This window comes from Roseovarius sp. TE539 (genome assembly GCF_003298505.1).
Taxonomy (GTDB): Bacteria; Pseudomonadota; Alphaproteobacteria; order Rhodobacterales; family Rhodobacteraceae; genus Roseovarius.
The window spans coordinates 114,013-171,075 of sequence record NZ_QNGB01000003.1 but is presented as its reverse complement, the minus strand read 5'-3'; the positions used below and the strand labels follow the sequence as shown (position 1 = coordinate 171,075).

Sequence of the window (57,063 nt, the reverse complement as noted above, 5' to 3'; positions counted from 1 at the left end):
ACCTGGGTTCCGGTCGAAGGTGGCACTTACGAAATCCGCGACCGCAAGTCGGACAAGGCGAAATGGACAGCTACGCGGGTCGATCTGGTCTTCGGGTCGAATTCGGTGCTGCGCGCCTATTCGGAACTCTACGCGCAGGATGACAGCCGCGAGAAGTTCGTGCGTGATTTCGTTTCTGCCTGGACCAAGGTCATGGAGGCCGACCGCTTCGATCTAGCCTGAACGCGCGGAAATTTCCTGCGGGCGCCCCCAGAGGGCGCCCGTTTTCCGTCAATGCCCCGGATATCAGGGCACATGATCAGGCACGACGACCCCCGCGCGCCGGCTTGTTTCGCCTTTCATCTAGAGTGCGTGGCGCCGGAGGAGTGACCCGCCCGGCGCACCTGCGACGGGCACGCGCCTGCTCGCCCCAAGGCAGGTGCGTTCCGCACCCACCCCAATGGACGCGTGCCCGTCTCCGGCCCGTTTCCGATTGAATGCAACACCCTACAAGCAAATACCCCGCTGATACGGCATTTCCGTTCACAAACCCGCGTCAAGACCCCGGGGATGACCGGAACAGGACCATGGTGCTCAGCCCCGCAGAACCCGCGCCAGTGCCGCGTCCAGCGGGCCGGGATCGTCGATTTCCAGCCGGACCGGCAGCGTCAGAACCTTGCGCCGGAATTCGGCCGGCAAGCGCACCGCGTCCTTCTCCGTGGTCACCATCTGCGCCCCGGCCGCCTGCGCCTCATGCTCAAGCCGGCGCATCAACGCAGGGGTCAGCGCCTGGTGATCATCCAGGGCCTCTGCGCGCAACAGATCTGCCCCGAGTGATTGCAGCGTCCGGAAAAACTTTTCCGGATGGCCGATTCCGGCAAATGCCAGAAGCGGCGCACCGGTCCAGTCCATACCGGTTCGAAGCGGGCGCAGCTCACCCCGAATGCGTGGTACGGTCACCCGGCTTGCCCATCTCGCATCGAAGCTGTCCTGCGCGGCCTTGCCGCCCACGGACAGAACCAGATCGGCCCGTGCCAGGCCGGCCTCCACAGGTTCCCGCAACGGTCCCGCAGGTAGGCACAGCCCATTGCCGAACCCCACTGAGGCGTCCACGACAACTATTGATATATCCCTTGAAATCAGAGGGTTTTGAAACCCGTCATCGAGAATGATCACGTCCGCGCCCGCCGCTCGAGCCGCCCGTGCCCCCGCCGCCCGCTCCCGCGACACATGCACCGGCGCGAAAGCCGAAAGCAACAGCGGTTCATCGCCGACGTCCTCGGCCGTGTGGGTTTTCGGATCGACCAGAACAGGCCCGCGCAGCCTGCCGCCATACCCGCGCGAAACCACGCCGGGCTTGACGCCCTGCCCCGCCAACCGGTGTGTCAATGCAATGACGGCAGGCGTCTTTCCTGTTCCACCGGCGTTCAAGTTTCCCACACAAATGACAGGAATTCCGGGATGACAGGGCATTCCACGGGCCAGGCGACGTGCCGTGATCCACGCATGCAGGCGCCCCAGCGGTGACAATACCCGCGCCGCCGGCGAAAGCCGGTCCGGAGGGTCATTCCAGAACTTCGGCGGTCGCATCACCGCGCTGCCAGCACATCGAGGGTGTCCTGCACCAGGTCCATGATCCGGTCCGTCACCTCTGCCCCCTGCGATGCCAAATCCCATGCGGCATGCGCCATCGCCGCGGATCGGTCCGGCGCGATCAGGTCCTCGACGGCCGAGGCAAGCGTTTCGGATTCATGCACCCTCCGCGCAGCCCCTGCCTGGGCGAAACGATCGTATATTTCAAGGTACCGGCCGCTGTTCGGGCCATACAGTATTGCCGATCCGTGGGCCGCCGGTTCATTCGGGTCGCGCCCGCCATGCCCGGGCACCAGCGAACTGGCCATCAACGTGACCGAAGCCAGCCTGTACCAGAGGCCCATCTCCTCGGGCGTGTCAGCCAGGACTATCTGCGTTGTCTCGGCGGGCATCTGACCTTCGGACCACACCGTGGGCCGCCAGCCCTCGGCAGCAATCCTTTCCCGAAAGGCCCCGACATCCCCTGACCGAGCGGGTGCTATGACCAAAAGCAGCCGGTGCGCGAAGCGCGTGACCCTTCTATGCGCGCCCAGAACGATCTCCAGTTCGTCGGGCTGCACGGCTGCCGCCATCCATATCGGCCGCCCGCGCATCGACGCGGATACCGCCGCACGGTCCTCTTCGTTGCAGGGCAGCGAAACCGAGCCGGCCTGGAAAAGCCCACCAAGGGCGATATCCGCCTCTTTCACACCGATCCGGCGCAATTGGCGCTCGGCCTCCTCGGATCGCGCCATGATACCGGAGAAATGCCGGATCAGGGATCTGTTCGGATCGCAGAGACGATGCCAACGCTGGCCTGACAAAAGCGTTACATCGGCATCGATCAGGTGAAGCGGCACCCGATGGCGGCGGGCGCATGTCAGCAGGGTCGGCCTGAAGTCCCCGCCGGTCCAAAGACAGATATCCGGGGCCCAATGCGACAGGAACGCTTCGCACGGGCCGAACCTGTCCTCCGGCAACGGTTGCAAGATGACCGGTCCCCGTGAGAACGCAAGCCGCGTCACGTCTTCGGTGGCCGTCAGCAAGAGATGAATGCCGGGGCGATGCACCCTCAACCGTTCTGCCAACTGGCAAAGGGCATCGGCACGCGCCGTGCTCGTGGCGTGGCCCCATACAAGCTCTCCTTGCGGGCGCTCGCTTTCGATCTTGTAGTCGCTCTGCGAGCCACGCCGCGCCCAAGCCAGGTATGCGGCCAGACTCGGCGAAAATCCCATCGCGCCGCTCAGCCGAGTTCTTCGGTGGGCGAGACCGCCGATTCTTCATCACGCAGCTTGTGGAGATGGGCGATGAAATACCGCATATGGGCATTGTCCACGGTGCGCTGCGCCTCGGCCTTCCAGGCGTTGTAGGCACTGTCGTAATCCGGGAAGATACCGACGATATGCAGGTCATCGACATCCTTGAAGACATTGCGCGTGGGATCGCTCAGCTCACCACCGAAGACAAGATGGAGGCGTTGGGCCATTGGAAAATCCTTGAAAGGTTTGACGTCGGCCGCAGCGTATTCTTTTGCAGGACGGCGTCAAGCCGTGCCGCCGGCGCTTGACCCGACGGCCAGGACGGGGCAACCAGAAAGGCGGTTCGTGGGGGAAATCCGATGAAAAAACCGTTTCTCGTCCTGCAGCTTCGACCCGAAGACGAGGCTGCCGACAACGAGTTTGACGCAATTTTGCGCAAGGGCGGCCTCGAAGCCGCGCGCGTTCGGCGCATTCGTCTGGATCAGGCACCCTTGCCCGCGGACCTGTGCCTTGATGATCTGGCCGGCGTGATCGTCGGCGGTGGACCGGGCTGCGTCAGCGACGCCCCGCACGACAAGAGCGAAACCGAGGCCCGGATCGAGGCCGCGGTCCTGTCACTGATGCCCGCGATAACCGGCCGGGATTTTCCGTTCCTGGGATGCTGCTACGGGATCGGCATTCTCGGCAAGCATCTTGGTGCCGATGTCGGCAAGGGCATCTATTCCGAACCTGTCGGCACATCCGCCTGCGAATTGACACCGTCCGGCCGGGATGACCCGCTGCTTGACGGGGTGCCGGCCAGGTTCGATGCGTTTGTCGGCCACAAGGAGGCGCTGCAAAACCTGCCCGACACATGCGCGCATCTCGTCGCGTCTCCCGCCTGCCCGTTTCAGATGGTTCGGCACGGACAGCACGTCTATGCGACGCAGTTCCACCCCGAGGCCGATGCCGCAGGCTTCGAAACCCGCATCAGGATTTACCGGCACCGTGGCTATTTCCCGCCCGAGACGGCCGACGACCTGATCGAGATGTGCCGTGCGGCGGATGTATGCGCGCCCGAAAGGATACTGCGCAATTTCGTGGCACGCTACGGTTGACCCGTTCAGAGCATGTGACCCGATTTTGCAGCCTTGGTGGACAGATAACCGCGATTATGTGCGTTTTCGCCAACCTTCAATGGCACTCTTTCCGCCACTTCGATACCCTGCTGGCGCATGATGTCGATCTTGCCGGGATTGTTGGTCAGGAGCCGCACGACAGAGAAACCGAGCGCCCCGAGGATCTGGGCGCCGATGCGAAAATCGCGCTCGTCGTCCTCGAACCCCAGCCGGTGATTGGCCTCTACCGTGTCAAAGCCCTCGTCCTGCAGGGAGTAGGCGCGCATCTTGTTGGCCAGCCCGATGCCCCGGCCCTCCTGGTTGAGATAGAGCAGAATACCCGCACCCTCGGCGCCCATTTGCGCAAGCGCCGCGCGCAGCTGCGGGCCGCAATCGCATTTGAGACTGCCCATCAGGTCGCCGGTGAAACAGGCCGAATGCAGCCGCGACAGGACCGGCGCGTCACGTGGTGGCTTGCCGATCTCGATTGCGTAATGTTCCTCACCACCATCCTCGGGGCGAAAGACATGCAACCGTCCCGCATCCGACACTTCCAGCGGCAGCCGGGCGCTCACCACCTCGTGCAGGGGGCTGACCTGCTTCAGGGACGACGCCGCCACCTCGGCGTCCAAGGTCGTCAGGCCCGGTTCCGCAACCGATGCCACATCGGCCCCGAGTTCCAGCACAAGCGCCGCGGGCAACAGCCGCGCCGACTTGACCAGCGTCAGCGCCAGCCTGTGCATCCGCGCCGGTCCCTCGCGCAGCGTCCTGAGCGGCCCCTTCATCGGTTTGCGCAGATCATCCGCGGGATCGGCCACGGAACGTACCCAGCCCGGCGTGGCGTCCTCGGGCAACACGACCCGGGCCAGATCGCCGTCATAGGCCCTCGCCTTCAGTGTTTCGGCCCGGCGGGCGCTGATCGCGAGCACCGGCGTGCCGCCGAGGTTCGACAGGGCCGTCAGGCGTGCCGGCTCAAGGGTTTCCGCCGCAAGCACGAGCGCCGCGCCGTCCTCGCCCTCAAGAAGAACCGGCACACCCATGCGCAAATCCGCCCTGGCGCGGGCGATCAACTCGTTGATGTCGGGGGCAAGGCTCATGTCGTCGCCATCCTGAGAGTACATTCATTTTCATGTAGAGGCTTTTGCCGTTGAATGAAATAATCGCTCGCAGGCCAACACGTCGGCGTGATTGTCATGTTGCAGACCTTGCCGTGGCGATCTCGCTGTCTCATGTCTGGTAAAACAGCACAAGGAAGCCATCCATGGGACAGCTAAAGAAAATACTGCTGGTCGATGATGACGAGGACCTGCGCGAGGCGCTCAGCGAACAGCTGGTGATGACCGAGGATTTCGATGTCTTCGAGGCCGCCAACGGCGCCGACGCGATGAGCAAGGCCAAGGATGCGATCTATGATCTGGTCATTCTCGATGTGGGTCTTCCGGATACCGATGGGCGAGAGCTGTGCCGGCTCATGCGCAAGCAGGGCGTGAAGGCGCCGATCATGATGCTCACAGGTCATGACGGCGACGCCGACACGATCCTGGGGCTGGATGCGGGCGCCAACGACTACGTCACAAAGCCGTTCAAGTTCCCGGTCCTGCTGGCCCGTATCCGCGCGCAACTTCGCCAGCACGAACAGTCCGAGGATGCGGTTTTCCAGCTCGGGCCCTATACGTTCCGTCCCGCGATGAAGGTGCTGGTGGGCGAGGATGAGCGCAAGGTGCGGCTCACCGAGAAGGAAACCAACATCCTAAAGTTCCTCTATCGGTCCACCGATGGCGTGGTACCGCGTGACGTGCTGCTGCACGAGGTCTGGGGCTACAATGCCGGCGTCACGACCCACACGCTTGAAACCCATATCTACCGCCTGCGCCAAAAGATCGAGCCTGATCCCGCCAATGCCCGCCTTCTGGTGACCGAGGCCGGGGGGTACAGGTTACTGGCATAGACAGTCCGTGTTGTTCCAGATCAAGGCTGTCGCAGCCTGAGCAGCATAAGAATTCGAGGATCCCGTTGCATGTGCGGGACCCATCACATGCACCTCCCTGTTGGACTGGCCCCGGCCGCGTGCCGGGGCCTTTTTTTGGGTGCGTGCGCCCGTACGCGCTGCTGGTCACTGGTCCGCAGCCCGTGCATCTGCTAGCCAATGCGGGTCGAGATCAACCGGAGCGCCCATGCCCTTCACCATAGCCACCTGGAACATCAACTCGGTCCGCCTCCGCGAGGGCCTTGTCGCACGCCTTCTGGAAGAGGAAGGCCCCGACCTTCTGTGCCTCCAGGAGTGCAAGAGCCCGGTCGAGAAGATCCCCACGGCGCGCTTTGCCGAACTGGGATATGGTCACATGGTGGCTCGCGGCCAGAAAGGCTACAATGGCGTGGCAATCCTTTCAAAACGACCCATCGAGGATGCGGGTGACCTTGATTTCGCCACGCTCGGGCATGCGCGGCATGTCGCGGCACGGCTGGAGGACGGCACTCTGATCCACAATTTCTACGTTCCGGCGGGCGGCGACGTTCCCGACCGGGAGGCGAACGAGAAATTCGGACAGAAGCTCGATTACCTGACCGAGATGCGGGACTGGTTTCATCGCGACCGGCCTGAAAGGGCGATCCTCGTTGGGGACCTCAACATCGCCCCGCGCGAAGATGATGTCTGGAGTCACAAGCAGCTTCTCAAGGTGGTCAGCCACACCCCGGTGGAGGTCGAGCACCTGGGCGCGGCGCAGGAGGCCGGCGGCTGGTCCGATGTGACCCGAGCCGACATCCCCGAGGGGCAGCTTTACAGTTGGTGGAGCTACCGCGCGCGGGACTGGGACGCCGCGGACAAGGGCCGGCGGCTGGATCATGTCTGGGCCTCCGGCGACATTCGCAACGCGGCACATTCGAGCCGTATCCTGCGCCATGCGCGGGGATGGGAGAAACCATCGGACCACGCACCGGTGTTCGCGACCTTCGACCTCTGAGTGCGAACCTTTCAAGAGCCGTGAAGGCCACGCACACGCGCCATCCGAAACCCCGGAACCCGACGTAAGACCGCGATGAGGTCAACCGTGCGCCGCTTCTGCCCTTGCAACACGGGTTTCGCTACGCCATGTAAAACCGGAACGGCGAAATCAAGCGATCTGGAGTGCACGACATGCTGGAACTCGGTGGTCAGACCCCGCCCGCAACCGACCTTGTAAAGGACGTCTCGGAAGCCAATTTCATGGCCGATGTGATCGAGGCTTCCAATACCGTGCCGGTCATCGTTGATTTCTGGGCGCCGTGGTGCGGGCCCTGCAAGACCCTCGGGCCAGCCCTCGAATCAGCGGTCAAGAAAGCCAACGGTTCGGTGAAGATGGCCAAGGTCAACGTGGATGAGAACCAGCGGATCGCGGCACAGTTGCAGATCCAGTCACTTCCCACAGTCTACGCCTTCTGGAAGGGCCAGCCCGTCGACGGCTTCCAGGGTGCCATCGCCGGGTCCGAGATCGACGCCTTCGTGCAACGCGTCATCGCCGCCGCCGGGGGGGGGGCGGACGCCGAAGGTGGCGGACTTGACGACGCGGTGACAGCCGCTGAAGAGATGCTTGACCAGGGCGCGGCCACGGACGCGGTTCAGACATTTGCCGCGATTCTGCAGGAAGATCCAAAGAACGCTAAAGCTTATGCCGGGATGGTCCGGGCGCATATCGCTCTGGAGGATCTGGATCAGGCCGAGGCAATACTCAACGGTGCCCCCGCTGAAATCAGCAAGGCACCGGAACTGGAGGCCGCGCATGCGGCCCTGGAACTGGCACGGCAGGCGGCCGATGCCGGCCCGGTGAGCGACCTGCGCGCCGCTGTGGAAGCCGATCCCGAAAATCATCAGGCCCGGTTCGACCTGGCACAGGCACTCTATGCGTCGGGACAGACGGAGGAGGCCGTGGAGGTGCTTCTGGATCTGTTCCGCCGTGCACCGGACTGGAATGACGAGGCCGCCAAGCAACAGCTTTTCACGATTTTCGAGGCGCTCAAGCCGAATGATCCCATCGTCCTCAACGGGCGCCGCAGGCTGAGTTCGATGATATTTGCCTGAACGGTCGTGCGGGCTAGGTCAGGGGCATGTTCAATAAAGCCGATCTGCCTGAGATCATTCCGGTTTTTCCACTGCCCGGGGCGCTTCTGCTGCCCCGGTCGCGGTTGCCGTTGCACCTGTTCGAGCCGCGCTACCTGGCGATGCTGGAGGATGCGCTCAAGACGCGCGAGCGGTTGATCGGGATGATCCAACCCAACGAGGTGCCCGGGCGGGCGGGCAATGGCCTCCACTCGATCGGATGCGCGGGACGGGTGACGCAATTCTCGGAGACCGAGGACGGGCGGTACATGATCACGCTTACCGGAATTTCAAGATTCCGGGTCTGCGAGGAAACCGAAGGGTTTACGCCATACCGGAGGGTCCACGCATCGTGGTCGGGCTTTGAGCGGGATCTTGGCCCGACCGATACGGATCCCGGGTTCGACCGAGAAAGCTTCCTGAACCTGCTGTCCAGATACTTCTCGGCGCGCGAACTGCAGAGCGACTGGGAAACCCTGGAGCAGGCCGATGACGAACTGCTGATCAATTCACTGTCCATGCTGCTTGGGTTCGAGCCCGAGGACAAGCAGGCCCTCCTGGAGGCCCCGTCCTTGACAACACGGCGTGAAACTCTTGTAACCCTGATAGAATATGCCCTCCGCGGCGGGGATGACGAGGAGATCATGCAATGAGTGAACAGCCTTGCGACACCCCGTTCGACCGCCGCATGCTGGAGGCTCTTGTATGTCCGCAGACACAGTCCGTGCTGCGGTACGACGCGCAGGCGCAGGAACTCATCAGCGAGGCTGCGGGCCTGGCCTTCCCGATCCGCAACGGCATTCCGGTGATGCTGCTGGACGAGGCCCGGCGCCTGGACTGAAATCTGAACAGTCCGAAGAACTTGAACCTGGGTTTTCAAGGGGATTCCGGGCACGGCCGGAAACTCTTCGGCCATCGCCCGCATGACCGCGAATGGCGGGTATGCTCGTCGCCCGTGTCCGGGCGTCTCGCGGGCCTAGCGGGAACGGGTATCGCGGCTTTGGTCGCGACGGAAAACCGTGTAGGCTGTTGCTGTGCGAAGGGGGAGCCGAGATGACGATTGCCTATCACGAAGACGATGACACCCGGGTCGCAGAAATCCGTGTCGGCGGGAAGATCACCACCGAGGAATACGATCGCGCGGTGATGCCGCTTCAGGAGTTCATTGACCGGCACGGCACCGTGAAATTGCTTGAGATCGTGGACAGTTTCGGCGGGTATGATCCGTCGCTGATCTGGGAAGGGCTGAAATTCGATTTCCGCAATGTGCGGCATATCAGCCACGTGGCGGTGGTATCGGATATCGGCTGGATCGGACCGGTCTCGAAAGCAGCAGGCGCACTGCTTCCGACAAGGCTGCGGACGTTCGGCATGGACGAACTTGGCACGGCGCGGGACTGGATCACGCAGGCCTGAGGACAATGCTTTCGAACCGGTCGGCGGCGATCAGCCGATCAGCCGCTTGATCGCGGTGGCGTGTTCGGGTGGTGCGGCGACCGTGTCAGCGGTAAGCGACACCGCCACCTCAAGAACATCGCCGTCGTCATCGGGCACGATCCGATCGAAGAGACCCCAGGAAAGCGCGGTTTCGGCATCGATCTTCTGTCCCGCCATCAGGATCATCCTCGCCCGGGCAGGCCCCACGAGCGCGACAAGCCGCGACGGATCAGAGGGTTGCGGCAGAAATCCAAGCTTCATCACCGGATAGAATGCCTTTGCACCGGGCGCCGCCACCCGCAGATCACATGCCAGCGCCATTCCCATCGCCCCTCCGGCAACCGTGCCGTTCAGGGCCGCGACAGTCAGTCCGGGGTGCCTTGCGATCGCCCCCGACAGACGCTCCCAGTCCGGGCTGGTAGCAAGGCCGGCACGGGCCGCGTCCAGATCGGCGCCGGCAGAAAAGACCTTTCCTGCGCCGGTGAGGACCAATGCCCGCGACTCATGGGCGGCTTCGGCGATGTCGGCCAGTTCTGCAAGCATCGCGGCGGTCAGCGAATTGGCCTTGTCGGGACGGTCTATGGTTACCGTCCAGAGTCCGCCCTCACGGTCGAGCCGGATCATTCGAGCCCTGCCCCGGCGCGGATTTCAGGATCGCGCAGCGACAATTCCTCGCCCAGATGGGCATCAGCCCCGGGCCCGCACATCCACAGGAGCGCCCTTGCCGGCCATTCGGGCGGGATATGTTCGGACCAGTCCAGTTCACTGACCGGATTGACCCCGCTTTTCCGGATCGTCCGCTGCATGTCGGTGGCCACGGTACCCGGCGACAGGCCCATCACCCTCAGACCGTGCGCCTGCCCTTCCAGGTGGGCACTCCGGGTCAGCATCGCGGCCCCGGCCTTGGAGCCGCAATAGGCACTCCAGCCTTCGAGCGGGTGATGCGCGGCCCCTGAGCTGACGGTGATGATGGTACCGCCTCCGGCCTCCTGCATCACCGGCATCGCGGCGCGCATTCCGTGAAAGACGCCCTTTAGATTCACGTCGATGAGTTGCCCCCACGACCCGGGGTCGGCCGCGGACAAGGGCGCGATCGGTTCGATCACACCGGCATTGCCGATCAGCGCGTCCAGCCGGCCGAAGGCTTTCAGGCAGGCGGCCACGGCGCCCTCCACTTCCCAGTAGCGGGACACGTCACAGGGGATGGCAATGGCCTGCTCGCCGATTTCCCCGGCAAGCGCGGCCACGGCCTCGCCATTGCGGGCAGCAAGGGCGACTTGGGCTCCGGCCGCGGCGAATTCGCGGGCGGCGGCAGCGCCGATGCCGCGGCTCGCGCCGGTGATCAAGACGGTCTTGTCCTGCATGCTCATGACGGGTCTCCCGGTTTCCTGTTGCCCTTGGTAGCGCCGGTGGCGGAGCGGGTCCACCCACAAGGCCACTTGACCGCAAACTCTCATGGGATGAAGCTGCGTCCGAGAATTTACCTGGAAAGGGGATTGCCATGAAATATTTCCGCAACACCGTTGCCGCGGGCACGCTGATCGCCATTTCGGCGACGGCGCAGCCGGCCCTCGCCGATGTCACCGCCGAGGAAGTCTGGGCCAACTGGACATCCTATCTGACCAGCTTTGGCTACGGCCTGGAAACCAGCCGCGAGATGGTCGATGGCGTCCTGACGATCTCGGATATCTCGATGCGCATGGACGTGCCCGAGGACCAATCCACTGTCACCGTCTCTCTGGGGGACATTACCCTGACAGAGAGGGGCGACGGAACGGTTGCCGTGGATCTTCCCTCCGAGATGCCGATCGTCATCAACGTGGCCGGCCCGGACGTGGAAGAGGCCGATATCACACTGGAGCAGAGGACCACCGGATTTTCCATGGTGGTATCCGGCGCCCCCGGTGACATGACCTACACCTACAGCGCCGCCGGCCTGTCGCTGGCCCTGGTCGACCTGGTGGTCGAGGACGAACCCTTGGATATCGGCCGGGCCGGGATTGACGTGACCAACCTGAGCGGTCTGACGCAGGTTCGCGGCGATACCGTGCGGGAACTTGCGCAGAAGGTATCCACCGGGCAGATCACATATATGCTGGACATCAACGACCCCGAAGGCGGCGACGGACGCCTTATCTTCGAAGGCGGCATGGAAAGCCTGCAGGCCAAGGCCGAGGCGGCCGTGCCGATGGATGTCGATCTTGAGGACATGGCGGCGGCGACCCGCGCGGGATTTGCCGTGAAAGCCGGTTACGAGACCGGACCGGGGCAGATGAACTTCAGCTTCCAGGAAGATGACGAGACCATGCAGGGCGCCACCACCAGCGACGGCGGCACCCTCGAGATGGCAATCAGCGAAAGTGAACTCTTCTACGGAGCCGGCATCGCCAATCTGACACTCCAGCTTGCGGGGAGCGAGGTTCCGATTCCGCTGGAGGCGGCGGCCGAGTCCTTTGGCTACGAGCTTCTGATGCCGGTGTCGAAATCCGACGAACCGCAGGAATTCGGGATCACGGCGCTTCTGGACGGGTTCACCATGTCCGAAATGATCTGGGGCATCTTCGACCCGGACGAGGAGCTGCCGCGCGATCCGGCGACCGTTGAAATCGAGATGTCGGGTGAGGCCCGCCTGACCAGCGATCTTCTGGATACCGCACAGATGGAGGCGCTGGACGAAGGCGACGCCCCCGGCGAACTTCACTCATTGAACCTGGAGTCGCTGGTCTTGAGGGCCGTGGGGGCCGAATTGACCGGAGAGGGCGCCTTCACTTTCGACAATACCGATCTGGAAAGCTACGACGGTGTCCCGGCCCCGATCGGAGAGGTGAATCTCAGCCTGACAGGCGGCAACACCCTGCTGGACACATTGGTGGGCATGGGACTGATGCCGGAGGAACAGGCCAACGGGATGCGCATGATGATGGGCCTTTTCGCGGTACCTGGAGACGCACCCGACACGCTGACGTCGAAAATCGAGTTTACAGAGGACAAGCAGGTGCTCGCCAATGGACAGCGTCTGAAGTGATGCCACGAGGGTGACAAGACCGCCGCCGCGATTTCTTGGGGCGGCGGTCCCGGAACCCGTCTTTCGCGCACACGACTGTCTGCTTGCGCACCGCGTGGCGGCGGCGCGGGCTTGCACGGCGGGAGCGTGCGGTCTACCTGAAGCGGGCAACAGTGAAAGGCCCGCGCGCATGACCGACACTCTCGAAGACCTGACCGGCGCACTTCTGTCCGAGGCCCGAATGGCCGGGGCCGAAGCCGCCGACGCGATCGCCGTCTCCGGTCGCTCGGTAAGCGTGGGGGTGCGCGCCGGGACACTGGAAGAAGCCGAGCGCGCCGAAGCCACCGATCTTGGCCTGCGGGTGCTGATCGGCGGGAGGCAGGCCTGCGTTTCGGCATCGGACACGCGGCGGGAAACCCTGGCGGCGCTGGCCGAGCGTGCCGTGACCATGGCGCGTGAAGCTCCCGAGGATCCTCATGCGGGGCTGGCCGACGCTTCGGAGCTCTGCGCGGACCGCGATCCCGGCCCTCTGGAAATGTCCGAGGATACGCCCGAGCCCGCGCCTGAGGCGCTGGAACGCGACGCCCTGGAAGCCGAGGCCGCGGCGCTTGCGGTGCCGGGCGTCACCCAGGTGCAGCAGGCCGGTGCCGGTCACGGGCGCCGCCAGATCCACATGGCGGCCACCAACGGGTTTTCCGGCGGCTTTGCGCGCAGCGAGAATTCGCTGCATTGCGTGGCCATCGCCGGGGAGGGCACCGGGATGGAGCGCGATCATGACGGGGACGCCCGCGTATTCCGCACCGACATGCGCGGCGCCACCGAAATAGGCGTTCTTGCCGGGCAGCGGGCGGCCGAGCGGATTTCGCCACGGCGTCCGCCCACCGGGGCTTGGCCCGTTCTTTACGACGAACGCGTCTCGGCCTCCCTGATCGGGCATCTGCTGGTGGCGGCGAATGGCTCGTCGGTGGCGCGCGGGGCCTCATGGCTTATCGGCCGCATGGACACGCCGGTGCTGAGTGACGGTCTGTCCCTGATCGAGGATCCACGCCGCAAACGCGCCTTCGGATCGCGGCCCTTCGACGCCGAAGGATTGCAAGCGCGGCGCCGCGAGATCGTGAGCGACGGCATCCTGAAGGGCTGGGTGCTCGACCTGGCCACGGCGCGCAAGCTGGGCCTTGCCTCGACCGGGAACGCGCAACGCGGCACATCTGCCCCGCCCTCGCCGGCAAGCTGGAACGTGGCGCTGACACAGGGCACGCACAGCCGGGACGACCTGATCGCGGAAATGGGCACCGGATTTCTGGTCACCTCGTTGATCGGCAGCACCATAAACCCGAATACAGGCGATTATTCCCGCGGAGCGGCCGGGTTCTGGGTGGAAAACGGCGAAATCGCCTTTCCGGTCAATGAATGCACCATCGCCGGCAGCCTGCCCGCAATGCTGCGCCGGATGACTGCTGCCAATGACGCGCGCCCGCACCTGACGCGGGTCGTGCCCTCGCTTCTGGTTGAGGGGATGACGCTTGCAGGTGGATGACGATCTGGACCTGCTGACCGGGGCGGCGCGGGCGGCGGGAGAAATCGGGTTGCGCTTTGCCGAAAACGGCGCGCAAAGCTGGGACAAGCCCGGCGGTGCCGGCCCTGTGACCGAGGCCGACCTGGCGGTCGATATGCTTCTGGCCGAACGTCTGCGCACCGCAAGACCCGGCTATGGCTGGCTGTCGGAAGAGAGCACCGACGGACCGGCGCGGCTGGCCTCCGACAGGGTGTTCATCGTCGATCCGATCGACGGCACGCGCGAGTTCATCGGTGGCGGACGTGCATGGGCACACGCGCTTGCGGTGGTCGAACACGGGCGGGTGATCGCGGCGGCAATCCATCTTCCAAGGCTCGACAAGCTTTATGCCGCCGCGGCGGGCCGGGGGGCCACCCTCAACGGCCGGCCCATCCGGGTGACGGCCCGGACCGAGTTGACCGGCGCGCATGTTCTGGCGGCGAAACCCAGTTACGACGCGCATAACTGGCGCGGGGCGGTGCCCGAGCTGAGCCGCGCCTACCGGCCGTCGCTGGCCTACCGGCTGAGCCTCGTGGCAGAGGGGCGTTACGACGCGATGATGACGCTGCGTGACAGCTGGGAATGGGACGTGGCGGCGGGGGAGCTTATCCTGCGGGAGGCGGGCGCACAGGTATCGGACCGCCGGGCGGGACCGCTCAGGTTCAACAACCCGGTGCCCAAGGTGAACGGTGTGGTGGCCGCGGGGCCGGTCCTGCACGCCGCGCTCACCGGGGCACTGGCGGAGTGACCGGCGGGGCGTATCTCAGCCGTCCTCGCCCAGTTTCGGGGACGGGCGCTCAAGCGCGAGATCGGCATCGGAAAAACGGAATGGCGCCCGCACCCCGGGCACGCCCCCCGGCGATACTTTCAGGCCGCGTGCCTTGACCTGCGGATCGTCGAACACCTCGGCCATGTCGTTGATGGGTCCGGCGGGCACCCCCTCGGCCTCGCAGGTGGCCAGAAGATCGGCCCGCGAAAAGCGCCGCGTGGCCTCTGTCAACAGCGCGGAAAGCCGTTCGCGGTTGGCGACCCTGTCGGCATTGCTGCGGTAATCCGGCGCTTCGGCCAGGTCCGGCCGTCCCAGAAGCTCGCAAAGGCGCCCATACTGCCGGTCATTGCCGGTGGCGATGATGATGTGGCCGTCAGAGCAGTCGAACACCTGATAGGGACAAAGATTGGGATGGAAATTTCCCAGTCGGCAGGGGGGTGTCCCGGTGGCAAGGTAATTCATCGCCTGGTTGGCTGTCACCGCAACCGCCACGTCGAACAGGGCCATGTCGATGTGCTGTCCCGTGCCGGTGGCGTGGCGCCGGTGCAGCGCGGCCAGGATCGCGGTTGTGGCATAGACCCCGGTGAAGATATCGGTGATCGCCACGCCGACCTTGGTGGGTTGTCCGTCCGGCGCACCGGTGATCGACATCAGGCCCGACATACCCTGGATGATGTAATCGTACCCGGCGCGATGCGCATAGGGCCCGTCCTGCCCGAAGCCGGTGATCGAACAGTAGATGAGACCCGGGTTGATCTGCGCCAGGCTTTCGTAATCCAGCCCGTATTTCGCCAGCCCGCCAAGCTTGAAATTCTCTATCACCACATCGGCGCCACGGATCAGGTCGCGCACCTGTTCCTGCCCTTGCGGGGTGCGGAAATCGCAGGTGATGCTGGCCTTGCCGCGGTTGCAGGAATGGAAATAGGCCGCCGACCGGTCATCTTCGCGGTCGATGAAGGGCGGACCCCAGTTGCGGGTATCGTCCCCATCGGGGCTTTCGACCTTGATCACCTCCGCGCCGAGATCCGCAAGCGTCTGGCCAGCCCAGGGACCGGCCAGGATACGCGCCAGTTCGACGACCTTCAGACCGTCAAGCGTGGTGGTCATTCCCCGGCCAGCTTCTCGTCGATGATCGCCGAAAGCTCGTCATAGGCCATGTTCGAATAGGTTTCGCCGCCGATGATCAGCGTCGGCGTGGAATTCACGTTGTCCTCTTCGGCGTTTTCCTGGAACCACGCGACCAGTGCCTTGGCCTTGGCCTCGTCGTTGAGGCACGCCTCGATAGTGTCGGATTCAAGCCCGGCAACCTTGCCGATCCGGCGCAGATTGTTGGCGATCTGCACGGGATCGCCGCCGGCGATCCAGTCCTTCTGCTGTTCGTAGATCATGTCGGTTATGCCGAAAAAACGGCCCTCGCCGCCGCAGCGGGCAACCATCGAGGCCCAGAGGCCGAAACGGTCGAAATAGACATCGCGATAAACAAAGCGGATCTTCCCGGTGTCGATGTAATCCGCCTTGAGCTTCTTGAACTGGTCCTGATGGAAGCTTGCGCAATGCGGGCAGGTGAAACTGGCATACTCGATGAAAGTCAGTGGCGCATCGTCCGGCCCCATGGTCATTTCGGTGATCTCGGGAGCCTCGCCGGCTGGCTCGGCATCGGCTTCCTGCGCATTGGCCGCACCCGGCAGGGCAAGCGCCGTGTCCGGGGCTGGCGCGCGGGCATCCGACAGCCAGAAGGCGGCGCCGGCGGCAAGGCCGAGGGCGGCAGCCCCGGCGAGGATCAGTCTGGACATTTTCGGCACCTTTCGGGTCATTGTCGGGTCTTGGATAGAACGTTCCGGGCCAGGTCTTCAAGCGCCCGGCGCAGATTTTCATTTTCGACCGGCGCGGCGAGGTCCGCCGCCGCCTTGGTGGTTTGCGGATCCGGCGCGGTGCCGGATTTTGCCCGTCCGGGACGGTGATCGAAATCCGCACGCCCCTCGGCGAAACCGGATGCCGATGTCTGGGTGATGCGCACCCGCGAGATGGCGTTGTATCCGTAGACCGCGTTCACACGCTGGCGCAGGGTTTCCTTCTGCATTTCCAGAAGCGGCGCCTGCGCCCCGGTGGTCAGCACAGTGAGCGTGGCGCCGAACCCTTGCCGCCCGTATCCGATATCAACGGGTCTGGCCATGCTGGCGATTTCGGGGCCGACGGCCTCGGGCCAGTGGGTGAGCAGGCGCGACACGGCAAACCCGCGGCTTTCCGAGGCGCGCCGGATCCGTTCCCTGAGCACTGTCGAGGTCCGTGCGAACCCCTTGGTGGTGGCCTTGCGCCCGGTCATCCATGGACTCCTGTTCAGGATATATAGTTTAAGAGTTATGACCGCGCTTGCCAGCCCCCCATCCCCATTTCCGGGAATAAAGAATGCGTGATGCACCGCTGCCCGAGACCCTTCTGGACTGGTATGACACCCATGCCCGCGATCTTCCGTGGCGTGTGGGGCCTTCAGCGCGGGCGGCGGGGGCGCGCCCCGATCCGTATGCCGTGTGGCTGTCGGAGATCATGCTGCAGCAGACCACGGTTGCGGCGGTGAAGGGGTATTTCGCGCGCTTCACGAAACGCTGGCCCGATGTCGATGCACTGGCGGCAGCCGAAGACGCGGACGTGATGGGCGAATGGGCCGGGCTGGGATATTATGCACGGGCGCGCAACCTTCTGAAATGCGCGCGCATCGTCGCGGAAGATCATGGCGGAAGGTTCCCCGATACCCGCCCCGGCCTGCAGGAATTGCCCGGCATCGGACCCTACACCGCGGCCGCGATCGCCGCCATTGCATTCGACCGGCCGGAAACGGTCGTAGACGGAAACGTGGAACGGGTAATGGCGCGTCTGCACGATATCCGTGCGCCCCTGCCCGGCGCCAAACCCGAGTTGACAGCGGCTGCCGCCGCGCTGAGCCCAGGCAGGCGGCCGGGCGATTATGCACAGGCGGTAATGGACCTGGGGGCCACGATCTGCACGCCGCGCGCCCCGGCCTGCGGGATATGCCCCTGGCAACCGGCCTGCGCAGCACACAGGGCCGGCACCGCCGCCGGGCTGCCTGCCAAAAAACCGAAGACACCCAAGCCTGTGCGCCACGGCATCGCCTATGTTGCGCTCCGCGAGGACGGCGCCCTGCTGCTGGAGCGACGGCCAGAAAAGGGCCTTCTGGGTGGCATGCTGGGCTGGCCCGGCAGCACGTGGACCGAGGACACCGAGCCCGTTCCAGCCCCGCCCCTGAAGGCTGACTGGTCGCCCCTTCCCGCCGAAGCGCGCCACACATTCACGCATTTCCACCTGCGCCTGCGCATCGAAACGGCGCGGGTTCCCGTCGGCGCCCGGGCCGAATTCGGGGAATTCGTCCCTCCTGCGCGTTTCAGCCCCGCACAACTGCCCACGGTGATGCGCAAGGTGTTTGACCTTGCGCATCCGAGGCTGGAAAATGATGATCGGGACGGGCGCAATCGCCCCTGAATCTCCGGAGTGTTCCCATGACCTCTTCTTCCGCTTTCTCAAAACGCACCGGCGCCATCGGCGATGCCATGCCCTTCTGGATGTCGCTATTGCTGATCCCGCTGGCGGTGATCGGGGCCGTTCATGGCGGCTGGACCGTGATCCTGCTTCCGGTTGCGACATGGTATTTCTTCTCGGCGCTCGACGCGGTGCTTGGCCTGAACCTGGAAAACGCCGACCCGGACACGCCGGAAACCCGCCTGAGCTGGTACAAGGCGATCACCCTGATCTGGCCTCCGCTGCAGTTCGCACTGCTGATGTGGATGATCTGGTACGTGACCGGGCCGGGCGACGCGCATCTTTCCGCGCTGGAAACAGTCGTTCTTTTCTTCGGCGTGGGTGTGATCACCGGGACGGTGGGAATCAACTATGCCCACGAGCTCATGCATCAGCGCGATCGGGGTGAGCGGTTCCTGGCCGACGCGCTGCTGGCGATGGTGCTCTATTCACATTTCCGGTCCGAACACCTTCTGGTCCATCACCGCCACGTCGGCACCCCGCGCGATCCGGTGACAGCGCGCTACAACGAAGGGTTTCACCGGTTCTATCCGCGGGTGCTGAAGCAGTCCTTGCTGTCCGCCTTCGGGGCGGAAAAGGCAATGCTGGCGCGGCGGGGCAAACCGTGGACAGACCTTTCCAACCCGTTCTTCCGGTACTGGGCCCTGCAGGGATTCATGCTGCTGCTGGCGGTCCTGCTGGGTGGCGGGACCGGCCTGCTTCTGTTCCTGTGGCAGGCGGGCGTCGCGATCTGGCAGCTTGAACTGGTGAATTACGTCGAACATTACGGCCTGACGCGCAAACACCTGGGTGACGGCCGCTACGAGCACGTCAAACCGCAGCACAGCTGGAACGCGGCGCACAAGGCGTCGAACTGGCTTCTGATCAACCTGCAACGCCATTCGGACCATCATTACAAACCGGATCGGCGCTTTCCGCTGCTGCAGACCTATACCCATTCAGAGGCGCCGCAACTTCCCTACGGCTACCCGATCATGACCATGGCGGCGATGGTGCCGCCGGTGTGGCGTCGGGTGATGAACAAGCGTGTGCGGCGCTGGCGAGAGCTTTATTACCCCGAGATCACCGACTGGCGCGCCTATAACAACGCCGAGAACCCGATGCCGCGCGGCGCCTGAGATCCGCGTAACCGGGACACGGGCCGAAAGAGCCGAAGACCATGCCATGCCCACCGGGCCCGGGCATTCGGCGGACCCGAAAAAAGCCCCGCCTGGAGGAGCGGGGCAAGTTAGGCGCCCCGTATCAAGCCACGGGCACCGGAGGTATGAGGAAGGTCTTGTCTAATTGGGCCTTTCGGCCAATTCGGCGCGTATCTGCTGGCGGAATATGTCGATCGGCACCCGCTTGCCGTCTCGATTGATGCACCAATAGGTCCAGCCGTTGCAGCTTGGCGCGCCTTCAAGCGCCGCGCCGACCTGGTGGATCGAGCCGTTCACGCCATCGGCAACCAGCGTTCCGTCGGCACGCACCTTGGCGGCCGACTTGCCGTTGGCCGAGGTGAGCACCTCACCGGGACGCAGCATACCGCGTTCTATAAGTTGTCCGAAAGGGATCCGCGGCGCGGCACGGCGGGACGCCGAAACCTGCAGCGAGTCACGGTCATAGCGTCGCACACCGGCAAGGCGTTTCTCGGCCACCGCGCGATAGGCCGCCTCGCGCTCGATGCCGATGTAATCGCGGCCCAGCATCTTGGCCACGGCGCCGGTCGTGCCGGTACCGAAAAACGGATCGAGCACCACATCGCCCGGGTTGCTGCTTCCCACGAGGACGCGGTGCAGAAGGCTTTCGGGTTTCTGGGTCGGATGCGCCTTTTCGCCCGCGTCGTTCTTGAGCCGCTCATGCCCGTTGCAGATCGGCAGCACCCAGTCACTGCGCATTTGCAGGCCATCATTGAGGGATTTTAGCGCCTCGTAGTTGAATGTGTATCTGGCTCCCTCCTCGCGGGAGGCCCATATCATCGTCTCATGCGCGTTTGTCAGCCGCTTGCCGCGAAAGTTCGGCATCGGGTTCGTCTTGCGCCAAACGACATCATTGAGAATCCAGAACCCCGCGTTCTGCATCATTGCGCCGACGCGAAAGATGTTGTGGTAGGACCCGATGACCCAGATCGCACCGCCGGGCTTGAGCACCCGCCGCGCCGCCATCAGCCATGACCGGGTAAAACCGTCATAGGCGTCGAACGAGGCAAAGCTGTCCCAGGCGTCATCCACCGCATCGACCTGGCTGCCCTCGGGGCGGTGCAGATCTCCGCGAAGCTGAAGGTTGTAGGGCGGATCGGCAAAGATCAGGTCCACCGATGCCTCGGGAAGGCCGTTCATCACCTCGACGCAATCGCCGGAAAGAATCGTGTTGAGCGGAAGCGCCTGCGCGCCCGTCGCCGTGGTGCTTTTCATCGTCTCTGCCTCTGTCCCGGCGCTTTGTGCGCTCTGATCGTTGAGGGACAAGATGAGTCAAAGCCGATTCGCCGTCAATTTCTTTTTTGAATCAGGAGGTTATTTAATTTTCTTGATACAATATATTGTGGACGGGCTTGAACGACCGTCTATGGTAAGGCGTGACCCCCAGATCTAGCAGGGCCATCCTGTGGTGACGCGACGGATATCCGGCGTTGGTTTCCCATCCGTAGCCGGGAAACTGCTGCGCGAGATCCCGCATCAGCGCATCGCGGCATGTCTTGGCCATGATCGACGCGGCGGCGATCGACACGCTGCGCGTGTCGCCGCGCACCACGGCCCGGGCCGGAACCTGCAATCCGGTCGGCAGGGCGTTGCCGTCGATCAGCACCATGCATGGCGGATGGGTCAAGCCGGCCACGGCACGCTCCATGGCCAGATGAGATGCGCGCAGAATGTTCAGTTCCTCGATTTCATCCACGCTGGCATGGGCTACGCAGACCTCGGCGCAGGCGATTATGCGCGCCGCCAGTGCCACCCGCCGTCCTGCCGTGAGGCGCTTGGAATCGGCCAGTCCCGGTGGAATGCGCATCGGGTCAAGGATGACCGCGGCGGCGGTCACGGGGCCCGCCAACGGACCGCGGCCAACCTCGTCCACACCGGCCACGCGGACGGCCCCCGCCGCCGCGGCTTCGCGCTCAAGATTGAAATCGGGGCCGTTCATGAGGTCCGGGAAATCACAACATACCCCGGAAAGCAAAGAAAAGGGGAAGGGCCGAATGCCCCTCCCCCTTGGTCGTCCAGCGGCGGCGACGGCTTAGCGGCGCATTGCATGGTTGTACCGGCCATAGTAGCCATTGCCCCGGTATCCATGATGCCTGTAACCACTCCGGTAACCATGGCGCTTGTAGCCGTGGCGTTTGTGGCCGTAATGACGCCGCTTGTGGCCGTAATGGCGCTTCTTGTGGCCGTAGGCGCGTTTCTTGTACCCGTAGGAGCGTTTGTGACCGTAATTGTGCTGATAGTGACGCGAAACATGTCCGTCCCGGTTGTTGTTCGCGATGGCAGAGCCGATGATGGCCACAGCCGCCACTCCGGCGAGGGCGCGGGCGAAATCATCGCTTCCTGCCCGGGCCGGGGCGGCGCTCAGGCTCGTGACGGCAACGGCGGCTGCCAATATGATGGCAATGAAGTTACGTGGCATGGGTTTGTTTCCTTTCAGGCAATGCAGGTTTCGAATCTTGTTCCAGTCTCGTGCCGGATGCGGGCCGGCGCTGATGAAACAAATATCGGCCTTGGCCCGGAGTCAGGCAATAACCGCGCCCGGTTATTTGATAACACGCCCACCGGCAGTGACGGGATATTGAATATCGGTAACATCCGGCGCATCTTTGAGCGCATGAAAAATTCGCTGCGCTCTCTTCTGGCCGCAATGGCCCTGACCTTTGCCGGAACCGTCGCGCAAGCGGCATGTATCGCCGAATACAAGGCCGTGCGAGACAATCCCTTCGATTTGACCTACGGTGTGATGAAGGTTCCCGGTAACACATGTACAAGGGCTGCGGTCCGGCCCCATGTGGTTTCAAGGCTCAGGAGCAAGGGATGGAATGATATTCAGATCATTTCTGTCAGGAGCGAATAACGGCTCATCCACCGATGACGGGATCATGGCGACGGACACCCGGCGCTCGGTCAGCCGTGTCGTGACCGTGGGGATCCTGACCGTTGTTCTCATCCTGCTGGTCGCGGCGGTGTTTCTGTTCATGAATCTGCCCGATGCCAATGCGTTCAACGAACGCGTGGCGCGGATATTTCTTGAGAATGACGACCTGACAGGCGATGCGGAAATCGCGCTTCTGAAGATACTGGCCCAGTCGGGCACCGCCTTTTCCGATACACTGGCCAGTTACCGGATGGTGATTTTCGTGCTGCTGGTCTTTGCCACCGGTCTGTTGGTCGCCTCGCTGGTCTTTCTGGTGATGCTGGTTGTGATCAACCGCCGCGTGGCCAAGATCGAAAGTACCGGGATCCAGGTCAGTTCATTGCTGATCAGCCGGGCGGAAAAGGCCGTCTACCTCAATAACATGGGGTTCAAGCTGACCGACGCGGCGCTCGAGACGCTTTCGGTGCTCGCCGAGGCGCGCATGGATGGGGATGTCCTGACCGGGGCCGAGATCGAGGCGACGATTTCAGGACGCAGGGCGGCCGACTGCGAAGAGGCGGCAGGTGCCACGCGCATAAAGCGGCTGCGCGACACGCTTGGCAATCAGCTGGTCAGCGAACTGCTGGTCAAGAACATCGCGCGGCAGGGCTATGTCCTTGCCATCGACAAGGACGTGATCCGCGTCATGTGACCCGGCGGGACTGGCGCCACGCCCCCATCGGATCATGGCTCGGGCCAGCTATTCGCGGTTGCCCGAGCGCGACACGCGGCCGGCCGTCGCCTCGATACGGAAACCGCCGTACGTATTGCCCCTGAGGTCGTTGTTGACGACAGTGGCCTTGCCACCCTCGTAGACCCAGACGGCCTGATACCCGCTGCCGGTTATCGTGTTGTCGCGGATCGTGGGATCGCCGCCCTTCGTGACCTCGACCCCGGTATAGGCATTGCCGTCGATGACATTGCGTTCGATCAGGCCGCGCCCGTTGTCATGCACGAACACGCCGCCCGCCTTGCCGTTTCGGATGGTGTTGCCGCGCACCGTGGGATCCGATCCGGTACGGATCTCGACCCCCGCATAGGTGCTGCCTTCGATGATATTGTCCTCTATCACGCCAAGGCCGTTATCCTGGAGGTAGATTCCGCCCTGCTTGCCATCGAGAATCCGGTTGTTGCGGATTGTCGGCGCGGCGCCGGTCTTGATCTCGATGCCTGCCAGACCATTGCGGGCAATGACATTGTTCTCGATCAGGCCACCGGCCTTGCCCTGAAGGAAGATACCGCTTTCCTTGCCGTCATTGATCCGGTTGTCACGGATGGTGGGCGCCCCGCCGGTATCGACCGAGATCCCGGCAAAGCCGCTGCGCTCGATCACGTTGCCCTCGATCAGGCCCTTCCCGTTCTCCTGCACGAAAATGCCGCTCTGGGCACCGTCCAGAAGCTTGTTGTTGCGGATTGTCGGGGCCGATCCCGTCTTTATCTCTATTCCCGAAAAGCCGTTGCGCTCGATCACGTTGGCCTCGATCAGGCCGCGGGCGTTCTCCTGCAGGAAGATGCCGCTTGTCTTGCCGTTGCGGATCTTGTTGTTGCGGATCGTCGGGGCCGATCCCGTCTTGACCTCGATGCCGGCAAAGGCGTTCTGTTCGATCACGTTGTCCTCGATCAGGCCGCGCGCATTTTCCTGAAGAAAGATGCCGCCGGCCTTGCCCGCACGGACGGTGTTGCCGCGGATCGTGGGTTCGGAGCGGTTCTTGACCTCGATGCCGGCATAGGTGTTGCGCTCTATCACATTGTTCTCGATCAGACCGCCGGAATTGTCCTGCAGGAATATGCCGCCACCCTTGCCGTCGCGGATCGTGTTGTCGCGGATCGTCGGGTCGGACCCACCCCGGACCTCGATCCCGGCGAAGGTGTTGTGCTCGATCACGTTGTCGGCGATTGTCCCGTGCGCGTTGTCATAGACAAAAACACCGCCCTCGGCGCTGTCGTGGAGGGTGTTGTCGCGCAGCAGGGGATCAGCGCCATTGCGTATCGCGACGATCGCCAGCCCCTGCGAACTGGCATCATTGCCGACGAACTCGGCCGAGCCCCCATCGAAATCCACGCCAAAACTATCGCCACCCGCTTGCCGGATCGTCAGGTTCTCGATACGCCCCCCCGGCGCCGTCCAGCGGATCACGTTGTCATTGGCCACTTCCCACACGATAGACGCCCTGTCGCCCACACCCACGATCGTGAGCGGCTTGTCCACATCCGCGCCCTCGGTGTATCGGCCCGGCCGGACCTCGATGCGGGTGCCGCTGCCCGCGGCATCCACGGCCCGCCGGATACTCCGGTAATCGCCGCCACCACGGGCATCAACAACGAATGTCGGGGCGACCGGTTCAGGCGTGTCGGGCACCACGAGCGCAGTTTGCGTGGGCTTGTCGCAATTCTCCAGCAGACATGTCTCGCCAAGCGTCTGGTCGTAATAGGCCGGATGCTGCTGATGGCCATTGAACCTGAGCGCCAGCTTCGCGGTTTCGACCTGTGCCTCGGAAATTGCATCCTCCAGTGAAACACCGCTGGTCAGTCGCGGCAGGAAGACCCGTGTGAAGACCGAAAGGCGTTCGTCCGGCGGATCGTCCGGGAGACGGTCAAGCGCCTGTTGCCGCGCCCCGGCCGAAAAGATCACGAAGGTGCCCTGCGGTGCCGAGATCGGCGCCAGCCCGCGTGCCATCGAGGCTGAGCGCGTTCCTTCGGCAGGATCGAACGGGTTGTCACGGCAGGCGTCGATCACCGCCACGGTAAGGCGCACTCCGGCACGCTCCAGCTCGTCGAGAACACCGGAGCGCCCGTCACGCAGGGCGATGGATGATCGTTTCAGCATCCGGTCACTGGCCTGTTTGGGCGCATCGGTGGGGATCAGGTAATTGATCTGTCCGTCGCTCCATCCATGCCCGGAATATACGAAAGCGACCTCGTCACCGGGGCGCACACGCCCGATCAGACCATCGAGAGCACCAAGCGCGGCGTTGAGATCGAGATCGGTGAAGAACATCGTCTCGAATCCCATGCTCTTGAAGGCATCACGATAGGCCTTGGCATCGGCATGGGTGTTCCGGAGATCCTCGAGTTCGTCATAGGCCCCGTTGCCGATCACCAGCGCATAACGTTCGGCGGCAGCAGGCATTGCCATGACATGAAAGAGAACCGCACAAAGAATGAAATACAGTCGCATCGCGACCTCCCCCCAAAATTTTTTCTCAACATACCCCGATAACGGAAATCCGACAATTCCCTGGTTCTTGCCGCTGTCCTGCCCCCGGCCGGCACCGACGGCACGGCGCCTGCAAGGGTTGATATCGCGCACACCGTTGTCACCGTCAGTCGGATACCGTGAAAAGCCCGATCCGCCCGATCTGGCAACTCTGGTCACTGAGCGCGTCCAGCAGTCCGGGGGAAACGGTACGCCCCGCGCCGCGCCGGAGCGCCGCGCGCAGGTCAAGCGGCGGACGGCTGCAGAACACCGCCACGAGTTGATCGGCGCCGGTCGGCGGCGTCACGGAAAAGAGAAGGCTGTGCCCGTTCATGGAGATCGGCTTGTGCTCGTCGGCAAGCGGGTATTGCAACGTCCCGTCACTGGCGAGGTTGAAGAGAGTCAGGTGGCGCAACTTCTCGTCGGGCGGGAAGAAGGTGAAGCCGACAAGGCTGCCGACCTTCTGGGACTCGACACTTTGGGCCGCCTCGATCCCGACCGGCGGGAGCGCCGTGGACTTGAGCGCATCCAGCCCGTCGAGGACCGTGGCGCGGGCCACGAGCCTTTCGGCGCCGCCGGAAATGGTGGTGATACGGTCTCCCGTGTGGTTGAAGACATTCCAGACACCATCCTGTGCCTCGAAGGTCAGCAACGCACCGGTCGCAACCTTTTCGGTTCGGCCCGGATCAAGCCCGGGTGGCGCGGCGCCAATCACATGCACGGGCAGTTTCGGAGGGCTGAACGGCCGGTCGGCAACCGGCAGGGGCGCTGTCTGCGGTGCGGGGAAAACCGGGCGGGCATCGCCACGTGGCAGGATGCGCGGTTGCTGTGTCTGGTTCATCCGGGCAAAGACGCGATCCTCGATGAACGCCGCCAGTTCAGAGCGGGTCATGATCCCGTCGCCGTCCAGATCGGCGGACCCTGCCACCGCATCGGCAAAGTAATAGGACAACGCGCCGTGCAGCTTGCCGCCGATCCGGGTTTCCTGGACCAGTTTGCTTTCGGTTTCGGTCGCGAGGATCTGGGTCACGTGGGGCAGGATGTCACCGGATTCGTCCCCGGCATCGGCCTTGATTTCAGTCAGCGCCGGTTCGTCGGGAATGTCGTAAAGCCCGCCCGACCGCGTCTGGCCCATAATGTTGCGCGCGGAGGAAGACCGCGACAACCCCGCCGAATGGCACGAATCCATGACCCAAATCACGTTGTAGGCGGCGGCCTGTTCCAGCAAGGTGCGCAGTTCATCATCATTGAGGCGGCCTTCGCGCGGGCGATCAGGGTCAAAATCATGAAACATCAGGGTTTCGTCCTTACCGTCCGCCTCGTCCATCGGTGCGGAAACCTCGCGCTCCTGCCCACCATGGCCCGCATAGGTCACGATCAGCGTGTCGCCCGGCGCCGCCTCCCGCAAAAGCGACGCCCAGGCATCCAGGAACCCCTGTTTCGTGGCGCGGTCATCCAGAAGCAGGCGGCGATCGGGCAGGTCCACGCCACTCCGTCGCATGGCGCGGGCGATCCGCTCGGCATCGTTGACCGCACCCTGAAGGTCATACAGACCGGCCGGCTTGTCGGGTGACCAAGCCTCGAAGGCGCGGTACTCGTTCACACCCACCACCAGGCCATATTCCTTGGCCTGCGCGGGTTCCGCGAGCGTCATGACCGCAAGCGCGGCAAAAGCAAGAGAATACGGTCTAGAAAGCATTTTTCGGCACCACCAATTCAACCCGGCGCGCGATGGCGCGGCGTTGTTCGTCATTGTAAAGGGCGACTCCCTTGAGTTCGGGCGGATCCCCTTCGCCGCGACCTTCCACATGGATCCGCGCATGAATCCCCTGGCTGACCAGGAAGGCGCGCACAGTCCGGGCACGGCGCAACGACAGATCGAGATTATAGGACGCGCTTCCGACCTCGTCGGTATGGCCCACGAGGGTGAAGCTGTGAATTTCGAGTTTGTGCAGGAAGGCGGCCAGTGCCGATGCCTCGCGCACACCGGAAGGATCAAGGCGATCCGAATCGAATTCGAACTGAACCGGCAGATAAAAGCCCGGCAGCGTCCTGGCCGCTTCGGCGGCGGCGGAAAAGACCGGTTCGCGGGGCGGCGACGCGAGATGTCCGGCCTGGTCGGTGAGGTGGTCCGCGGCATCCTGCCGGGGTTCGGTTTCCAACTCAGCGGTATCGTGCCGGTCCTGCGCGCCGCCGGCATCGGCGACCTCAGGCTCGGCGCGATCCACGGTCTCGGCCCCGACGACCGGTGCTGCGGCAACCGGCACTTTCTCCTGCTTTATACCCCGTTGCAGCACGCCCATCAGGCCGCTCGGCTCGCCCCGGGGGCTCAGGGTTGCGGACATGGTACCGGCGAGCATCATGTTTTCCTGGGCCAGCTGTGCAATCGTGCGGATCACCGGCACCAGTTCCCGGCGCTGCACGGTGAGGGCCGGATCGCTCAATGTATCCAGAGCGTCGTTGTACAGATTCGCGGCTTCGCCGTGCTGGCCCCGCGCCATGGCGATATCCGCGCGGCTTGATTGCACCAGCCAGTGCAGCGCGGGCACCTGCCGAAGGATCTCCTGTGCCTGGTCAAGCCGCCCCTCACGGATATGACCCTGGGCCTGGCGCGCCATGGCACCCGCCACCCGCCGGGCCGCCGCGCGTTGGGTCGGACGATTGCAACCCTCCGCATCGAGCCGATCCAGCGCCAGCCGCATCATCGGGACCGAACCCGCGTCGATCTGGTTCCGAAGCCCGGAAAGGGCCGTGTCGCATGCAGCCCCGGCCGCCGCCGGCGCGGCAACGAGGCAGAAGACGAGGGGGATCCGTTTCAGCATCTCGCAGCTCCTCAAGGATGAACGTTGAAGGTGACGAAATTGAAGCCGCTCTGACCTTCGTCCTTCTGGACCCGGGCCACCGCCTCCTGGCTGATTCCGCGCAGCGGGGTGATCGAGCGCTCCGCCGCAAAGTCCAGCACGGTATCGGCATGCAGCCGCTCCTTTCCAAGTCCGCCGACACGGCAGAATGCGAACATCGTCTCGCCTTTGCCCGGGGTGTCGAAGCGCAGCCGGAAACCCGAATCCCGGAACGGGATGCGGCGCGTCTCGCCGGCCTCTAGGATCGCCGGCCCGATGATCTCGGGAATGATCTCTTCGACGGTTTCATTCTCCTCGACATAGAAAATCTGCAATTCACAGCTCTTGTTGGTGGAAATATCGAAAACCAGCAGGTCATCCACGCGCACCTCTGTCTCGGGCACGGTTATGGCAAGCTTGATCTTGTCGGTAACCTTCTTTGGCGGGACGAAGTCCGATTTGCCCTTCTCGGCCGGCTCGAACGGCTTTTCCCCGACCCTGGCCTTGGCAAGGACCGCCTGTTCCGCCTTTTCCTCAATGTCCGCCTCCGCTCCGGCAACGATCCTGGCTTCGGCGCCCTCGCCGGGCTTGAGCGCGCGAACGTCGGTCATCCGTCCAAGAAGCCGAGGATAATGCTCGCCCACCTCGCTGCGGTGGATGGTCAGGCCGCTGTCAAGCCGGCTGAGCCAGTCGCGCATCACCTGGGCCAGGGCCGGATCGGCGATCCGGCGGGCGCGGTCACGGAAAACCTCGGGGTCAAGGTGGAATTCGCGGGCCACGTCGATCAGCCGAAGCTGTTCGAAATGCTGGTCCGCGACATAGGTGAATATCTCTCCCGAGCCGACGCTGTCGGGCGCGATCAGACTGACCGGCTGACCGCCCACGTTGATTTCGGTCGCGCCCAGTTCCGAGAGGGACGAAAGATAGGCGGACCGGTCCTGCTGATAGACTTGGGAAAGCCTGTCGTTGTCGATGTACATCTCAAGCAAGCGATCCGTCGTTTCACGGTCATAGCGGCGGGCCGCGATGATCTGGTCACGGATCTGGTCCGATTTTGAAATGATGCCGTTGGCATGACAGTCAAAGCACGACCGTGCATTTACGATTTCAACGCCCTTGCCGATCTGTCGCTTGCGGAACGACACGATCGAGGTGGGCCCGATCGTCAGGCGATCCCCGGCCGCTGTCGAAAGGTAGAAGCCTTGCAGCCCGTTGGGCAGTGAAAAGATCATCTCGCCGCCATCATGCTCGAACGGTTCGGTCCCCGAATAGGTCCGGTCAAGTTCGGGCGGGCCATCGGGATGCAGCACCAGTGACTGGCGCCCGACATCCTCGGCGAAGTCGTAGGACTTCCAGTAATAGCCGCCGCGCGGAAGATCGAAGCGTTCCAGCATGCGGTTGTGATCCGACACGCCCGACCGTCCCTCGCCGACCCCGGCGCGGATCACCCGGCCGTTCTGAATCTCGAAGCTCACGTCGAGACCGAGGCGGCGCTCCAGGTCGCTGATCTGATCCGTGAGGCCGAGGAACATGTCATAATATGGCGCCTCGGAGGCAAAGCGGAGCATCCAGTCACCGCGGATCACCGGCACTACAGCGCCGGTCGCCTCGGAAATCACGCCAGTCATCGGGTCGCTTGCCGGGTCGATGGCGTAGGGATAGACCACGGCCAGATCCCTCCATGCGTCGGCCGAGAAGGCGGTTCGTTCGGCCGCCCGGTTATACGCCCCGGTCGTCAGCGCATCCCAATGTCCGGGGGTCCAACGGTAATCACGCAGGTCGATCCGGAGGACCGAACCATCGGTGCCGCGCACCGGCACGCCCGGCACGATCTTCGGTCCGAGTGAAATGGAGTTGATGAACTTGTTCACGCCTGCCTGTAGGTAATGCATCGGGTTTCGCATCGCGCCGGTTTCCGAACAGTCGATCTCGGGCAGCGGCATGAAGGCAAGGGAGACATAGCGAACGAACTCCTGATCGCGGCGTTCGATCTGCGAAAGATCGGCCATGATCGCGGCCATCCGTTCGGCAAAGCCGGGACCGGCGAAATCCGGATAGGGCACTTCGACGGCGCGGGTGGCCGCCCTGGCCTTTTCTTTCCTGCGGACCTCGGGGGCGGGCTCGGCGGCCGCCGTGGCCATGGCCTCGCCGCTGTCCGGATCGCCAAGGTCGATGATCCATTGCCGCAGCGCCTCCAATTCCTCGGCGCTCGGCTTCTTGCCGTAGGGCATCGACCCGTTGACCACCGATGTGTAAAGCGGGGATCTGTCCGGTTCGCCGGGTGTCAGGACATTGGGATCGAAGCTCATCGCGACCAGCGAGTCTGTCAGAAAGACGCCGGAGTTGGTCTTGCCGGGGGCATGACACTGTCTGCAATAGGTCTCGACGAAATCGTCGGCCGCGGCCTCGATCTGCGGGTCCACATCGCCCCCGGCCCCGACCAGTGTCGCCTTAGGCTCCGGTTTCGGCGCGGGAACGGTTTCCAGAGGGAGGGTTTCGATCACTTCGGGCGCCTGCGCCTCACAATACTGGTTGATCTGCGACATCAGGCCACCGGCGGCCGTGCGGTCCGGCATCTGGCGGGCATCGCTGCGGGGGGGTGTCACCTCATCGGGGATCGTGACGGTCTGCTTGACCACCGTCACCTTCCCGGCAGCACCCGCGGCGTCCTCGGTCACGGACCCGCCCGCGGCGCCGGTTTCTTCCGTCACTTCCTCGGTCACGAGACCCCGGGGAATTTCGAGGGCGTCCATGTCATAGGGTTCACCGGTCAGATAGGCGTACATCGCCAACCGGTCCTCGATCGGAAGCCGGGACATCAACCGCGACATCCGCCGCATCGATGCGGCGACCATTGGCTGCCCGCTGAGCTTCCTGGCCTCGCCGAGGGCGTTGAACACGAACGCCTCCGGGCCGAACCGCCTGAGTTTCGCGGGCGTTATCGAAGGGGCGAATTCCCCGAGAAGGCCCATGTAGCCCTCGTAAGGCCTATTCATGTCCAGCTCGTAACTGAGGCCCATGCCGGTGTCGCGCGGGGTATGGCATTCGGCGCAATGCCCCACCGCCTCGACCAGGTACTGCCCGCGCTTCATCTGATTGTGGGACATCGGCTCGAGAGGGTCGCGTTCAGAGGACCACAGATCGAGGATCGTCTGGCTCATGTAGCTGATGTCATGCTCCTTGCTGGGCGCGTCGCTGGTTGGCAGCGTCGCGAGATATCCGCGAAGGTCCAGCACATCCTCGGGCGTCATCCGCGCATAGGAAGGATAAGGGAAAACGGCACCGAAATAGCGATCTCCGTCAGGTGCCACGCCGTTGATCACCGCATTGAGGAACGCGGCGTTGGTCCAGTCGCCGATACCGTGTTCCTTGTCGTGCGTTATGTTCGGCGAATAGAGATCCCCGAACGTGGTTTCGATCACCCGCCCGCCGGCAAGGATCTGGTCCGATCCGTCGATCCCGTGGCAGGTGGCGCATCCGGCGGCGTTGAAGAGACGCTCGCCGTTCTTGATGTCGGGACGATACGCCGCGTGGGCGCCCTCTTCGAAAAGTATCTGTGCGTGGGCGTCATTGATGCCAAAGAAACAGCTCAGTGATGCCACCAGGCCCAGCATTCTGAAAATTCGTCTCATCTTCGACCTCCTGACCGGGTGCTGCCCGGCTCATCTGAATTCAAACTGTTCGAAATGGACTTCGCGCGGCGCGTTGCCGTCCTTGCGAAGCTGGGAAAGGATAGCCTCGCGCATCGGCGCCGGCCCGCAGAACCACAATCCTGCATCACGCAGGGGGAAGGGCGCGTATTCGGCCAGTTTCTCTGATGTCAAACGGCCGTCCGTGTCGCTTTGATGCACAACGAAGCTGAAACCCCGACAGCGCAGTGCCGCGGCATCGAGCCGTTCCAGACCGACCGCCTCGTCCTGCGTCGTTACCGCGTAGACGAGCATGATTTCGCGCTGTTCTTCGGCGGTCAGGTTGTCGGCGAAACTCAGGAAGGGCGTGATGCCGATACCGCCGGCGAGCCAGAGTTGCCGCGCCGGACCCTTGCGATAATCGAATGTGCCATAGCACCCGTCGACATAAAGGGTATCACCGACCTGCAACCGTTCGCGCACCCGGCGTGTGTAATCGCCCAGCCCCCGGATCGAGAATTGCAGACCGCCGTCCTCGGACGCTCCGGAGACGGTGAAGGGGTGCGGCTCGCGCAGACCGGCACGGCCTGCGGAGATCACCGCGAAGGCGCCCGGACGAGCCGAGATCCCCCGGCGTTTGGGCGTCGCCTGGATGATGGTTGCCGCAGGGTGGGGTGTCACGTCGGTGACGGTGTAGCTGCGTCGGCGCAGCAGCCACCCGAACTGCGTGTAAAGGAAACAGACGATACCGAAAGCGGCCATGCTGTTGAGGTAACTGTCAGCCACCGTGTTGGCCTCGAAGGGCACGCGCACGAAGAGCTGATGAAAGGACAGCGCCATGAACACCAGCCCGAGCGCCCGGTGCGTCCAACGCCAAAGCGCATATGGCAGCAGATCGCCGTTGCCCCCACCGGGCCAGGGCATGAACCTGCGGATCAGCTTGGGCCAGCGTTTCATCCAGCTGACGAGCAGCAGCACCAGGAGCATGTAAAAGGCAACTTCGGCCACCTCCACCGCCAAAGCGGCCAACCCGACCGTGGCCACCTGTCCCTTTTCGAAGTCCATCCCGATACGTTCATGCGCGATGGCCAGGAAAAGCACTGAAATGCCGGTCCATTTGTGGGTCACGTAAAGCCGGTCAAGCCCGCCGATCCAGCGCTCCAAAAGCGGCGGACGGGTGGACAGGAACAGATTGATCGCCATGAGCGAGAAGGCCGAGGCACCCGCCGACAGCGCGATGGTCGTTTCCAGGTTCAGCCGGCCACCGCCAAGGAGAATCAGGAATGTCGGCACCGCGATCCCGAACAGGAAAACCAGCAGGTTCCAGAAAAACCCCTTCATGCATCTATTCCATTTAGAAATAACGTTCCTGTGATCGTCCGGCTTAACCGTCATCAAGTCAAGCTTGCTCAGCATCGGGATTCCCAACTTGACAACGCCATTTCATGCCTCGGCATCCCGGAAAGCCCCGGCGGGAAGTGTGATTTGCCAGGTGGCAAGCCGCGGCCGCTCCGCCACGGCAGCGGTTTCATGATAGGCCGGCGCGGGCGCATGATCGGCGCGGCAGCAGCGCGCCACGCAACCTTAAAGAAACCTCATGTTCTCGGGGGCACTGGGAAAGGTTATTTTTCAGACCACTGCCCAAGTGAATTTACTATTGCATGTATAGGTTGTAAGCTCCCGATGTCAGAACATTCATCTCCAACCCTGCGGCGGGCGTGTTTGGCACCGGCACCCTGCGAAGAGACGAGGACGATTTACCGCTTAGGGCGCAGCCACCGGGGCCATGCCTTATAAACTGCGGTTCAGCCACTTCGCCGGCATCACCCATGAAAGCCTCATCCATCATGACAGCAGGTTCAGATCAGCCAAAGACCGGCCGGGCCAGTGACGATGTGGATGTCGGACGGCTGATCGCAATCGTCTGGGCGGGCCGTGGCGTCATCACGGCCTGGACCCTTGCCGCACTTGCAATCGCGGTTTTCCTGACCATCGCGATGCCGCCGACATACCGGGCCGACGCAACCGTCCAACTGGAGCAGCGGGGCGGATCACTGACCCTGCCGGACGGCCTGGAAGATCTTGTCTCCAACGACCCGCGGACTGATGCCGAGATCGAGATCCTGACCTCGCGCATGGTGTTGTCCGATGTCGTTGCGGAACTGAATCTCGATTGGCGTGCAACTCCCGCGCGCCTGCCCCTGATCGGGTCGATAATGCAACGATACCGCCTGCCGGTACCCGACGCCGGATTTCTGCGCCGATATTCCCGTCCGGGCGAAAGCATAGACCTACGGAGCTTGCGCGTGCCGCCACGGTGGATCGGTCTGCCGATCAGGCTGATCGTCCTGGATCGACACCGCTACCGGATCATGACGCCGGACGGCCATGAGCACGAGGGCAAGGTCGGACAACCCCTCATGGTGGACGAGGCGGGACTCCTGATCCGGATCGGGCGGATCGACGCGCCGTCCGGGCGAAGATACGAACTTGTGCAGGAAGCCGACCTTGCAACGGTCATCGCGCTGCGCCGGTCGCTGGGCGTTCGCGAGAAAGGCCGGGATACGGGTATCCTGCGGCTGACCTACGAAGCCCGCGACATGCGCCAGGCGGAAAGGGTGCTCAACGGCGTCACCGAGGCGTATCTGGACCAGAACATCGCGCGGTCGGCCGCGGAGGTCGAAAACAGCCTCGCTTTCATAGAGAAGCAGTTGCCTAACGCCCGGGCGGAACTGCGGACAGCCGAAGCCGCGCTCAACGACTACCGGCAACGTCAGAAATCGGTGGACATAAGTTTCGAGACAGAAAGCCTCCTGACCCAGATTACCCGCCTCGAGGCAGAGCTCAGGGCGCTGCGGGCCAGAGAGGACGAGGTCAGCGAACGCTACACCAAGAGCCACCCGGTCTATCAGCAGCTCCTGACCCGCATGACGCGTCTGCGCACGCGACTGTCCGAGGTCCGCATCGAAGTGGACAATCTCCCCGAAACGCAGCGCGAAGTCGTCAACCTGAACCGCGCGGTTCAACTCAAGCAGGAGATATACACCCAGCTTCAGACGCGGGCGCAGGAGGTTCGCGTTTTGCGCGCCTCGACGGTCGGTAACGTGCGTATCCTCGACACGGCCCAGACCGCGCCGGACCCGATCGCACCGCGCCGGCCCCTGATCCTCGGGCTGTCCGTCGTTCTGGGCGTCTTCCTCGGGACCTGCGTGGTTCTCGGGAGCCAATGGTTGCGCCGGGGTGTGCAGGGCAGCGAGGAGCTTGAGGCGGTCGGGCTGCCGGTCTTCGCCACGATCAACTTCACGCCCGGCGCCACCGAGGCCGAGGCAGAGACCGGAACATCGCATGGTACGCCCGGATTGCTGGCGCTGGCCCAACCGGCCTCCATTGCGGCGGAAGCCTTCCGCTCGCTTCGGACAAGCCTGCATTTCGGCATGCTCGATGCCGAGACACGATCGCTGGCCATAACGTCAGCGGCCCCGAACGCGGGCAAGAGCTTTGTCGCCGCCAATCTCGGTGTCATCACCGCGCAGGCCGGGCAAAGTGTCTGTCTTGTCGATGCGGATCTGCGGCAAGGACGCCTGCGCAAGCTGTTCGGCCTCGGCCGGGACACGCCCGGCCTTTCCGAATATCTATCGGGCGAAATCGACCTCGAGGAAGCCGTGGCCGAGACTGGCGTGCCCGGGCTGCATGTCATCACAACCGGCCGCTACCCGCCCAATCCCTCCGAACTCCTGATGCGCCCGCGCCTGCACGAACTGGTGACACGGCTGAACGGGGTCTGCGACCTTTCGATTGTGGATTGCCCGCCGGTTCTGGCGGTCACCGACCCGGTGATCGTCGGACGCGCCACCGGCGCGACGATCGCCGTGGTTCGCCACGATGTCACGCCAATTGCGGAAATCGAAGCGATGCAACGTACGCTGGAGGGGGCGGGCATCAGGCTTTCCGGGGCAATCCTGAATGCGTTCGATCCACGCCGCGTCACCGGAATGCCGGGCGATGGATATACGCAGTACCACCGCTATGAATACCGTGCGCACCATGACGAAGTGTAAGGATCGCACCGGGCGGTCAACGCGCGGCTGGCGGGTCCGGGACGTTCAGTCATCATCGGCGATGTCACCGAACTGGCTGGTGGCGAGGACAGTGGGCAGCAATACGCGGATCGTGTCGTTCCAGCGGGTCAGCGGCGACCGTACCACATAAACCACATCGCGCGGTTCGAGCACGAACCGTGTGCCCAGAAGCATGCCCGATGGCGAACTGGTTTTGAGCTGGAACACGGTGATCTTCCCGGCGGGCGTGTTCCCGCGCTGGCGGAACACGAAGATGCCCCGCGCATCGGCACGCACCTCGTCGAGACCTCCACGGCGCGCCAGAGCCTGCGTGAGGGTTACCCTGTCCAGCGACAGGTCGATCACCCCCGGCTCGACAAGTTCACCCAGAAGATAGGCTTCCTGTGCCCGACGCCGCGGCACATTAACCACATCGCCGTCGTGCAGCACGGGGTTGTTGCGCCGCAACCCGCCGTCGAGGAAACCGGCCATGTCGACACGGTATCGCCGGTTGCCGCGTTGTATCGTGATGCCGCCCGGATCGCCGGTATCGGTCAGCCCGCCCGCCGCGTTCACCGCCGCAACCAGCGTCAGCGGCACCGTGGTCAGTGGCTGCCGTTTCGGCGCCTCCACTTCACCCGCGACGATGACGCTCTGGGAATTGAAGGCCGCCACGCGCACTTCGACCTGGGGGGCGGGAATGTATTCGGCCAGCCGGGTCGCGATCTCCGTGCGGATCATGCCGGTCGTACTGCCCGCCGCCTCGACCTGGCCAATGAACGGATAGAAGAAACTGCCATCGGACTGGACGCGGAAACCGCTTTGCTCGGCGCTGCGGTCGCTGCCAGCCGGCAGCGTCAGTTCTGGGTGGTCGAATACGATCACGTTGAGAACGTCGCCAGACCCGACACGATAATCCCAGGCCCGCCCCGACGGAATCTGCGCCGGCAAATGGTCGCGACCGGAGGCCGCGAAGGTGGCGATGTTGCCGGCATCAAGGCGGATGATCTCGACATCCTCGGGGGCCGCAGCCTGACCTGCCTGGGTAACGGGAAAGGTCACGAAACCCTCGGAGCACGCCGAAAGCGCGAAGAGAAGCATCAGGGCCACCGCGCGCATCACAGATCCCGCACGTAGATGGTTGACTTGCGCCCCTTGTGGACCTCTGTTTGCGCTACCGGCCGCGCCCCCATCACGGTGTGAAAACCGTGCGCCGCCACAAGGCTTTCGCCCACGAAGAACCTGTAGGCAGACACGCCGCGGCGACGGCAATGCGCCTCGAACGCGCGGTAAAGCCGCCCGGCGACGCCGGTGCCCCGTGCGGCTTTTTCGACGGCAAGGCTGAACATCTCATGCTCCGGCAGGTCAATGCCGTGCGGCCGGGCGCCAGAGTGACGCAGGATTTCGGCCACGCCCAGAAGCTGGCGCGGTTGCAGCGCGAGAGGCGCGAGCGACACCGCCAGCCGCGGCCAGGCGCGGATCAACTGCCCGTAGACCGGCCCCATGCCGCAACCGCCCGACACGAACCCCACGATCCTGCCATCCCGGGATTCGGTGATGAGCGCGCTTTCGGCGCTTGCGTCCATGCACCGATAGAGAAGGGCAAGAAACCGTGGTCCGAGCGTGGCAAGGAACCCCTGATCAAGGCAGGACATATGCAACGCGGCGATCTGACGGTATGCCTGCGGATCACGTTGCACGGCGAGCCCCGTTCACGGCCACTCCGCTGGAAAGAGCCTCGGGCATGGCCGGCAGGTCCGGGAAGACACGCCAGGCGATCATCGAGTACGGGAACACCACCACCCAGGCTGTCACGCAGATCAGCAACAGGTCGGTGACCACCGATTGCCGCGCAACGTACCACTCCTCCAGCATCCCCTTGTAGGGCATGATCGCCCTGTCATAGAACCGCGAAGGTTGCACGCTGGCGGCCATCATCGCGGCTTCGTCACGGAACACGACCGATCCGATGCCGGACAGGCCCGGCCGGACCTTCACGATGACGGCCTGCGACCGCCGAGGAAAGGCGTTGAAACAGCGCCGGGTCTGGGGGCGGGGGCCGATGATGCTCATGTCACCCAGAAGGATATTGAAGAGCTGTGGCAGTTCGTTGATCTTGGTAGCCCGCAGGAGACGCCCGAACGGCAGCACCCGCGGGTCATCCTGGAGCGTGATTGTTCCGGTGCCGATCTCCGGGCTGTTTTTCAGCATGGTTGCGAACTTGATCAGCCCGAACATCCGGCCGCCGCGCCCCACGCGCTCCTGACGAAAGAAAACCTCACCCTCCCCGGTGATGCGAAGGATCACGATCACGGGCACCAGAAGCGGAGAAAGGGCAACCAGAGCGATGGTGGAAAGGGCTATATCCAGAAGGCGTTGCATGGCTCTCACATCCTGTTGTCGAGGTTTCTGCCGGTTTCGACATGGTTGAAATCCGGGATCATCGCGTCGAAGAGGGCAAGGATTTCGGGCTTGTCTCGATGATCACAAACACGGATGCGGCGAATGCCGGACAGGAACCGATCAAGCCGGGCCGCATCGAAAACGGCGTCGTTCCGGATCACACCGAGAGCTTCGAACCGCTCCATGTCCAGGTTTTCCGACGCGGTGAAGAATTCCTCGAAATCCTTTTCACCCGTCGTGTCGCTGGCGAAGAAATAGACCGGCCATCTGCCTTTCGGGATCAGGTCGGCGGCGCTGTCGCGGGCCTCGTCCTCGGTCGCGCATTCATGGGGCTCGTACCCGTGGGTACGCAGATACCGCGCCGCGATGTCGGAAAACCGCGTGAGGCCAAGAGCCGGGCCGAGCTTTGGAAAGAAGATGTCGCGATTGCCGCCAAGCAGGCAGGACATCAGGCACAGCTCGCCTGCTTCGCGCGGTGTCATGAAATACCGCCATACATCGTCAGGAGCCGAAATCGGCTGGTTCTTGGCCAGACGCTGATTGAAGCCGTGAAGAAGCGAGCCGTCCGAAAACGCGACATTGGCGAACCGGGCCATCGAGACCGGCAGTTCCAGGCTTTCGCGCATCAGGAACAGCTCCATGATCCGCTTGCTGGCGCCCATCATGTTCGCCGGCTTGACGGCCTTGTCACTGGACACGCAGAAATACTTCCGGGTGCCCGTTTCGCGGGCCGCGCGCATGGTCGCGATGGTGTTGAGTATGTTGACCTCGATCAACCGCATCAGGGTGAAGGGATCCCGTTCGCTTCGCACATGCTTGAGCGCGGAAAGGTTGAGCACGTAATCGTAGCCGGCGTCGGCTTTCATCAGGGCCCTGAATTCCCTGCTGCCACAATCTATTGCGAAAGTGCGGAAATCGGCCCCGTTGTAGCCCAGTGTGCTGCGAAGGTCGCGCACCAGTTCGACCATGTTGTTCTCGCTTATGTCGACAATGTGGAGAGTGCGGGGACAGCGCCTGAAGATTTCGCGGGTGACCGCCTGCCCGATGGAGCCCGCACCTCCGATGACAAGAAAGCGTGACACGCCCACGAGATGGCGCAAGCGGGCCTCTTGCGCCTCGATATCGGCGACGAATAGCGGACGGTCGCGGCCGATAAGCCCCAGCATCCGCATCGTGTCTGCCTGGCCTGTCTGACTCTGGATTGACATGGTTATCACCGCCGCCGGTTTCTACCTAAGCGGGTGCAGTTAACGAATCATTTATTAAATATTCCTTAACCGCATGAGGATTCATCAGCCGCGCGCAGCACGCATCGTAGTTGCGGCACCACGATGGGGCACCGCGATGCGGGAACGCGCTTGCCGAAACGCAATTCAGGAGTTATCGTTGATCGTGCTTGATTTTCCGGCGGAAGATCAGGCTGTTGACAAGAAAGGCCGCGAGAAGAGAGGGCATGAAGCCTCCCGAAGCGCCCGAGCAGACGAACAGACCCATGACAAGCGCCGACAGAGCGCAGATACAGGCGAATACCCATGCCCACATACAGTGGCCTTCAATTCTATGATGTAGACCCGCGGTCGATCTTCAGCAATGCGACCGGCGGCACCGCCGTCTACACCGGTCCCGGCAGCGCCGACGGCACCCTGACCATATTCGACACCGGGTCGGGTGTGGACGGCCTTGAACTGACTGACGACAACCGCGGCGAGGGCGGCACCACCGCCGATGCGACGATCGGGGGCAATACCTCGACCGGCGTCACTGCCGATGCCGAGTGGGGCTGGACGATTCGGGACACCGTGACCGGCGAGGTCTTCAATGTCGTGCAGCTTGAAATCGAGGGCGGGGCGGCGGCCGGGAATTACACACTGTCGGAAAAGCCGCTTGTCGCGGGGCGGACCTACGAGACGCTCAACTCCGACTCCCTGCCGGAAAACGGGGACGGGACTGTCTTCACGTATGCCAATTTCGTCTCCGAGGACGATCTGACCGACGGCATCGTGAGCGGCACTGCCAATGATGACCTGATCGACGGTGCCTATTCGGGAGACGATGACGGCGACGTGGTGGATGGCGGCGATGCGCCCGGTGCGTCCGCCACATCGCTGAGCCTGAACTGGACAGCCGAGGGCGGCGACGGGCAGGACATCTCGGGTGGGTTCACGCAGGATACCGGCGGCATCGAGGTCGCTGTCACCTTTGACCAGAGCCCGACGACCGATACGATTGCAGTGGAGACCGGAACCCAGTTCGTCGGAACCGGAGAGCCGTTCGACAGCAATTCATCGGCCTATCTGTTCGGCACGCATTCCGGCTCGGACACGGTCACCACCACGCTGGATTTCTCGGCAGTGGCGGGATCAGGCTATGCCGATGCGGTGGAGAACGTGCAGTTCCGTGCCAACGACATTGACGAAGGCGGCTGGCAGGACATCGTGACCGTCCGCGCCTTCGACCCGGAGGGCAATCCCGTCACCGTGAACGTGGACCTTAGCGGGAACACGTCCGACACCGTCAGCGGCGACACCGTGACTGGCGGCGGAGGGGTGAACAACACTGCCGGCCAGAACGACGGCTCGGCGCTCTTTACCATCGCCGGCCCGGTTTCCAGCGTCGAGATCGAATACGACAACGGCGGCACTGACGGCCAGGGCCTCAACATCACGGATGTACATTTCGATACCATCCCGACAGGTGCCGACGACGACTCGATCGAGGCCGGCGAGGGCCAGGACACGGTTCTTGCCGGCCTGGGCGACGACACCGTGACGGGCGGTGCAGGCAATGACAGCCTGAGCGGCGAGCAAGGCGATGACACGCTCTACGGTGATGACCAGCCGCCCGGCAACGACTGGCAATACGCGTTCTACGACAAGGACTTCACCAGCGCCGACGGTCAGGCTTTCGACATCGAGGATGGCACGCTTGCCGAAGAAGGGTACACGGACGATTTCGATGTCGAGGGGCTTGCGCAGCAAGTTCGCGGTAGCGGCAACAATCCCGAGGATTTCGGCGTCATCTACACCTCGACGCTCACCGCAGCAGACACCGGAACCCACCGATTCGATACCACCTCCGATGACGGCTCCACCATCCGGATACTCGATTCCGACGGAAACCCCGTCACCTTCACCAACCAGGGCGGCACGACCGGGCCGTTCATGGACAACGACCAGCACCAGGCACCGACGACGCGATGGGGCGACGTCGATCTGACGGCGGGCGAAACATACACGATCGAAATCCGCTATTGGGAAAACGGTGGCGGGCAGGTCCTGTCATCGGATGTCACCACACCGGACGGCACGACCACAAACTTGTTGAACAGCTCGCTGATCTCCGGTCCACCTGCCGCGCCCGGCGGTGACGATACCCTCACAGGGGGCGCCGGCGCCGACCTGATGGATGGCGCCGGAGGGGACGACATCCTCAATATCGGCGGCGGCGATACCGCGCTCGGCGGCGGCGGCGACGACACCTTCGTAATCGACGCCGCGGCCCTGACGGGTGGCGGCACAGTCACCGTGGACGGGGGCGAGGAGGACGAAACGGCGGGGGATACGCTGGACCTGAGCGGTTTCGTCACGGCAAACAACATCAGCTACTCCAACACCGATCCCGGTCCGGGCGGCATGTCGGGCACAGCTACGCTGAACGACGGCACCATTGTCAGTTTCTCCAATATCGAGGATGTGGTGATCTGTTTCACCACGGGCACGCGCATTCTCACGCCTCGGGGCCAGCGCCCGGTCGAGGATCTCGCACCCGGTGACGCGGTCGTGACACGCGACAATGGCGTACAGGCTGTACGATGGGCGGGACGTCGGCGCGTGGCGGGCACCGGACGTTTCGCCCCGATCCGTATCAACGCGCAAACAATGGGGAATGACCGGGCGCTTCTGGTGTCGCCCCAGCACCGGATGCTGCATTGTTCGGCGGTCGCGACGCTATATTTCGACAGCCCCGAGGTACTGATCCCCGCCAAGCATCTGATCAACGGCAGTTCGATCGTCCAAGAGGAAACCGAAAGCATTGAATATGTGCACCTGCTTTTCGACCGGCACGAAATCATTTTCGCGGAGGGCTGCCCGAGCGAAAGCTTCCACCCCGGCCAGATCGGGCTCAGCGCGGTTGCGGGTCCGGCACGCGAGGAGCTTTTCCAGCTCTTTCCGGACTTGCGAAGCAATCCGAACGGGTATGGCCAGACGGCGCGCCAATGCCTGCGCGCCCACGAGGCCCGCGCGCTTCAATCCGCTTGAGGCGCACCGGCGGTCAGCCTCTGTCGCGCCAGCGGTTCGCGATCGGGTAACGCCGGTCAAGCCAGAACGCCTTTTTCGACAGGCGTGTACCCGGCGCGGACTGGAACCGCTTGTATTCGCTGATGTAAAGCAGATGCTCAACCTTCTGCGCATCGGCCCGGTCATGACCCGCGGCAACACAATCCGAGATTGAGCCGTCTCGGTCCACGAGGATATCGAGAATGCTGTCGAGCACCGGATAATCGGGAAGAGAATCGCTGTCTTTCTGATCCTCCCGCAGTTCCGCCGACGGGGCTTTGTTAATGACATTCGCGGGGATGACCGGCCCCTCGGGGGCCTTCATCCATTGGCGGTGATTGGCGTTGCGCCACCTGCAGATATCGAACACCCGGGTCTTGTAGAGATCCTTGATAGGATTGTAGCCACCGGCCATATCGCCGTAAATCGTGGCATATCCTACCGCCACTTCGGATTTGTTGCCGGTGGTCAGCAGCATCTCGCCGAACTTGTTGGACATGGCCATGAGCAGCAGACCGCGGAGGCGTGACTGTATGTTCTCTTCGGTGATATCCGGTTGGGCGTCCGCGAACAATGGCGCCAGGGTATTCGTGATCGCGGCCCGGCCTTCCGCAATCGGCACGAAATCATAATGACAGCCGAGGTTTTCGGCCACGGCCTTCGCGTCCGCCAGCGAGGCCTCGGACGTGTATTCCGAGGGCAGCATCACGCAACGTACGTTTCCGGGGCCGAGGGCATCCGCCGCGATCGTGGCCACGATCGCACTGTCCACACCGCCTGAAAGGCCCAGAAGCACCTTCGAGAAACCCGTCTTGCGCATGTAATCGCGCAAGGCCAGGACCATCGCGTTGTAATCCTGCTCCAAGAGATCCGGCACGTGCGCGAGCGGACCCTTTTGCGCTGTCCAGCCATCCTCGCCGCAGACCATGTCCAGATGCGCGACCGCTTCTTCGAACAGAGGCATCTGAAGGGCCAGCTCTCCGTGCGGATTGACCACGAATGTGCCGCCGTCGAAGACCTGATCGTCCTGCGCGCCCACAAGGTTTAGATAGATCAACGGCAGCCCCGTTTCGACCACACGCGAGACCATCAGGGTCTGACGCACCTCCAGCTTGCCGCGGTAATAGGGCGAGCCGTTGGGCACCAGCAGGAATTCGGCCCCTGTTTCGGCAAGGGTCTCGGCCACGTCCTCGTACCAGCTGTCCTCGCAGATCGGGCTGCCGATCCGCGTGTCGCCCACCGAATAGGGCCCGCCGACCGGCCCGGAGGCGTACAGGCGCTTTTCGTCGAACACGGTCTCGTTGGGCAAATGATGCTTGAGAACCCGCGCCGTGATATGCCCGCCGGCAAGAATGTAATAGGCGTTGTAAAGCTCTGCCCCCACCAGCGCCGGACCACCGATCGCCAAGGCGGGACCCTGGGCACAATCGCGCGCCAGCCCCTCGATCGCGGCGATCGCGGTCTGGTGAAAAACCGGTTTCATCACCAGATCCTGCGTATTGTACCCCGTGACGAACATTTCGGGCAACGCGACCAGATCGGCCCCGGCGGCCCGTCCGTCTTGCCACGCGGCGTGCGCGCGCGCCGCGTTGCCGTCGATATCCCCGACTGTCGGGTTGAGCTGTGCCAGCGTCAGGCGGAAGCGGTCTGCCATGTTCATCCCCTTCCATTGCAACCTGAGGACCGATTTAGCAGATTGAAAGGCAAGGGAAAGCCGAATTGAGCAAAACCCGTTGTCAGCCTGCCGCCGGTCCTCTAGATTTCCGGCATCCGCCGGGCTTGGGCGCACGGTGTTGGGGCATCCGGGGCAGAAATGGTTAGATCTCTGACGAAAACGATTATCCTGACGGCTATCCTCGCCGCATCCGGCAACTTGCAGGCGCAGGCGCAGGATGGCGAGGTGCGCACCAAGCAGTATGACGACGGCGGGGTCTATGAGGGCACTTTCAAGAATGGCCTTCAGCATGGCACCGGCACCTACACTTTGCCAAATGGCTACGAATACACCGGCGAATGGGTCGAGGGGCAGATCAGGGGCCGCGGCGTGGCCAGGTTTCCGAACGGATCGGTCTACGAGGGCGAGTTCGAGGCCGGCAAGCCGCATGGCGTGGGGAAGATCGTGTTCACGGACGGCGGCACTTACGAGGGTACCTGGCAGGACGGCAAGATCACCGGGCGCGGCGTGGCGGTCTATGCCAACGGGGTGCGCTACGAGGGCGAGTTCCGCAACGCCATGCATCACGGCGAGGGGGTGATGGAATCGCCCGGCGGTTACGTCTACGAGGGCGACTGGGACAACGGCGTGAAGGACGGCCAGGCGCGCATCACCTACCCGGATGGCGCGACATATGAAGGCGAGGTCAAGCAGGGGGCGCGGCATGGAGAGGGCACCCTGACAATGCCGGACGGGCTGGTGTACGAGGGGCGCTGGCAGGACGGACAGATAGACGGCAAAGGCAAACTGACCCAGCCCAACGGCGATGTCTACGAAGGCACGCTGGTAAGCGGCCGCCGCGAAGGCGAAGGGCGCGTTACCTATGCCAACGGCGATGTCTACGAAGGTGAATTCAAGGATGACAAGCGCCACGGACAGGGCACCTTCACCGGTACCGACGGCTACAAGTACGTGGGCACCTGGGTGGCCGGACAGATCTCGGGGCAGGGCCGCGTGACCTACCCTGACGGATCGGTCTACGAGGGTGAATTCCGCAACGATCTCGCCAATGGCGAGGGCAAGATCACCTATCCTGACGGTGCAACCTACGAGGGCGAATGGGTGGACGGCGTGATCGAGGGCGAGGGCCGGGCAACCTATCCCAACGGTCTGGTCTACGAGGGTGGGTTCAAGGACGCCAAGAACCACGGCTTCGGTGTCATGACCTACGAGGATGGCTACAGGTACGAAGGTGAATGGAAAGAGGGCAAGCGCCACGGCGAGGGCAAGGCCACATACCCCGATGGCACGGTCTATACCGGCGACTTCCGAGAGGGGCAACGCCATGGCGAGGGCGAGATCGTTATGCCCGGGGGTTTCCGTTACACCGGTGAATGGCGCAACGGTGAGATTTCAGGCCGCGGCGTGGCCACCTATGCCAATGGTGACGTCTACGAGGGGATGTTCCTCAAGGGCAAGCGCCAGGGCGAAGGTACGATGCGCTATGCCTCCGGCGAAGAGGAAAGCGGCCAGTGGCAGGACGGGAGCCTGGCCCGGACCGATCCCGAACCGCAGGACGCCGGCGCGGAAGAAACCGCCGAGTAACCGCCTTCGGCGCGGATCAAACGACACTGGCATCGCGACGTCGTTCTTTCTTTCATCGCGGCGCAAGGAGCCTGCCGGTGTCGAGCCCGATTCACACAAGGCCCGTCTGCCTTCTCCGCCGGGGCAACCTGCCGGGTCATGTGTCGACCGGCGCCGCGGGGAAATCGGCGGCGCAGGCGTTCGGGCACGTGGCAACCGTCAGGGATACGGCGGTCATGCGAGAAGATGTTCCAGGGCATGACCTTGGCGCCCGCGAACCGGGATGAAGGCGGTTGGCGCGGCCACCGAAGCGGGCACCCAAATGCTCCGGACCTTCCCGGAACCCGCGACGGTTTTTCAGTTCCACGGCCGGCCACGGCACTGCCCCTCCAAGCGAGGCAAAGGCACGCATGACCAACCACCGCCGCCCAGGGCGTATGGCGTTCAATCGGAGACGGCCGGGGGACGGGTTGGGGCGGGCCGGCGCGTGCCCGTCGCTGGCACGACGGGCGGGTGAAATCCGATCTGGCGCAACATGCTTTGAGCCGATTCAGACAGGTTCGTCCGCATCCAGGCGCGCCAGGATTCTGCCGGCGCCTTCCCGCACCGCCGCGCGCTTTTGGCTGCTCATGCGGTCCCAGCCCCGATACATCTGAGCCATGCGCGGGTTGGCTTCGAAGCGATCACGGTGCCGGTCCATGAAATCCCAATAAAGCAGGTTGAAGGGGCACGCGCGCTCACCGGTCTTTTCCTTCACCGAATACGCGCAGCTACCGCAGTAATTCGACATCCGGTCGATGTAGTTTCCCGAACTCACGTAAGGCTTGCTGGCGATGATGCCCCCATCGGCGAACTGGCTCATGCCAACTGTGTTGGGTGCCTCCACCCATTCGAACGCATCGGCATAGACAGACAGATACCACTGATGCACCTGATGCGGGTCCACCCCGGCCAGGAGGGCGAAGTTGCCGGTGACCATCAGCCGCTGGATGTGGTGCGCGTACGCCTCCTCGCGGGTCTGGGCGATGGCGCTGCGCATGCAGGCCATGCCGGTTTCCGCGCCCCAGTACATCGCCGGAAGGTCACGGCGGTGACCAAGCGCATTGCGGCGTGTGTAGCCGGGTCCTTCGCGGAAATAGATCCCGCGCATGTATTCCCGCCAGCCGATGATCTGGCGTATGAACCCCTCGGCGGCGTTGATCGGTACGTTCCCGGCACGCCATTCGTGCTCCACGCGCTCGCACACCTCCATCGGCTCCAGAAGCCCGATGTTGAGATAGGGCGACAGCACCGAATGATGAAGGAAACGGTCATCGTTCAGCATCGCATCCTGATAATCCCCGAACCCCGCAAGCAGATTTGTGGAGAAGTGATTCAGCGCGTCCAGGGCTTCGGATCTGGTGACGGCCAGGCAGAAGGGGCGCAGCCGGCCGAAGTTGCCGCCAAAGCGCGCCTCGACAAGATCGAGCACCTCCTCGGTCACAGCGTCTGGCACAAACCGCTTCGGTCCGGGTCGCAGCATGTCGGCCGCTGCGGGCTTGCGGTTGTCATGGTCGAAATTCCACTTGCCACCCGCCGGCGTGCCATCTTCCATGAGAAGCCCGGTGCGCCGCCTCATCTCTCGATAGAAGTACTCCATGCGCAAGGTCTTGCGCCCCTCCGCCCACTGATCGAAAACTTCGGTCGGGCAAATGAAACGGTCGTCCGGCAACATCGTGACGGTCAGCGGCGCATCTTCCAGCGCTTCTATCAGCCGCCATTCGCCGGGACGGGTGACAATGATCTTGTCGGTTGCATGATCCTGCCCGCGCCGCAGCAGCTCGCCAACGATGGATGTTGCCGCGCCGGGATCGTCGAACCGGGTATAAGCCACCTGCCAGCCATCCGCCCGCAGTTCTTCCGCGAAATGACGCATCGCAGACAGCACGAGTGCGATCTTGGCCGGGTGATGGGGCACATAGGCTGCCTCATCGGCCACTTCGGCCATGACCACCAGATCACCTGACCTGTCACCGTCGCGCAGCGCCGACAGCGCATGCGAAAGCTGATCGCCAAGAACCAGGATCAACCGGTTCACCATGGCACCGTCTCGCCCTGCCAGTCGTAGAAACCACCGGTGTCCTCGGCGTCGAGCCCGTCAATCACCATCAGCAGGTTCTGTGCTGCCTCCTGCGGGGTCACCGAAGGATGCCGGCCAAGGTATTTCTCGGTAAAGGCGGTTGCGACAGTTCCGGGGTGCAGCGCCACGCAGGCCGCTTTCGGGTGCGTGCGTGCCAATTCGATCGAGGCGCCACGGATCATCTGGTTCAGCGCGGCCTTGGACGTGCGATAGGAATACCAGCCACCCATCCGGTTGTCACCGATCGACCCGACCCGCGCCGACAGCGCCGCAAAGACCGACGAGCGGTCGCGCGGCAGAAGGTGCCGCGCATGTCCGAGCACCAGAGAAGGCCCTACGCAGTTGAGCATGAACTGATCCGCCATCGCCCTAGACGTCACCTGCGACAGGGCCTTTTCAGGCTGCGCGCCATCAATCTCCAGAGCGCCAGTCGCCACGAAGACAAGGTCGAACACGCCATCCAGGCGCCCGAGTGCCGCCTTGACCGACGCTTCGTCTGTCACGTCTAGGCCATCCTTGCGCCGGGAGAGGCGGGTAACCCTGACGCTCCGCGCCTCGAGCGCCCCGGATAAAGCGCTGCCGATACCGCCCGAAGCGCCTATGATGAGAGCTGTTTCCATGACAAGGGCAAGTAGCTGCGCGACCTCGGGTATCAAGCCCGTTCGGTGAATGCCCGGGGGCAAATTCCGGGGTTTCCAACAGCCGCCGTCAAGCCTATAATAACCGGCATGCGAACGCAGGGTCACAGCCATACCGTAATCGCACCGTCCATCCGGCCGGCGCCTTGTGCTGTCGCCGCCCTGCTGCTCCTAAGCCGCCTCTGAGCGTGCCGTGATCCGGCGCGACCGCTCAGAGGATGTGCCCATTTCGCGCCGACAGGCTTAGGACAATCAAAAGAGACCCGACATGATACAGACCGACAAGAACCGCGTTTCGCCGGAGCCCGGCAAGGATCGCGTGATGATCTTCGACACCACCCTGCGCGATGGTGAGCAAAGCCCCGGCGCGACCATGACCCATGACGAAAAGCTCGAAATCGCGGGGCTGCTCGACGAGATGGGCGTGGACATCATCGAGGCCGGGTTTCCGATCGCCTCCGAAGGTGATTTCCGCGCCGTGAAGGAGATCGCGGAACGGGCGGAAAATGCCGTTATATGCGGGCTGGCACGGGCCAATCTCAAGGATATCGACCGTTGTTGGGAAGCGGTGCAGCATGCCAGGCGTCCGCGCATCCATACCTTCATCGGCACCTCGCCGCTGCATCGCGCGATCCCGGACCTTACCCAGGAAGAGATGGCCGAGCGCATCCACGAGACGGTGACCCATGCCCGCAACCTGTGCGAGAATGTACAATGGTCGCCCATGGACGCCACGCGCACCGAGTGGGATTACCTCAAGCGCGTCGTCGGGATCGCGATCGCGGCCGGCGCCACCACCATCAACATCCCCGACACCGTGGGCTACACCGCCCCGGTGGAAAGCGCCGACCTGATCCGCCGCCTGATCGCCGAGGTGCCGGGCGCGGACGAGATCATCTTTGCCACGCATTGCCACAACGATCTTGGCATGGCCACGGCCAATGCGCTGGCCGCCGTCGAAGGCGGCGCCCGGCAGATCGAATGCACGATCAACGGGCTTGGCGAGAGGGCCGGCAACACCGCGCTCGAAGAGGTGGTGATGGCGCTCAAGGTGCGGGGTGACATCATGCCCTTTGCAACCGGCGTCGACACACGCAAGATCATGAACATCTCGCGCCGGGTCGCCACCGTGTCGGGGTTTCCGGTGCAGTTCAACAAGGCGATTGTCGGCAAGAACGCCTTTGCGCATGAATCCGGCATCCATCAGGACGGCATGCTCAAGAACGCCGAGACGTTCGAGATCATGCGGCCCGAGGATGTGGGTCTCAGCGAGACCAATATCGTGATGGGCAAGCATTCCGGCCGTGCCGCGCTGCGCTCGAAGATCAGGGAGCTGGGCTACGATCTGGCCGAGAACCAGCTTGGAGATGTCTTCTACCGGTTCAAGGAACTCGCGGACCGCAAGAAAGAGATCTATGACGAGGACCTGATCGCGCTCGTCCATGCCGGCACCGACGGCGAAAGCGACCGGCTGAAGATCAAATCCCTCAAGGTGATGTGCGGCACCGACGGCCCCCAGACCGCGCACCTCGTAATGACGGTCGACGGCGAGGAGAAATCGACCGAGGCCACGGGCGACGGCCCGGTTGATGCCACCTTCAACGCGGTCAGGGCGATCTTTGCCCATGATGCACGTCTGCAACTCTACCAGGTCCATGCCGTGACCGAAGGCACGGACGCCCAGGCCACCGTCAGCGTACGGATGGAAGAGGACGGACGGATCGTGACGGGCCAATCGGCCGACACCGATACCGTCGTCGCTTCGGCCAAGGCGTATGTTCACGCGCTCAACCGCCTCCTCGTGCGGCGCGAGAGGACCGGCGGCGACACCCCCGAGGTGAGCTACAAGGACGTGTCCTGAGGGCCGGCCCGTCGGCCCGTTGCCTGGCTGCATCGGGGGCCCAAGGGGCCGGCGCCCGCCGCGAACCGGTCTCCCGGCGGGCGCTTCAAGAATGTCAGCACATGTCTTGCAAGCCCGCCCGAGACCGGCTCTCTCCCCCGCAAGCCAGACCGGAAAGACCTCGGAATATCCCGTCCGGTTCTTGGGCCGCATGGAGTCAGGCCCCGCTGCAGTTTGGGCCCGCCGTGAGACCAATCCTGTCAGAGGGGCGGCTCCGGAAAATATTGTCATTCCGATTGCATGATTCGCTTGTGCTGTACCTGTCCCAATCGGTCAGGCTGCGGAACGGCCAAGGGATTCGGCCCGTCCGAGCCAGCCGGCGATCTTTCCCGGATCGGCCAGCTTTACCGGCCCGAACTGCACTTGCCGGCGTGTCCTGATACCGCAAAAGCCCAGAACCTGATTGCGCAGCACTCGCCGGCCCGGCTTGCGGTACAGCAAGACATCCAGCCACGGCGGGGTGTCGGAGGTGATGAAGGTATCCGCCGTGCGACCTGTCAACAGCTTGTCCCATCCCATGCCGCGATCGTGGTACCTGAAGGCGAATCCCGAGGTCAGGGCCCGGTCCAGAACCGCCTTGGCGCGCGCGGGCATCGCACCCCACCAATACGGGTGCAGCAGAAGCACATGTTCGGCCCAGGCCAGGTTTTCCCGCCATTGCAGAAGGTCCGGCTCAAGCGCACGAGGGTCGGCCCCGTACCCCTCGAAGGCCGGATCGAAGCTCATCCCCGCGAGGTCCATGCGTCGGATTTCGGCACCGCGGGCCGCAGCCCCCTTCTCATATGCGTCCGCCAGCGCAGCACTGAGGGAGCCAGGCTTGGGATGCGCCACCCATATGAAGATCTTGCGGGTCATGAGGGTTTCTCCATTGACTTTACATCGTGTCTATTGACACGCTGTCAATTAGGGAGGGCTTTACGCTATGTCAAGTACAAATCCGACAACCCGCACCCGTATCCTCGACGCCACGTGCGAGTTGCTGGAATCGACCCCGGGCACTGGTGCGCGCATGTCGGACATCGCGAAACGCGCGGGCGTCAGCCGGCAGGCGCTCTACCTGCACTTTCCGAACCGGACCGAGCTTTTCATCGCCGCGACCCGGCATCAGGACATCGCGCACGGTCTGCACGCGGCACTGGATGCCGGTATTTGCAGCGGCCGGGGCACAGACAGGCTCGCGGCCCTCGTCGCGACCTGGGGCGCGTATATCCCGCACATCTTCGGCATGGCCAAAACGCTGATGGTGCTCAAGGAAACAGACGAGGAGGCCGCCCGCGCCTGGAACGAGAGGATGGGTGATTTCCGCGAGGCTTGCTCAACCGTGGTGACGGTGCTGGCACGCGACGGGCAACTGACCGCCGCGATGACGCAGGAGGAATCAACGGATTGGCTCTGGACGCAGCTGTCAATCACCAACTGGGAGCTCCTGACCCAGAGCTGCGGATGGGACCAGGCGCGCTACGTGATGATGATGCAGCAGGCGGCACACCGGGTGCTCACCGCGTGAGGCGGCAGGATCCGGCGCCGGGACCGGAGCGCGGTTGCCACCACCGGGCCCGCCACGGGCGCAGCGTCGCCGCACAGGCCTGATCGCGCATCACCCCCCTGCCCTCGGGCGGCGCCGTCCCTGCTTCATCTTTCCGGAAATACTCCCGCCGGAGGCGCCCCGAGGAAACCACCGAAGTCGGGTGACGAGAGTTAAAGCGCGCCCGAAGGGCGCTCGATCCTGAAAGAGCCAACCCAGACAAAAGGCGGGCGCCGCCCCGACACGGCCCGGCCCGTCCTAAACTGCAATCATGCAGAACTTGCGCAGCGTCTCGGCGATTTCCCGGAAGCAGGGCCGGCCCTTTTGGTGATCAAGAACGGATCGGCCTTGATACATGTCCCGATCCTCCTGGCGGGATGGATTAGCGTGACCGCCCCGCGCCGGCCGTCATCATCTCGTCCACCGGGTAGCCGTCATGGAATTCTTCCCGGCACGTGGCGCATTCCCGGAGGTCCGGGCAGTTAGATTAGTCCGCGGAGGAGAAGACCGTTTTGTTCTGCTCGGTCCTGTCGCCGGTGGTGAACGCCTCCGGCGCGGTCATTTCCGATGGTTCGCAATCTTAAGACTCTGCCGGATGACGGAAATCAATGTCCGCCATCTGTCTTTCCGTTGCATTCGTCACTCCGCCCATTCCCAGGGCCGCACGAGCTGGCCCAGCACATGATCGATGGCGTCTTCCTCCACCTCGCCGGTCCGTTCCAGCTGGGCCACCAGGCCGCGCTTCTTGCTGTCTACAACCTGCGCCACGCGTGCCTGCAGCCCGGCCTCCGTGAGCGCGGCGTCGTAGACTCGTGTTATCGCGCGCTTGCGCAGGTCCGGCTTGAAGACCTTGCCGACCGCGGTCTTGGGCAACTCGTCCAGGATCTCGACATGACGCGGAATCGCCGCGCGCTCATGGACATGCACCTTGCAGTGCTCGCGCAGTTCCTCGCCCGTAACGCTGCCACCCTCGACAAGCTCCACATAGGCGCAGGGAATTTCGCCCGAATGCGCGTCGGGCTGGCCAATGGCACCGGCGACAGCCACGGCATTGTGGGCCATCAATGCCTCCTCGATGTCGGCCGGATCGATATTGTGCCCGCCACGGATGATCAGATCCTTGGCACGGCCCGTGATCCAGAGGTATCCGTCCTCGTCCATCCGGCCGAGATCTCCGGTGCGCAGGTATTCGCCATGATAATACAGGTCATGGTTCTTCGCCGCCTCGGTATAAGTGTTGCCCACATTGACCCCGGGATTCGAGATGCAGATCTCGCCCACTTCGTCGATCGCGCATTCCACCGGCCCGTCAGGTCCGTCCTGATAAATGCGAACGTCGGTGTAAGGGAACGGCACCCCGACCGACCCGACCTTTTTCTGTCCTTCGGGCGGATTGCAGGAGACGAGGCATGTTGCCTCGGTCAAACCGTACCCTTCGATCACCGTCATGCCGGTGGCACTCTCGAATCTCCTGAACAGTTCCAGCGGCATCGGCGCGGACCCCGAAAACGCGTTTTTAACCGTCGAGATATCCGCATCCACGCCCCGCTGCATGAGCGCCGAAACTGCCGTGGGAACGGTGATCACGAAGGTGGTCTTCCAACGTTCGCACAGCTTCCAGAAATTGTCGAACACACCATCCCCGCGATAGCCGGCAGGGGTTGGAAAAACGCCATGGGCCCCGGACTTGATCATCGCCATCAGGATCACGTGGCAGGCAAAGACATGAAAAAGCGGCAGAGGACACATGATCGAGTCCTCTTCGGTGAACAGAAGCTGATGCCCCAGCCAGCCATTGTAGACCATGCCGGAATACCGGTGCTGCGCAACCTTCGGCATGCCCGTGGTGCCCCCGGTATGAAAATATGCCGCGACCCTGTCCTCGCCCGTTTCCGGAAAATCCGGGGTGACGCTCTGCGCCCTCATTTCAACGGCGAAATCCTTCAGATCGGCATGGTGATTATCCGGGTTTTTCGGCCGCACCAGCGGCACGATCCAGCTTTTCGGCGGGCTGAGATAGGTGTTGAGATCGACTTCCAGAACCGTGTGAACCGAAGGGGCATGGCGCACCGCTTCGGCGCATTTCTGGGCGATGTCCGTTTTCGGAAACGCCTTCAGGGTGACGACAACCTTGGCATCCGTTTCGCGCAGGATGGCGGATATCTGTTCGGGTTCCAGAAGCGGGTTGATCGGATTGACGATCCCCGCCACGGCCGCGCCGACTGTCGCCACCGCCGTTTCGAGGCTGTTGGGCAAAACCAGAGAGACGACATCGTCCTCCTTGATCCGAAGACTGCGGAAAAGGTTCGCCGCACGGCAGACCTGTTCGTGAAACTGCATCCAGGTCAGTGTCCGGGAATTGTCGCGAGGTCCCGAAAGAAGCTGGAAACTGACCGCCGGGCGATCCGGAAAGGTTTCCGCCGTGTCCTTGAGCATCCTGTAGAGTGTCTCGGGGCGCTCGCGCGACTCCCAGGGTGTTTCCCGTTCGATATCCAGCGCGTCCTGCCGCGAGGCGAATGTCATGTCTGTCCTCCCCATCGCGCCCTGACTGTGGCGCCCTCCTCTGATGAGCATGGGCATGAACGGCGCACCACGCAAGTTTTACGCAACGTTCACATGGCGGGATGATGTCGCAAACCCCTTTTGCCAAAGAGGTTTTGGATTTTGCCCCGAAAAGCGACCCCGGCCATGGCGCCCTTTTGCCGCGTGAATGGAAACATGGTCCCGGATTTCTGTTGACTCTTTTTATCGGAATAAGCAGAAATTGCTGACAGAAGTAGTCGGAAAACAGAAAAGGAGACAACATGACTTCCCCGGCCCCCTTCCGTGCTCTCGGCGCGGCTCTGATCCTTGCCATTGGCGCCACCCCTGCCATCGCGCAGGAAGTGAACATCTATTCCAGTCGCCATTATGATTCGGATGCAGAGCTTTACGACGCTTTCACCGACCAGACCGGCATCACCGTCAACCGGATCGAGGGCGGCGCCGATGAACTGATCGCGCGCCTTTCGGCGGAAGGCGACAACAGCCCCGCCGACGTTTTCCTGGCCGTGGACGCCGGCCGGATGAGCCGCGCCGAAGAGGCCGGCGTTCTGCAACCGTTCGACTCGGAAGTGATCACCACGCGCGTGCCACCACATCTGCGTCATCCCGACGACCTGTGGTTCGGCATCTCTCAGCGGGCCAGGATCATCTTCTACCACGAGGACCGTGTCGAGAATCCGCCCCGCACCTACGAGGCCTTGACTGACCCGGAATGGAAGGATCGAATCTGCATCCGGTCTTCAAGCAACGTCTACAATCAGTCGCTTCTGGCCTCGATCATAGAAACCCATGGCGAGGACGCTGCGCGTGACTGGGCCGCGGGGATCGTGGACAACATGGCCCGTGCTCCGCAAGGTGGCGATACCGATCAGCTGCGCGGCCTGATCTCGGGAGAATGCGACATCGCGGTGGCCAATCACTACTATTTCCTGCGCGGATTTGATCGTGACATTTCCGGACTCACCGACGGAATAGAGAAGCTTGGCTGGATCTGGCCGAACCAGGCCGAACGCGGGGCGCATGTGAACCTTGCGGCGGCTGGCATGACCGCATCGGCCCCCAACCCCGAAGCCGCGCGTGCCCTGCTGGAGTTCATGACAAGCGAGACGGCACAAAAGCACTTTGCCGGTCAGAACAATGAGTACCCCGCCGTACCGGGTGTCGGGCTGGACGAGGACACCGCACGCCTGGGCTTCTTCATAGCCGACAGCACGACCCCGACCGCCGCGTTCAGCCGCAATGCCAAGGCGGCGCAGGCGATATTCAACGAAGTCGGTTGGGATTGACCCGGGGGGTCATCGGGTTTCACCCCTTTTAGGGACCCGGGCGCAGAACGGCGCCCGGGTTCATTATGCCCGCCGGGTCCAGTGCAGTCTTGATCGCACGCATTGCATCCAGCTTCACCGGATCGCCGTAACGCTCCAGGTCGGCCACTTTCAGGCGCCCGATACCATGTTCGGCGCTGACCGATCCACCCATCTCGTCCACCAGATCATGCACCGCACGCTTGATCGCATCGCGCTTGCCCCGATGGTCGGCGCGGGTTTTGCCCGGCATCGGAAAAACGTTGTAATGCAGGTTCCCGTCCCCCAGATGGCCGAAGCAGTTGATCCGGAACTCCCCGATTTCCGCGATCACCGCACGCCCCTTCTCGATGAAGTCCGGCACCGCGCCCATGGGCAGCGATATGTCATGTGAACTGACTGCCCCGATACGGCGATTTGCCTCGGGGATCTGTTCACGCGTTTCCCAGAACTGATGGCGCTGCGCCTCCGACCGCGCGATCAGTCCATCGCTGACAATGCCCGCGTCCAGCCCCTCGGCAAACAGCCGCTCCAGCGCCTGTGCAGGGTCCAACCCGCGCGCCAGCCCCACGTCGATCAGGACGAACCAATCGGGGGGCGCGGCAAAGGGTTGGCGCAGGTCCGGAACTGTTTCGGCCAGAAATTCCAGCCCTTGCCGGTGAATGATCTCGAAGGCGCTGATGCCCTCGGCCATGTGCGCACGCGCCAGCGCCAGCAACTTCAGTGCCGCCGCGGGGTCCGGTACGATCATCAGCGCGGTGCCCTCGCCCGCCGGGCGCGGCGCCAGCTTCAATGCCGCGGCGGTGATCACGCCCAGCGTGCCTTCAGCCCCGATCAGAAGGTTCCGCAGGTCATAGCCGGTGTTGTCCTTCCGCAGACGCTTGAGGCCGTTCCACACCCGCCCGTCCGGCAGCACCGCCTCCAGCCCAAGGCACAGGTCGCGGGCGTTGCCATAGCGCAGTACGTTGACCCCACCGGCATTGGTGGCCAGGTTGCCG

The 57,063-nt window shown here is 63.5% G+C and carries 48 protein-coding genes (2 of these 48 cut by a window edge); 21 read left to right on the top strand and 27 right to left on the bottom strand.

Annotated features, from left to right (window positions below):
• On the top strand, positions 1–222 hold the 3' end of the coding sequence (katG, locus tag DQW77_RS03230; protein ID WP_113256741.1) for a catalase/peroxidase HPI. It extends 1,953 nt beyond the left edge of the window; the window shows 222 of its 2,175 coding nt (coding positions 1,954–2,175); the start codon falls outside the window, past its left edge; it ends in the stop codon at positions 220–222.
• Positions 223–573: 351 nt separating this feature from the next.
• On the opposite strand, the gene lpxK is transcribed toward katG, so the two are convergent.
• The 3 genes from lpxK to DQW77_RS03215 are packed head-to-tail and all read right to left on the bottom strand — an operon-like array spanning position 574 to position 3,037.
• Entirely contained in the window at positions 574–1,569 is a 996-nt protein-coding gene (gene lpxK, locus DQW77_RS03225; RefSeq protein ID WP_113256740.1) for a tetraacyldisaccharide 4'-kinase, read from the bottom strand.
• A complete protein-coding gene (locus tag DQW77_RS03220) occupies positions 1,569–2,786 on the bottom strand; it encodes a 3-deoxy-D-manno-octulosonic acid transferase (RefSeq protein WP_113256739.1) in 1,218 nt (405 codons plus the stop codon). The genes lpxK and DQW77_RS03220 overlap by 1 nt, the downstream gene beginning before the upstream one ends.
• A gap of 8 nt (positions 2,787–2,794) precedes the next feature.
• Positions 2,795–3,037 carry a DUF4170 domain-containing protein gene (locus DQW77_RS03215; RefSeq protein ID WP_113256738.1) on the bottom strand — a complete coding sequence of 81 codons (243 nt, stop codon included), beginning with the start codon at positions 3,035–3,037 and terminating at the stop codon, positions 2,795–2,797.
• Positions 3,038–3,169: 132 nt separating this feature from the next.
• Here DQW77_RS03215 and DQW77_RS03210 point away from each other — a divergent pair, with 132 nt between their 5' ends.
• The gene (locus tag DQW77_RS03210) at positions 3,170–3,907 is read left to right on the top strand and encodes a glutamine amidotransferase (protein ID WP_113256737.1); all 738 of its coding nucleotides are present in this window, start codon (positions 3,170–3,172) and stop codon (positions 3,905–3,907) included.
• Positions 3,908–3,912: 5 nt separating this feature from the next.
• Here DQW77_RS03210 and ribA read toward each other — a convergent pair whose 3' ends face one another.
• On the bottom strand, positions 3,913–5,004 hold the full coding sequence (gene ribA / locus DQW77_RS03205; RefSeq protein ID WP_113256811.1) for a GTP cyclohydrolase II: 1,092 nt from the start codon (positions 5,002–5,004) through the stop codon (positions 3,913–3,915).
• A 164-nt stretch (positions 5,005–5,168) separates the two neighbouring features.
• Here ribA and DQW77_RS03200 point away from each other — a divergent pair, with 164 nt between their 5' ends.
• The 6 genes from DQW77_RS03200 (at position 5,169) to DQW77_RS03175 (ending at position 9,398) form a co-directional block, all read left to right on the top strand.
• The gene (locus DQW77_RS03200; protein WP_113256736.1) at positions 5,169–5,855 is read left to right on the top strand and encodes a response regulator transcription factor; all 687 of its coding nucleotides are present in this window, start codon (positions 5,169–5,171) and stop codon (positions 5,853–5,855) included.
• A 226-nt stretch (positions 5,856–6,081) separates the two neighbouring features.
• A complete protein-coding gene (locus DQW77_RS03195) occupies positions 6,082–6,870 on the top strand; it encodes an exodeoxyribonuclease III (protein ID WP_113256735.1) in 789 nt (262 codons plus the stop codon).
• A 173-nt stretch (positions 6,871–7,043) separates the two neighbouring features.
• Positions 7,044–7,964 carry a thioredoxin gene (gene trxA / locus DQW77_RS03190; protein ID WP_113256734.1) on the top strand — a complete coding sequence of 307 codons (921 nt, stop codon included), beginning with the start codon at positions 7,044–7,046 and terminating at the stop codon, positions 7,962–7,964.
• Positions 7,965–7,990: 26 nt separating this feature from the next.
• Positions 7,991–8,635: an LON peptidase substrate-binding domain-containing protein gene (locus DQW77_RS03185; RefSeq protein WP_113256733.1), complete on the top strand. Its 645-nt coding sequence runs from the start codon at positions 7,991–7,993 to the stop codon at positions 8,633–8,635.
• Entirely contained in the window at positions 8,632–8,823 is a 192-nt protein-coding gene (locus DQW77_RS03180; RefSeq protein ID WP_113256732.1) for a Trm112 family protein, read from the top strand. The genes DQW77_RS03185 and DQW77_RS03180 overlap by 4 nt, the downstream gene beginning before the upstream one ends.
• Before the next feature lie 212 nt (positions 8,824–9,035).
• On the top strand, positions 9,036–9,398 hold the full coding sequence (locus DQW77_RS03175; RefSeq protein WP_181711188.1) for an STAS/SEC14 domain-containing protein: 363 nt from the start codon (positions 9,036–9,038) through the stop codon (positions 9,396–9,398).
• A gap of 30 nt (positions 9,399–9,428) precedes the next feature.
• Here DQW77_RS03175 and DQW77_RS03170 read toward each other — a convergent pair whose 3' ends face one another.
• Together DQW77_RS03170 and DQW77_RS03165 are read right to left on the bottom strand one after the other, a co-directional pair.
• Positions 9,429–10,043 (bottom strand): enoyl-CoA hydratase/isomerase family protein, encoded by a 615-nt coding sequence (locus tag DQW77_RS03170; protein ID WP_113256730.1) that lies wholly within the window; start codon positions 10,041–10,043, stop codon positions 9,429–9,431.
• Entirely contained in the window at positions 10,040–10,789 is a 750-nt protein-coding gene (locus DQW77_RS03165; RefSeq protein WP_113256729.1) for an SDR family oxidoreductase, read from the bottom strand. Before DQW77_RS03165 ends, DQW77_RS03170 begins: the two co-directional genes overlap by 4 nt.
• A gap of 131 nt (positions 10,790–10,920) precedes the next feature.
• Between DQW77_RS03165 and DQW77_RS03160 the strand changes: the two genes are divergently transcribed.
• From DQW77_RS03160 to DQW77_RS03150, 3 genes are all read left to right on the top strand, one after another.
• Complete coding sequence (locus DQW77_RS03160) at positions 10,921–12,444, top strand: hypothetical protein (protein WP_113256728.1); 1,524 nt, start codon at positions 10,921–10,923, stop codon at positions 12,442–12,444.
• 169 nt (positions 12,445–12,613) lie between these two features.
• Positions 12,614–13,960: a TldD/PmbA family protein gene (locus DQW77_RS03155; RefSeq protein ID WP_113256727.1), complete on the top strand. Its 1,347-nt coding sequence runs from the start codon at positions 12,614–12,616 to the stop codon at positions 13,958–13,960.
• Positions 13,947–14,726, top strand: coding sequence for a 3'(2'),5'-bisphosphate nucleotidase CysQ (locus DQW77_RS03150; protein WP_258523652.1), 780 nt, complete (start codon positions 13,947–13,949; stop codon positions 14,724–14,726). The genes DQW77_RS03155 and DQW77_RS03150 overlap by 14 nt, the downstream gene beginning before the upstream one ends.
• Before the next feature lie 15 nt (positions 14,727–14,741).
• On the opposite strand, the gene DQW77_RS03145 is transcribed toward DQW77_RS03150, so the two are convergent.
• Genes DQW77_RS03145 through DQW77_RS03135 form a run of 3 tightly spaced genes read right to left on the bottom strand, consistent with a single transcriptional unit; the run spans position 14,742 to position 17,070 of the window.
• Positions 14,742–15,854: a CaiB/BaiF CoA-transferase family protein gene (locus DQW77_RS03145; RefSeq protein WP_113256726.1), complete on the bottom strand. Its 1,113-nt coding sequence runs from the start codon at positions 15,852–15,854 to the stop codon at positions 14,742–14,744.
• A complete protein-coding gene (locus DQW77_RS03140) occupies positions 15,851–16,540 on the bottom strand; it encodes a DsbA family protein (RefSeq protein WP_113256809.1) in 690 nt (229 codons plus the stop codon). The genes DQW77_RS03145 and DQW77_RS03140 overlap by 4 nt, the downstream gene beginning before the upstream one ends.
• Positions 16,541–16,557: 17 nt before the next feature.
• Positions 16,558–17,070: a DUF721 domain-containing protein gene (locus DQW77_RS03135; RefSeq protein WP_113256725.1), complete on the bottom strand. Its 513-nt coding sequence runs from the start codon at positions 17,068–17,070 to the stop codon at positions 16,558–16,560.
• 83 nt (positions 17,071–17,153) lie between these two features.
• On the opposite strand from DQW77_RS03135, the gene mutY reads away from it, so the two are divergent.
• A complete protein-coding gene (gene mutY, locus DQW77_RS03130) occupies positions 17,154–18,242 on the top strand; it encodes an A/G-specific adenine glycosylase (RefSeq protein WP_113256724.1) in 1,089 nt (362 codons plus the stop codon).
• Positions 18,243–18,259: 17 nt separating this feature from the next.
• The gene (locus DQW77_RS03125) at positions 18,260–19,417 is read left to right on the top strand and encodes an alkane 1-monooxygenase (protein ID WP_113256723.1); all 1,158 of its coding nucleotides are present in this window, start codon (positions 18,260–18,262) and stop codon (positions 19,415–19,417) included.
• 162 nt (positions 19,418–19,579) lie between these two features.
• On the opposite strand, the gene DQW77_RS03120 is transcribed toward DQW77_RS03125, so the two are convergent.
• The 3 genes from DQW77_RS03120 to DQW77_RS03110 all read right to left on the bottom strand — a co-directional run bounded on the left by DQW77_RS03120 (position 19,580) and on the right by DQW77_RS03110 (position 21,896).
• Positions 19,580–20,692 carry a site-specific DNA-methyltransferase gene (locus DQW77_RS03120; protein WP_113256808.1) on the bottom strand — a complete coding sequence of 371 codons (1,113 nt, stop codon included), beginning with the start codon at positions 20,690–20,692 and terminating at the stop codon, positions 19,580–19,582.
• A 103-nt stretch (positions 20,693–20,795) separates the two neighbouring features.
• Positions 20,796–21,416 carry a ribonuclease HII gene (locus tag DQW77_RS03115; protein WP_113256722.1) on the bottom strand — a complete coding sequence of 207 codons (621 nt, stop codon included), beginning with the start codon at positions 21,414–21,416 and terminating at the stop codon, positions 20,796–20,798.
• Positions 21,417–21,509: 93 nt separating this feature from the next.
• Positions 21,510–21,896, bottom strand: a complete 387-nt coding sequence (locus DQW77_RS03110) for a hypothetical protein (RefSeq protein WP_113256721.1) — start codon at positions 21,894–21,896, stop codon at positions 21,510–21,512.
• A 21-nt stretch (positions 21,897–21,917) separates the two neighbouring features.
• Here DQW77_RS03110 and DQW77_RS03105 point away from each other — a divergent pair, with 21 nt between their 5' ends.
• On the top strand, positions 21,918–22,334 hold the full coding sequence (locus DQW77_RS03105; RefSeq protein WP_147094922.1) for a hypothetical protein: 417 nt from the start codon (positions 21,918–21,920) through the stop codon (positions 22,332–22,334).
• Between the two features lie 25 nt (positions 22,335–22,359).
• On the top strand, positions 22,360–23,046 hold the full coding sequence (locus DQW77_RS03100) for a hypothetical protein (RefSeq protein ID WP_113256719.1): 687 nt from the start codon (positions 22,360–22,362) through the stop codon (positions 23,044–23,046).
• 48 nt (positions 23,047–23,094) lie between these two features.
• Here the strand turns inward: DQW77_RS03100 and DQW77_RS03095 are convergent, their stop codons facing one another.
• The 5 genes from DQW77_RS03095 to DQW77_RS03075 all read right to left on the bottom strand — a co-directional run bounded on the left by DQW77_RS03095 (position 23,095) and on the right by DQW77_RS03075 (position 33,400).
• Entirely contained in the window at positions 23,095–25,572 is a 2,478-nt protein-coding gene (locus DQW77_RS03095) for a right-handed parallel beta-helix repeat-containing protein (protein WP_147094921.1), read from the bottom strand.
• A 145-nt stretch (positions 25,573–25,717) separates the two neighbouring features.
• Entirely contained in the window at positions 25,718–27,289 is a 1,572-nt protein-coding gene (locus DQW77_RS03090) for a caspase family protein (RefSeq protein WP_181711187.1), read from the bottom strand.
• The gene (locus tag DQW77_RS18330; RefSeq protein ID WP_220124941.1) at positions 27,279–28,412 is read right to left on the bottom strand and encodes an OmpA family protein; all 1,134 of its coding nucleotides are present in this window, start codon (positions 28,410–28,412) and stop codon (positions 27,279–27,281) included. The genes DQW77_RS03090 and DQW77_RS18330 overlap by 11 nt, the downstream gene beginning before the upstream one ends.
• Positions 28,413–28,423: 11 nt before the next feature.
• Positions 28,424–32,062, bottom strand: coding sequence for a c-type cytochrome (locus tag DQW77_RS03080; RefSeq protein ID WP_113256716.1), 3,639 nt, complete (start codon positions 32,060–32,062; stop codon positions 28,424–28,426).
• A 30-nt stretch (positions 32,063–32,092) separates the two neighbouring features.
• Entirely contained in the window at positions 32,093–33,400 is a 1,308-nt protein-coding gene (locus DQW77_RS03075; protein ID WP_181711186.1) for a ferric reductase-like transmembrane domain-containing protein, read from the bottom strand.
• A 506-nt stretch (positions 33,401–33,906) separates the two neighbouring features.
• Between DQW77_RS03075 and DQW77_RS03070 the strand changes: the two genes are divergently transcribed.
• Positions 33,907–36,117: a polysaccharide biosynthesis tyrosine autokinase gene (locus DQW77_RS03070; protein ID WP_113256714.1), complete on the top strand. Its 2,211-nt coding sequence runs from the start codon at positions 33,907–33,909 to the stop codon at positions 36,115–36,117.
• Positions 36,118–36,162: 45 nt separating this feature from the next.
• Here DQW77_RS03070 and DQW77_RS03065 read toward each other — a convergent pair whose 3' ends face one another.
• The 4 genes from DQW77_RS03065 to DQW77_RS03050 are packed head-to-tail and all read right to left on the bottom strand — an operon-like array spanning position 36,163 to position 39,728.
• A complete protein-coding gene (locus DQW77_RS03065; RefSeq protein ID WP_113256713.1) occupies positions 36,163–37,236 on the bottom strand; it encodes a polysaccharide biosynthesis/export family protein in 1,074 nt (357 codons plus the stop codon).
• Complete coding sequence (locus DQW77_RS03060) at positions 37,236–37,817, bottom strand: N-acetyltransferase (protein ID WP_113256712.1); 582 nt, start codon at positions 37,815–37,817, stop codon at positions 37,236–37,238. Before DQW77_RS03060 ends, DQW77_RS03065 begins: the two co-directional genes overlap by 1 nt.
• Positions 37,807–38,499, bottom strand: coding sequence for a sugar transferase (locus DQW77_RS03055; RefSeq protein WP_113256711.1), 693 nt, complete (start codon positions 38,497–38,499; stop codon positions 37,807–37,809). Before DQW77_RS03055 ends, DQW77_RS03060 begins: the two co-directional genes overlap by 11 nt.
• A 5-nt stretch (positions 38,500–38,504) precedes the next feature.
• A complete protein-coding gene (locus DQW77_RS03050; protein ID WP_258523651.1) occupies positions 38,505–39,728 on the bottom strand; it encodes a UDP-N-acetylglucosamine 4,6-dehydratase in 1,224 nt (407 codons plus the stop codon).
• A gap of 324 nt (positions 39,729–40,052) precedes the next feature.
• Between DQW77_RS03050 and DQW77_RS03045 the strand changes: the two genes are divergently transcribed.
• Positions 40,053–42,779: a Hint domain-containing protein gene (locus tag DQW77_RS03045; protein WP_113256709.1), complete on the top strand. Its 2,727-nt coding sequence runs from the start codon at positions 40,053–40,055 to the stop codon at positions 42,777–42,779.
• A gap of 13 nt (positions 42,780–42,792) precedes the next feature.
• On the opposite strand, the gene DQW77_RS03040 is transcribed toward DQW77_RS03045, so the two are convergent.
• Positions 42,793–44,451, bottom strand: coding sequence for an NAD+ synthase (locus DQW77_RS03040; protein ID WP_113256806.1), 1,659 nt, complete (start codon positions 44,449–44,451; stop codon positions 42,793–42,795).
• A 159-nt stretch (positions 44,452–44,610) separates the two neighbouring features.
• Between DQW77_RS03040 and DQW77_RS03035 the strand changes: the two genes are divergently transcribed.
• Entirely contained in the window at positions 44,611–46,056 is a 1,446-nt protein-coding gene (locus DQW77_RS03035) for an MORN repeat-containing protein (protein ID WP_181711185.1), read from the top strand.
• 529 nt (positions 46,057–46,585) lie between these two features.
• On the opposite strand, the gene DQW77_RS03030 is transcribed toward DQW77_RS03035, so the two are convergent.
• The gene (locus DQW77_RS03030) at positions 46,586–48,115 is read right to left on the bottom strand and encodes a cryptochrome/photolyase family protein (protein ID WP_113256708.1); all 1,530 of its coding nucleotides are present in this window, start codon (positions 48,113–48,115) and stop codon (positions 46,586–46,588) included.
• Positions 48,109–48,774 (bottom strand): SDR family NAD(P)-dependent oxidoreductase, encoded by a 666-nt coding sequence (locus tag DQW77_RS03025; RefSeq protein WP_113256707.1) that lies wholly within the window; start codon positions 48,772–48,774, stop codon positions 48,109–48,111. Before DQW77_RS03025 ends, DQW77_RS03030 begins: the two co-directional genes overlap by 7 nt.
• A 286-nt stretch (positions 48,775–49,060) precedes the next feature.
• On the opposite strand from DQW77_RS03025, the gene DQW77_RS03020 reads away from it, so the two are divergent.
• On the top strand, positions 49,061–50,653 hold the full coding sequence (locus tag DQW77_RS03020) for a 2-isopropylmalate synthase (RefSeq protein WP_113256706.1): 1,593 nt from the start codon (positions 49,061–49,063) through the stop codon (positions 50,651–50,653).
• 312 nt (positions 50,654–50,965) lie between these two features.
• Here the strand turns inward: DQW77_RS03020 and DQW77_RS03015 are convergent, their stop codons facing one another.
• A complete protein-coding gene (locus tag DQW77_RS03015; protein ID WP_113256705.1) occupies positions 50,966–51,547 on the bottom strand; it encodes an NAD(P)H-dependent oxidoreductase in 582 nt (193 codons plus the stop codon).
• A gap of 67 nt (positions 51,548–51,614) precedes the next feature.
• Between DQW77_RS03015 and DQW77_RS03010 the strand changes: the two genes are divergently transcribed.
• Positions 51,615–52,199: a TetR/AcrR family transcriptional regulator gene (locus DQW77_RS03010; protein ID WP_113256704.1), complete on the top strand. Its 585-nt coding sequence runs from the start codon at positions 51,615–51,617 to the stop codon at positions 52,197–52,199.
• Positions 52,200–52,856: 657 nt separating this feature from the next.
• On the opposite strand, the gene DQW77_RS03005 is transcribed toward DQW77_RS03010, so the two are convergent.
• Entirely contained in the window at positions 52,857–54,740 is a 1,884-nt protein-coding gene (locus DQW77_RS03005; RefSeq protein WP_113256804.1) for an acyl-CoA synthetase, read from the bottom strand.
• Between the two features lie 281 nt (positions 54,741–55,021).
• On the opposite strand from DQW77_RS03005, the gene DQW77_RS03000 reads away from it, so the two are divergent.
• Positions 55,022–56,047 carry a Fe(3+) ABC transporter substrate-binding protein gene (locus tag DQW77_RS03000; RefSeq protein ID WP_113256703.1) on the top strand — a complete coding sequence of 342 codons (1,026 nt, stop codon included), beginning with the start codon at positions 55,022–55,024 and terminating at the stop codon, positions 56,045–56,047.
• A gap of 28 nt (positions 56,048–56,075) precedes the next feature.
• On the opposite strand, the gene DQW77_RS02995 is transcribed toward DQW77_RS03000, so the two are convergent.
• Positions 56,076–57,063: the 3' portion of an FAD-binding oxidoreductase gene (locus tag DQW77_RS02995; protein WP_113256702.1), read on the bottom strand. 434 nt of this gene lie beyond the right edge of the window; the window shows 988 of its 1,422 coding nt (coding positions 435–1,422); its start codon lies off the right edge, out of view — the gene reads right to left on this strand; its stop codon occupies positions 56,076–56,078.

What these genes read in the sequence shown, in the direction of transcription:
- DQW77_RS03185 (WP_113256733.1), top strand. Translation starts at nt 7,991, where the DNA reads ATGTTCAATAAAGCCGATCTGCCTGAGATCATTCCGGTTTTTCCACTG.
- DQW77_RS03120 (WP_113256808.1), bottom strand. Translation starts at nt 20,692, where the DNA reads ATGAAAAGCACCACGGCGACGGGCGCGCAGGCGCTTCCGCTCAACACG.
- DQW77_RS03210 (WP_113256737.1), top strand. Translation starts at nt 3,170, where the DNA reads ATGAAAAAACCGTTTCTCGTCCTGCAGCTTCGACCCGAAGACGAGGCT.
- DQW77_RS03020 (WP_113256706.1), top strand. Translation starts at nt 49,061, where the DNA reads ATGATACAGACCGACAAGAACCGCGTTTCGCCGGAGCCCGGCAAGGAT.
- DQW77_RS03110 (WP_113256721.1), bottom strand. Translation starts at nt 21,896, where the DNA reads ATGCCACGTAACTTCATTGCCATCATATTGGCAGCCGCCGTTGCCGTC.
- DQW77_RS03175 (WP_181711188.1), top strand. Translation starts at nt 9,036, where the DNA reads ATGACGATTGCCTATCACGAAGACGATGACACCCGGGTCGCAGAAATC.
- DQW77_RS03125 (WP_113256723.1), top strand. Translation starts at nt 18,260, where the DNA reads ATGACCTCTTCTTCCGCTTTCTCAAAACGCACCGGCGCCATCGGCGAT.
- DQW77_RS18330 (WP_220124941.1), bottom strand. Translation starts at nt 28,412, where the DNA reads ATGCTGAAACGGATCCCCCTCGTCTTCTGCCTCGTTGCCGCGCCGGCG.
- DQW77_RS03090 (WP_181711187.1), bottom strand. Translation starts at nt 27,289, where the DNA reads ATGCTTTCTAGACCGTATTCTCTTGCTTTTGCCGCGCTTGCGGTCATG.
- DQW77_RS03040 (WP_113256806.1), bottom strand. Translation starts at nt 44,451, where the DNA reads ATGGCAGACCGCTTCCGCCTGACGCTGGCACAGCTCAACCCGACAGTC.
- DQW77_RS03195 (WP_113256735.1), top strand. Translation starts at nt 6,082, where the DNA reads ATGCCCTTCACCATAGCCACCTGGAACATCAACTCGGTCCGCCTCCGC.
- DQW77_RS03165 (WP_113256729.1), bottom strand. Translation starts at nt 10,789, where the DNA reads ATGAGCATGCAGGACAAGACCGTCTTGATCACCGGCGCGAGCCGCGGC.
- DQW77_RS03070 (WP_113256714.1), top strand. Translation starts at nt 33,907, where the DNA reads ATGACAGCAGGTTCAGATCAGCCAAAGACCGGCCGGGCCAGTGACGAT.
- ribA (WP_113256811.1), bottom strand. Translation starts at nt 5,004, where the DNA reads ATGAGCCTTGCCCCCGACATCAACGAGTTGATCGCCCGCGCCAGGGCG.
- DQW77_RS03200 (WP_113256736.1), top strand. Translation starts at nt 5,169, where the DNA reads ATGGGACAGCTAAAGAAAATACTGCTGGTCGATGATGACGAGGACCTG.
- DQW77_RS03115 (WP_113256722.1), bottom strand. Translation starts at nt 21,416, where the DNA reads ATGAACGGCCCCGATTTCAATCTTGAGCGCGAAGCCGCGGCGGCGGGG.
- DQW77_RS03065 (WP_113256713.1), bottom strand. Translation starts at nt 37,236, where the DNA reads ATGCGCGCGGTGGCCCTGATGCTTCTCTTCGCGCTTTCGGCGTGCTCC.
- DQW77_RS03095 (WP_147094921.1), bottom strand. Translation starts at nt 25,572, where the DNA reads ATGCGACTGTATTTCATTCTTTGTGCGGTTCTCTTTCATGTCATGGCA.
- DQW77_RS03100 (WP_113256719.1), top strand. Translation starts at nt 22,360, where the DNA reads ATGGCGACGGACACCCGGCGCTCGGTCAGCCGTGTCGTGACCGTGGGG.
- DQW77_RS03075 (WP_181711186.1), bottom strand. Translation starts at nt 33,400, where the DNA reads ATGAAGGGGTTTTTCTGGAACCTGCTGGTTTTCCTGTTCGGGATCGCG.
- DQW77_RS03055 (WP_113256711.1), bottom strand. Translation starts at nt 38,499, where the DNA reads ATGCAACGCCTTCTGGATATAGCCCTTTCCACCATCGCTCTGGTTGCC.
- trxA (WP_113256734.1), top strand. Translation starts at nt 7,044, where the DNA reads ATGCTGGAACTCGGTGGTCAGACCCCGCCCGCAACCGACCTTGTAAAG.
- mutY (WP_113256724.1), top strand. Translation starts at nt 17,154, where the DNA reads ATGCGTGATGCACCGCTGCCCGAGACCCTTCTGGACTGGTATGACACC.
- DQW77_RS03155 (WP_113256727.1), top strand. Translation starts at nt 12,614, where the DNA reads ATGACCGACACTCTCGAAGACCTGACCGGCGCACTTCTGTCCGAGGCC.
- DQW77_RS03030 (WP_113256708.1), bottom strand. Translation starts at nt 48,115, where the DNA reads ATGGTGAACCGGTTGATCCTGGTTCTTGGCGATCAGCTTTCGCATGCG.
- DQW77_RS03180 (WP_113256732.1), top strand. Translation starts at nt 8,632, where the DNA reads ATGAGTGAACAGCCTTGCGACACCCCGTTCGACCGCCGCATGCTGGAG.
- DQW77_RS03105 (WP_147094922.1), top strand. Translation starts at nt 21,918, where the DNA reads ATGCAGGTTTCGAATCTTGTTCCAGTCTCGTGCCGGATGCGGGCCGGC.
- DQW77_RS03160 (WP_113256728.1), top strand. Translation starts at nt 10,921, where the DNA reads ATGAAATATTTCCGCAACACCGTTGCCGCGGGCACGCTGATCGCCATT.
- DQW77_RS03010 (WP_113256704.1), top strand. Translation starts at nt 51,615, where the DNA reads ATGTCAAGTACAAATCCGACAACCCGCACCCGTATCCTCGACGCCACG.
- DQW77_RS03050 (WP_258523651.1), bottom strand. Translation starts at nt 39,728, where the DNA reads ATGTCAATCCAGAGTCAGACAGGCCAGGCAGACACGATGCGGATGCTG.
- DQW77_RS03140 (WP_113256809.1), bottom strand. Translation starts at nt 16,540, where the DNA reads ATGTCCAGACTGATCCTCGCCGGGGCTGCCGCCCTCGGCCTTGCCGCC.
- DQW77_RS03005 (WP_113256804.1), bottom strand. Translation starts at nt 54,740, where the DNA reads ATGACATTCGCCTCGCGGCAGGACGCGCTGGATATCGAACGGGAAACA.
- DQW77_RS03025 (WP_113256707.1), bottom strand. Translation starts at nt 48,774, where the DNA reads ATGGAAACAGCTCTCATCATAGGCGCTTCGGGCGGTATCGGCAGCGCT.
- lpxK (WP_113256740.1), bottom strand. Translation starts at nt 1,569, where the DNA reads ATGCGACCGCCGAAGTTCTGGAATGACCCTCCGGACCGGCTTTCGCCG.
- DQW77_RS03080 (WP_113256716.1), bottom strand. Translation starts at nt 32,062, where the DNA reads ATGAGACGAATTTTCAGAATGCTGGGCCTGGTGGCATCACTGAGCTGT.
- DQW77_RS03035 (WP_181711185.1), top strand. Translation starts at nt 44,611, where the DNA reads ATGGTTAGATCTCTGACGAAAACGATTATCCTGACGGCTATCCTCGCC.
- DQW77_RS03215 (WP_113256738.1), bottom strand. Translation starts at nt 3,037, where the DNA reads ATGGCCCAACGCCTCCATCTTGTCTTCGGTGGTGAGCTGAGCGATCCC.
- DQW77_RS03045 (WP_113256709.1), top strand. Translation starts at nt 40,053, where the DNA reads ATGCCCACATACAGTGGCCTTCAATTCTATGATGTAGACCCGCGGTCG.
- DQW77_RS03000 (WP_113256703.1), top strand. Translation starts at nt 55,022, where the DNA reads ATGACTTCCCCGGCCCCCTTCCGTGCTCTCGGCGCGGCTCTGATCCTT.
- DQW77_RS03220 (WP_113256739.1), bottom strand. Translation starts at nt 2,786, where the DNA reads ATGGGATTTTCGCCGAGTCTGGCCGCATACCTGGCTTGGGCGCGGCGT.
- DQW77_RS03145 (WP_113256726.1), bottom strand. Translation starts at nt 15,854, where the DNA reads ATGACCACCACGCTTGACGGTCTGAAGGTCGTCGAACTGGCGCGTATC.
- DQW77_RS03170 (WP_113256730.1), bottom strand. Translation starts at nt 10,043, where the DNA reads ATGATCCGGCTCGACCGTGAGGGCGGACTCTGGACGGTAACCATAGAC.
- DQW77_RS03015 (WP_113256705.1), bottom strand. Translation starts at nt 51,547, where the DNA reads ATGACCCGCAAGATCTTCATATGGGTGGCGCATCCCAAGCCTGGCTCC.
- DQW77_RS03135 (WP_113256725.1), bottom strand. Translation starts at nt 17,070, where the DNA reads ATGACCGGGCGCAAGGCCACCACCAAGGGGTTCGCACGGACCTCGACA.